The sequence below is a fragment of the Gaetbulibacter aquiaggeris genome (genome assembly GCF_044003965.1).
In the GTDB taxonomy this organism is placed as follows: Bacteria; Bacteroidota; Bacteroidia; order Flavobacteriales; family Flavobacteriaceae; genus Yeosuana; species Yeosuana aquiaggeris.
Genome location: NZ_JBAWKC010000005.1, coordinates 115,343 through 173,013 on the forward strand (window position 1 = coordinate 115,343; position 57,671 = coordinate 173,013).

A 57,671-nucleotide genomic window follows, 5' to 3' on the forward strand; every position below is an offset into this window, starting at 1 on the left:
AGTTCAAAATTTGGGAGATAGGACGCATTAATCATAATATTCTCTTCCATTTCCACCATTGGATATTTTTCTGATAAATAATCCTCAGTCACGGTTGTGGTTGTAGAATCTAAATAAGCTTCCCATTTTTCGCGAATAGTTAAAATTCCTACTCTAATATCAGCAACAGGCCTGATATAGGTAAATGGCAATAAATTGTTGCGAAAAGGACCATCAAAAAGAATATAGTTCATGCCAAATTTGAAGTTTAAAGGTTAAAATACCCTCCGTATTTTAAAGCCATTTATGATATATTCAAATGTAAGGTAATTGTAGAAAATAAAAAAGCCTTTCAAATATTGAAAGGCTTTAAAATATATTTAAAATGAAGCTTATTTACTAAACTTCGCGTATTTGTTTTTAAACTTATCAATACGACCAGCAGTATCTACCAATTTAGATTTACCTGTATAATACGGGTGAGAAGTTCTTGAAATCTCCATTTTAACAACAGGATATTCAACACCATCAACTTCTAAAGTTTCACTTGTAACTGCAGTAGATTTTGTTAAAAACACATCTTCATTTGACATGTCCTTAAATGCTACTAATCTATAATTCTCTGGATGTATACCTTTTTTCATCGCTTTACGCTTTTTAATCTTTTCAATTTTGGAAGTGCAAATTTAAGCTATTTTTTCAAATGAACAATATTTTTTAATATTTTTTATTTTATGCCTTTATGTAACGTTTTCTTATCTTTGTTTACCAACTAAGCAACTAATTTAAATCAAAAAAAATGGAACCAAAAAAACTTACATTAGGGAAATTTGCAATGAATTACGGAATCATATTAGGACTAATAATGATTTTGATTTCAGTTATTACTTACGTCACAGGGCTGGCTTTAGAAGGCGCTCAATGGCCAAACTGGATTTATTATGCTGCATTTCCTGTAATTATTTTATATGCGATAAGTCAGTTTAAAAAACAAAATTTGAATATTTTATCTTTAAGTCAAGCCTTAAAAATAGGTGTTCTTATTGGTGTTTTTAGTGCCATTGTCATTACTATTTATAGCATTATATTCAATTATTTAATTGATCCTGAGTTTATGTCTCAGATGATGGAAGTAGCTAGAGATAAAATGTTAGAAAACCCACAAATGACTGAAGAAATAGTTGATCAAAGCATGAAATTTGTTGAGATGTTTTCAAATCCTGCTATTTCTGGAGCCTTTATGATTGCTATGAGTGCTATTTTTGGATTAATTTATTCACTTATTGGTGGTTTAATAATGAAAAGAGAAGAATAATACATGGACATATCTGTAGTCATACCACTACTTAACGAACAAGAATCTTTAAAAGAATTATATGATTGGATTGCAAGAGTTATGCAATCCAATCGTTTTTCATATGAAATCATCTTCATTGATGATGGCAGCACAGATGATTCATGGAAAACTATTAACGAATTATCTTCAAAAGACAAGCAGGTTAAAGGTATTCGCTTTTTGAAAAATTTTGGAAAATCTCAGGCTTTACACGCTGGATTTGAATTAGCCAAAGGCGATGTAGTAATTACTATGGATGCCGATTTACAAGATAATCCAGATGAAATTCCAGGGCTTTATAACATGATTGTGAACGACGGATATGATTTGGTTTCCGGTTGGAAAAAGAAACGTTATGATTCTATTCTTTCCAAAAATTTACCTTCAAAATTATTTAATTGGGCCGCAAGAAAAACCTCAGGAGTTAAACTTCATGATTTTAATTGTGGTTTAAAAGCTTTTAGACTTGAAGTAGTTAAAAATATTGACGTTAATGGTGAAATGCACCGTTATATTCCAGTACTATCAAAAAATGCCGGATTCACAAAAATTGGCGAAAAAATTGTTCAGCATCAAGCCAGAAAGTATGGTGAAACAAAATTTGGGATGGATCGGTTTATTAATGGTTTTTTAGACTTAATTACTATTTGGTTTTTGTCCCGTTTTGGAAAAAGGCCCATGCATTTATTTGGCTCATTAGGAGTAATTATGTTTATGATCGGTTTTGGTTTCGCGTTATATTTGGGTATTGATAAACTTTTTTTAACACCTCAAGGAAGATTAATAACTGAACGCCCACAATTTTATATCGCGCTTTCAACCATGATTATAGGAACTCAATTTTTTGTAGCTGGTTTTTTAGGAGAAATCATTCTTCGAACTAAACCAGAAAGAAAAAGATATATGGTTAAAGATTTATTGAATTTGAATTAAATTGAAGCCAAATTAAACGACATTTAAATTTAACCTTTTTTCAAATTGTTTATTTTTGTTTAAAACTTAGCAAGAAATGATTAAAATAGAACCACACATTTTAAAAAGAATCAATACTTGGTTAACACCTGCTTTTGATGCTGAAACACAAGATTTTATAAAAAACAGCATCGCTTTTAACCCTCAGGAAATTCAAGAAAGTTTTTATAAGGATTTAGAATTTGGAACTGGTGGTATGCGCGGTGTCATGGGTGTTGGTACCAATAGAATAAATAAGTATACCCTTGGTAGAAGTACACAAGGCTTAAGCGATTATATGCGCGCTTATTTTCCAAATGAAACACCAAAGGTTGCTATTGCTTATGACTGCAGACATAACAGTAAAACCCTAGCTAAAGTGGTGGCAGATGTGTTTTCTGCCAACGGTATTGAAGTCTTTTTGTTTGAAGATTTACGCCCAACTCCGGAATTATCATTCGCCTTGAAACACTTAAAGTGTCACTGTGGTATTGTACTTACTGCATCACACAACCCTCCAGAATATAATGGTTATAAAGTATATTGGCAAGATGGCGGACAATTAGTACCTCCTCAGGATGATGCTATTGTTAATAAAATAAATTCTACACCATATTCAAATATAAAGTTCAACGCCAATAATGATTTAATTCACTTTATAGGAAAAGATGTTGATAGGGTTTTTATTGATGCCTCAGTAAAAAACGGAAGTTTTGATACACCTGTAAAGGCAAAAGACAATTTAACCATTGTCTTTACATCACTGCATGGTACGTCTATTACCTTGGTGCCAGAAACATTAAAAAAAGCTGGTTATAAGAATGTTCATATTGTTAAAGAACAGGAAGTACCTAATGGCGATTTTCCAACAGTAGCTTCACCAAATCCTGAAGAACCAGCCGCTTTAAAAATGGCTTTAGAACTAGCAAATAAAGTGAATGCAGACATTGTAATTGGTACAGATCCTGATTGCGACAGACTTGGAGTGGCCGTTAGAAATCTTGAAGGTGACTTAGAGCTTTTAAATGGAAATCAAACCATGTTAATGATGACTGATTTCTTGTTAAAACAATGGAAAAAAGAAGGCAAAATAAAAGGAAAGGAATTTATAGCATCAACAATTGTTTCAACACCTATGATGAGCGTCTTGGCAAATGCCTATAATGTGGAATGCAAAATTGTTCTTACTGGTTTTAAATGGATTGCCAAATTAATACATGATTTTAAAAACCTAAATTTTATTGGTGGTGGTGAAGAAAGTTTCGGCTTTATGGTTGGAGATTTTGTTCGTGATAAAGATGCCGTTACTTCTACTTTATTAGCTTGCGAAGTTGCTGCTCAGGCCAAAGCAAAAGGCAGTTCATTATATAAAGAGCTTATTGAATTATATGTTGAGCATGGCTATTATAAAGAACGATTGATATCAATGACTAAAAAAGGAATTGAAGGTGCTCAGGAAATTCAACAAATGATGATTGATGCCCGAAATAATCCATTAACTCAAATTAATGGTTCTAAGGTGGTTAAAATAGAGGATTACCAGCTATCAATTAGTAAAAATATAATTTCAGGAAAAGTGGATTCTATTGATATACCAAAATCTAATGTATTAATTTATTACACTGAAGATGGTAGTCAAGTAGCATTAAGACCTAGTGGAACCGAGCCTAAAATAAAATTTTATATCAGTGCTAACACCAAATTAAATAGTGCCTCCGAATTTCAAAAAACAACTAAGCATATAGAAGCTAAAATTGACGCGATTGTAAAGGACATGAAACTTAATTAATGAATCATTTTTTCAATATTTTAAGGTATGCAAAACCTTATAAAAGATTTGCAGTTGGTCATATTATAAGCAACATGTTATTTGCCCTTTTTGGCACTTTATCATTTGTGGCTTTAAAACCCATGCTTGATGTTATTTTTAAACAAACCAAAGCGCCAGTCTTGGCGAAGCCAGAATATGCTGGAATATCAAAACTAGTCAGCTTTCTAGAAGATTATTTATCCTACCAAATGAATCAATTCACTGGTGGTGATAATTCAAAAGCCCTTATTTTTGTGGTTTGCTTGATTATTTTAATGTTTTTATTAAAAAACATATTTGGCTATTTAGCTAATTATTTTCTTGTTTTTTTACGCAATGGCGTCATACGTGATTTAAGAAATGCTGTTTACAAAAAAACCATGGAGTTACCTCTCTCCTATTTTTCTGAAACAAGAAAAGGCGATATTATGGCTAGAGTTACCAATGATGTATCTATGCTTGAATATTCGTTCTTACCTGTTTTAGAACTTGTTGTAAGAGAACCATTAACAATTATATTTACTATAGTTGTCATGTTTTATTTAAGTGCCAAACTGACTTTCTTTGTATTTATTTTTATTCCAGTTACAGGTATTATTATTTCTAGAATAGGAAAAAGTCTTAAAAGGAAATCAGATCGCGTTCAAAAGGAACAAGGTGTTATTTTATCAAATTTAGAAGAAACCTTAACCGGTTTACGAATTATTAAAGGGTTTAGTGGCGAAGATAAATTCTATGAAAAATTCCAGGAATCCACTACACGATTTTATCATTTTGCAAATAAGCTTTTAAATAGACAAAATTTGGCATCACCCGCCAGTGAATTTTTAGGAATTTGTGTCATAGCAATTCTTTTGTGGTATGGAGGGAATTTGGTTCTTAATAGTAGTGGTGGTCCTTCTGCATTAGATGGCAGTAAATTTCTTGTGTATATGGGATTGGCTTATAACATATTAACACCTGCAAAAGCTATATCAAGAGGTCTATATAATATTAAGCAAGGCAGTGCAGCGGCAGAAAGAATACAAGAAATTATTGATACAGAAAACCCCTTACTAGACAGAGTAAACGCTATTGAAAAAGACGGATTTAATTCTAAAATAGTATTTGATAATATTTCTTTTAAATATGCAGAAGAGTACGTTCTAAAAGATTTTTCATTAACCATTCCTAAAGGAAAAACGGTCGCATTAGTAGGTCAGTCTGGAAGTGGCAAATCTACCATCGCCAATTTAATAACCAGATTTTATGATGTCAATGAAGGTCAAATTTTAATCGATGGCCTTGACATAAGAGATTTAACAACCAAATCATTAAGAAAACAATTAGGGATCGTAACTCAAGATGCTATTCTTTTTAATGAAAGTATTAAAAACAACCTTAAACTTGGAAAAGACAATGCTTCTGATGAAGAAATAATTGATGCTTTAAAAGTAGCCAATGCCTGGGAATTTGTTAAAGATTTACCTTTAGGAATTGATACGAACATTGGTGATTCAGGCAACAAACTCTCTGGTGGTCAAAAACAAAGAATCAGTATAGCGAGAGCTGTATTGAAAAGTCCTCCAATTATGATTTTAGATGAAGCAACTTCAGCATTAGATACTGAAAGTGAACGCTTGGTTCAAATTGCTTTAGAAAATATGATGAAAAACAGAACGTCCATTGTGATTGCTCACAGGCTGTCTACCATTCAAAATGCTGATGAAATTGTGGTCCTTCAAAAAGGTAAAATAGTTGAAAAAGGAACCCATGATGAGCTTATAATTAAAAAAGGTATTTATAAAAGGCTCGTGGATATGCAAAGCTTCTCATAAATAAACATAACATATATAAATGTAAAAAAGGATAGAGATTTGGGCTTCTATCCTTTTTTTGTTATCGCTAGACTTGGGGCAGGCTAGCAACATAAGTAGATTTTATTAGGATAAAAGTAATATATATAATTAAATTACACAAGAAAAATATGTATTTTATCGTCTTTTGAATACACTTAATCGGGTTTATTTTGTTAATACTATTGATTTTCAATTACTTATAATTTTGAATAAAATCCGTATAAAAGTAATATTTAAAACTATTTTAAACTTTTAGTATCTTCATCAGTCTAAAAGCTAAACCACGAGTGTGATTCTAGAATCTGAGTTAGTAGAAAAACTTAAATCTGATACCAATATTGATAGTGCCTTTCAAGATCTCGTCTCTCTTTATAAGGAACGATTATATTGGCACATACGTAATATTGTGAAATCTCACGATGATGCCGATGATGTGTTGCAAAATACCTTTATTAAGGTTTATAAAAATATTGGTAACTTTAAAGGTGAAAGTAAATTGTTCTCTTGGATGTATAGAATAGCAACCAATGAAGCTATTACATTTATTAATAAAAATGCTAAGCGTTTACAAATCACAAGTGAAGAAACACAGACCATCGCAATAAATAATTTGGCGTCTGATGTATATTTTGAAGGAGAAGCTATTCAATTAAAGTTACAAAAGGCTATTGCAGCATTACCACAAAAGCAACAGTTGGTGTTTAATATGAAATATTTTGAAGATTTAAAGTTCAAAGAGATGTCTGATATCCTAGAGACAAGTGAAGGGGCACTTAAGGCATCCTATCACATCGCAGTAAAAAAAATACAAGACTATTTAACTAACAATTAAACCTTTATAAGAAATTAGAGTCTAATATAAGACATGAAAAAAAATAGTTTAAATAATATTGAAAATGGTTTTAAAGTGCCAAAAGGTTACTTTGATGAATTTGAAGAAAGGCTAATAAGCGAATTACAGCTTAAAGAAAAGGTATCTCATTCTGGCTTTAAATTACCTGAAGACTATTTTAAATCATTAGATGATAAAATTCTTGATGCTGTTAAAAATGACCATAAAACAAAAGTTATAAATCTATTCTCTTTTAGAAAAATAGCTTATGCTGCTGCAGTTGCTGCCAGTTTAATTCTTATTTACAATGTTTCTTTTAACAAAAACGAGAATTTGGATATTAATCATATAGAAACGGCGTCAATTGAAAATTACATATTAAAAGAAGGACTGGAAACAAGTGACATAGCCTCTTTGTTTAGTGATGACGATTTATCTGAAATAACTTCAGTAAAAAATAATTTAAGCTCTGAATCTCTGGAAAATTATGTTTTAGAGCATTTAGACATAGACGAATTAATTACAAACAATAACTAAAATGAAAACAATAACATCCATTGTCTTTATTATAAGTTTTTCAATTTTATCTTTTGCTCAATCCAATAGAGATAAAATAAAAACATTAAAAATAGCTTATATTACCGAGAAATTAGATCTATCAGAAAAAGAAGCTCAAATATTTTGGCCTGTTTATAATGCCTTTGAAGAGGAGAACTTTAAACTTAGAAAACAATCTTTCGAAGGTAAAAAGAATATTAATTTTGAAACCCTTAAAGAAGAAGAAGCTATTAGCATTTTAAAAGAAATGCGTGCTTTTGACTCAAAAAGAATCACTCTAAAGAATAACTTTATTGATGATTTAACAAAAATAATTTCAGCTAAAAAGATAATTCTACTCGAAAAGGCCGAAGATGACTTTAAACATAAAATGTTTGAAGAATTCAAAAGCAGGCGTCCTGATAGAGGTCGAAAAGATTAACAAAAAAAGGAGAAACTTGAGTTTCTCCTTTTTTTATTCCTTAAATAATAATTTAGAAATTCTGCCACTCCCAGCAGCATATGCCACTGAATCATTCAAGAAACGTAAAGTATAAAAACCATCATCACTTAAATGTTTCCAATGATAACCTCCATCATTTGAAAAATCGATGCCTTTAAAACCAATAGCAACTAGCTCCTTCCCTTCTCCGTTGGGTATATACTGAACACAACTTCTATAACCTGGATTGTCATTTTGAGCCACTACTTGCCATGTTTTACCACCATCATTGGTGATTATTTTATTCTCTTTGTTGTTATCTGGATTGGTATAATCCCCACCAATGGCAAAACCATTTAATGCATCATAAAAATCAATTGAATACAGACCAGTTGTTGGCAAACCTTGAATAATTGGGGTGTTATAAACCTGCCATGTTTTTCCTTTGTTTGGCGAGTATAAAACTCTACTGGATTTTCCTCCGGTAGCTATCCATGTTTCCTCTCCAATGATGGCAATATTACTATTACTGGCAGCAAAAGCAGCTTCTCCTTCATTAGCTTTAGGCAAATCACTACAGGATATTTTTTTCCATGTTTTACCTCCATCTCGTGTAATAATAATGCTTAAACAATTTTCCGTTGGATCACCTATTGCAATTCCTTCCTGGTCATTCCAAAAACGCATGGCATCATAAAATGATTTTTGATGGTCTTCTTTATATACGAGTTGCATTTTTCCAGTATCTCCAGTTTTATATAATAAAGCCGGACTTTCTATACTTAACATAAAAAAATCACTGGAAGTATGAGCAACTGCCCTAAAGTGTAAATTCAAAGTATCAAATTCTTGTTTTGAAGTTACCCAGCTATCTTTATCTGGATTATAAAGTCCAAAAACGCCATTATTAGCAGCAAAAGCCAAACTTTTGTCATTGAGTATTTCAATGGCTCTAACGCTCAACAAAGTGTCAGAATACAAAGTTTCTATTTCAACAGAAGATAAATCACGTGGTATAAAGGCTTCCTTTTTCTCACAAGAAAAAAAAGTAAGGATAATAAAAAATGTCAAGCAAAATTGTCTCATTAGAATTTAAATTTCAATAAAAATAGTGAAGTACAACAAAATAACTATCAAACGATTAAACTAATTAACTATTAAATGTAACTTTGCACTCTTATTAAATAAACATGCGATTACACAGAAATTTATGCTTTTCAGTTATTGACGGATTAACCTTAATCTTCAATGAAGGAAACTACGCAGATAAAGTGATTCAACAACTTTTAAAACGAGATAAACGCTGGGGAAGTCGGGACAGAGCTTTTGTAGCAGAAACCACTTATGATATTGTCCGTTGGAAACGCTTATATGCTGAAATAGCGGAAGTTAAAGAACCTTTTGACAGAGATAATCTTTGGCGCATGTTCGCTGTTTGGGCTACTTTAAAAGGTATCAAATTACCTGATTGGACGTATTTTGAACATACACCAACCCGCAAAATAAAAGGAAAGTTTGATGAACTCTCAAAAATTAGAAAATATAAAGAATCTATTCCAGATTGGATGGATGAACTAGGTGAAAAGGAATTAGGAAAGGCTGTCTGGACCAAAGAAATTTCGGCACTAAATGAGCAGGCAGATGTTATTCTTCGTGTGAATACCTTAAAAACGACCAAAGAAAAATTACAAGAAGAACTCTTTGACCAAGAGATTGAAACCGATTTTTTACCCGATTACCCAAATGCCTTAAAATTAAAAGAGCGCGCCAACGTTTTTCAAACTGAACAATTTAAAAATGGTATGTTTGAAGTTCAAGATGCCTCTTCTCAACTGGTTGCTGAATTTTTAAATGTGCAGCCCGGTATGCGCGTTGTAGATGCTTGTGCTGGAGCCGGTGGAAAAACCCTCCATATTGCTTCGCTTATGGAAAACAAGGGGCAAATAATTGCCTTGGATATTTATGAAAATAAACTTCATGAATTAAAGCGACGGGCCAAACGTAACGGCGCTTTTAATATTGAAACGCGTGGCATTGATTCAACAAAGGTGATTAAAAAATTATATGATAAAGCAGACAGAGTTTTAATTGATGCCCCTTGCTCTGGCTTAGGGGTATTAAGAAGAAATCCCGATGCTAAATGGAAACTGCAACCTGATTTTATTGAAAAAATAAAAGGAACGCAACAGGAAATTTTACAACAATATTCTAAAATGGTTAAAGTTGGCGGACAATTGGTTTATGCCACATGTTCTGTTTTACCTAGTGAAAACCAGAAACAGGTTGATACATTTTTAGCTTCAGAATCTGGGAAAAATTTTACTTTTGTACAAGACAAAAAAGTATTAGCCCATAAGTCTGGCTTCGACGGATTTTATATGGCCCTTTTAGAACGAAATGCCTAATTACAGAATGAAGCAATTTTACTTTCTTCTTCTTTTATTTACTTCAGTTTGTTTTGCACAAATATCGCCACCTGTTGATTTACAATCTTACTATAATGGCGTTGATTTTTCTAAAAATGGTTTGGAATTATTTGATTATTTAGCAGTTAAAACCATTGAAAAACATAGCCCATTTTTAACATATACAGAAAGACATAACTACTTGTATGATGCTGATGAAGATCCCTCAAATGTATCAAACGTTATTTTGGTTTACAGCGGAGATAGTAGAAATGAAAACGAATACGAGTCAGTAAGCAATCCATATAATCCCCAAACATTTAATACAGAACATATTTATCCAAGGTCACTTTTAGACAATTCTAATGCTGAGGCTGATTTACATATTTTGAGAACATGCGATATAAGTATTAATTCTAGTAGAGGGAATGATCCTTTTGCTGCAGGTTCTGGTTCTTTTAGTTCAACTGGAAGTGCTTGGTATCCAGGAGATGATTGGCGGGGTGACGTGGCTCGAATTATTATGTACGTGAATTTAAGGTACAATGAACCTTTTACAGATGTAGGAACACTTAGCTTATTTTTACAATGGAATGCAATTGACCAGGTTTCCATAATAGAAGATCAACGAAACGCTATTATAAGTGGTGCTCAAGGTAATAGAAATCCTTTTATTGATAATCCTTATTTAGCAACCTTGATCTGGGGTGGAAATGCTGCAGAAAATAGATGGAGCACTTTGTCAAACTCTAAATTCTCAAGTTTAGATTATAAAATTTTTCCAAATCCAGTTTCAGGAAATTATTTAAATGTAAAAGCGAATCAAGTATTAAAAGTTGGAGTTTATGATGTATTAGGAAAACTAATAATGTCATTAAAAGTTGATTCAAACAATTCTAAAATTGATGTTTCGCAATTAAAAAAAGGTCTTTATCTGATCAAATTAGAATCAGACAAAGGAACTATTACAAAAAAATTAATAAAACAATGATTTAGATATTAATTCTCTGAGTTGCTTTTTTATGTTTAAAACATCGTGAATAACTCTTAAATTAACTTTAAGTTTTAAATAGGTCTTAAGACTAAAAAAATTAAATTTGCACTTTATAAAACAACACAAATAAACATATAATGATTCATTTCTTTGGAAACGTAAACAGTAAAGTCTTTGCTGTTCAAACAACAAAAGAATTATCAACTGAAACTATCTCAAAATTAGAGTGGTTATTTGGCAACCAGCCCAAAATAGAACAAGCATCAATAGATGCTTTTTTTGTTGGTCCGCGCGCCGCTATGATTAGCCCCTGGAGTACTAATGCTGTTGAAATTACTCAAAATATGGGTGTAGAAGGCATTATTAGAATTGAGGAGTTTAATTCAGTTTCTGAAGATTTTAAAGGTTTTGATCCTATGATTTCTGAAAAGTTCAAAGGCTTAAATCAGAACTCATTTACAATAAATATCACGCCTGAACCTATTCTTGATATTAAAGATATTGCATCATACAATAAACAAGAAGGACTATCCTTAAGTGATGAAGAAGTGGCGTATTTAGAAGACGTTTCAAAAAAAATTGGAAGACCATTAACAGATTCTGAAGTGTTTGGTTTTTCACAAGTGAACAGTGAACATTGTCGTCACAAAATATTCAATGGCACTTTTGTGATTGATGGAGAAGAAAAACCAACGTCATTGTTTAAACTTATTAAAAAAACTTCTGAATCAAATCCAAATGATATTGTTTCAGCCTATAAAGATAATGTAGCTTTTATTAAAGGCCCTGTTATAGAGCAATTTGCCCCTAAAACAGCTGACAAGCCAGACTATTATCAAACTCAAGATTTTGAGTCTGTTATTTCATTAAAAGCAGAAACTCATAATTTTCCAACTACTGTTGAGCCCTTTAATGGTGCTGCAACAGGATCTGGTGGTGAAATCAGAGACAGACTTGCCGGAGGAAAAGGATCTTTACCCTTAGCAGGAACCGCCGTTTATATGACTTCTTATTCTAGATTAGAAGAAAAGAGACCTTGGGAACAAGCCATGAAAGAACGAAAATGGCTATACCAAACACCCATGGACATTTTAATTAAAGCATCTAATGGTGCCTCTGATTTTGGAAACAAGTTCGGACAACCACTTATTTGTGGTTCTATTTTAACCTTTGAGCATGAGGAAGACACCAGAAAATTAGGATTCGATAAAGTAATTATGCAGGCTGGTGGTATTGGTTATGGAAAAGCCGACCAAGCTATAAAAGACAAACCAAAACCTGGTGATAAAATTGTAATTCTTGGAGGTGAAAATTACCGCATTGGTATGGGTGGAGCCGCTGTTTCTTCTGCTGATACAGGTGAATTTGCCTCAGGAATTGAATTGAATGCCGTACAACGTTCAAACCCAGAAATGCAAAAACGTGCGGCTAATGCCATAAGAGGGATGGTTGAAAGTGAAGACAATTTTATAGTTTCTATTCATGATCATGGTGCTGGAGGCCATCTCAATTGTTTAAGCGAACTGGTTGAAGATACGGGTGGTATAATTGATTTGGATAAATTACCTGTAGGTGATCCCACATTATCTGATAAAGAAATTATTGGTAACGAATCTCAAGAACGCATGGGATTAGTTATTTCTGAAAAACATATCGACACCTTACAACGCATAGCAGAACGTGAACGCTCTCCAATGTATACTGTTGGAGATGTTACAGGAAATGACCGTTTTACTTTTGAATCTAAAACCAAAGGTAACAAACCAATGGATCTAGATATGGAAGACATGTTTGGCAGTTCACCAAAAACCATCATGACAGATAAAACAATAGCCAGACATTATTCTGATATTATTTATGACAAAGACAAATTCTATGAATATTTAGATCAATTATTACAACTCGAAGCAGTAGGTTGTAAAGATTGGTTGACAAATAAAGTTGATCGATGTGTTGGAGGTAAAGTTGCTAAACAACAATGTGCAGGTCCGTTACAATTACCTTTAAACAATGTAGGAGTCATGGCTCTTGATTATAAAGGAAAAGAAGGAATTGCGACCTCTATTGGGCACTCGCCTATTTCAGGATTAATTAATCCGGTAGCAGGAAGTAGAAATGCCATAACCGAAGCTTTAACCAATATTATGTGGGCGCCTTTAAAAGACGAATTAAAATCTGTGTCATTATCAGCAAACTGGATGTGGCCCTGTAAAAATGAAGGTGAAGATGCCCGTTTATTTAAAGCTGTTAAAGGCGTATCGGAATTCGCAATAGACTTAGGAATCAATGTTCCAACAGGTAAAGATTCCCTTTCTATGAAGCAAAAATATCCTAACGATGAAGTAATTGCTCCGGGAACTGTTATTATTTCAGCAGCAGGAAACTGTAATGATATTAGCAATGTAATTGAGCCTGTTTTTAAGAAAAAGGGGGGTAACATATACTACATTAACATATCTCAAGATGAATTTAAACTTGGTGGAAGTTCCTTTTCACAAGTTATTAATAAAATAGGTGAGGCAACACCTAATGTGCAAAATGCAACCTATGTTAAGACCGTTTTCAATACAATACAGAAGCTCATAAAACAACAGCAAATTGTGGCTGGACATGATGTAGCCTCTGGAGGTTTAATTACGACGTTGCTTGAAATGTGCTTTGCTGACACTAATTTAGGAGCAGCATTAGATTTATCTGATCTAGAGGAAAAAGATTCTCTAAAAATGTTATTTTCTGAAAATGCCGGCATCGTCATTCAGTCAAAAGACAATTCAATTGAACGACTATTAAAGGAAGTAGATATTGATTTTTTTAATATTGGAAAAGTAACAGAAAGTGATGTATTAAGTATTATTAACGGAACGGATGTCTTTACTATGACCGTTTCCCGTTTACGAGATATGTGGTATAAAACTTCATATTTATTGGATCAGAAGCAAACATCTAACGGTTTAGCAACCGAAAGATTTAATAATTATAAAAATCAGCCTTTAGAATATAAATTCCCAAATCATTTTACCGGGAAATTACCACAGATAAATTCAAACAATCCAAGACCAAAAGCTGCTATTATTCGTGAAAAGGGAAGTAATAGTGAGCGTGAAATGGCCAATGCTATGTATCTGGCTGGTTTTGATGTCAAAGATGTGCACATGACCGATTTAATTTCGGGAAGAGAAACCTTGGAAGATATCCAATTTATAGGTGCTGTTGGCGGTTTTTCAAATTCAGATGTTTTAGGTTCTGCAAAAGGTTGGGCTGGCGCGTTTTTATACAATGAAAAAGCCAATACTGCTTTAAAGAATTTCTTTAAGAGAGAAGACACCTTATCCGTAGGGATTTGTAACGGCTGCCAATTATTTATGGAATTAGAAGAAATTAATCCGGAACATGAAGTTCATGGAAAAATGCTTCATAATGATTCTCATAAACATGAAAGTTCATTTACCTCTGTGACCATACAAAAAAACAATTCTGTTATGCTTTCAACACTTGAGGGAACTACTTTAGGAGTTTGGATTAGTCATGGCGAAGGAAAATTCAACTTGCCATATACAGAAGACCAATACCATATTGTTGCTAAATATGGATATAACGCGTATCCATCAAATCCAAATGGCTCTGATTTTAATACTGCCATGATGTGCGATAAAACAGGGCGTCATTTAGTAACCATGCCTCATATTGAACGTTCCACTTTTCAATGGAACTGGGCCTATTATCCTGAAGGACGAAAAGATGAAGTCTCTCCTTGGTTAGAAGCTTTTGTAAATGCCAAAAAATGGCTAACAAAATAAATACAAGATAAAGCAAAAAGCCCGATTTCAAATTTATTAAATCGGGCTTTTTGTTTTCATTTTTACCAAATAATTTACTTATCGCCACCAAATAAATAGCCATAAAACATACCCACAAAAACGGCCCCACCTACAATATTCCCTAAGGTTGCCGGAATCAGATTTTTTACTAAAAAGGTAGTCCAAGTTATATCAACGCCTTCAAAAATAGCTAATGGAATAAAATACATATTAGCAATACTGTGTTCAAACCCCATAGTTACAAAGGCCATAACGGGCAACCAAATACCTAAAATTTTCCCAATGGTACCTTTTGCCGCCATACCTTGCCAGACAGCCAGACAAACTAACCAATTGGCTCCAATACCTTTAAGAAAGGTTACTAAAAACGTATGACTTGTTTTCCCTATTGCTAATTGCTCAACTGAATCTGTATAAGGCGAACTACTAACAATATGAGTTAAATAAGTAACTACGTACGCTACAAAAATAGCGCCTATAAAATTTCCCACATAAACCAATCCCCAGTTTTTAAGTACAACACTAATACTTTGTTTTTTATTTAAAACATTCGGAATAAAATAAGCATTGTTACCCGTGAAAAGTTCTGCACCGACTACTACAACTAAAATGAGACCAAGTGGGAAAGTAGCACCAAATATGAATTTGGTTATTCCCGGATTTTCAGCAGCTATTCCTGGAGAACCGCCTCCAACTATAATAGCTAATAATCCACCAAACGCAACATAGGCTCCTGCCAAAAAAGCAAGCATTAATGTTTTCTTTATTTTATATTGACCTTTAGCTTCTGCTAAAGTGCTAACTATATCTACGACTTCCTTTGGGGTATTCATGATATTTTATTTGTGCTGTCAAAACAGCATTTTTAATTTATTTTTACTTTTTTAAAATAATTCTTTAGAATTTCTGCAGCTTCGATTAATTCTTCGGTTGTATTTTCTCTGGCATCTTTTAATTGATATTCCCAACCCAAAGCTTCCCATTTGTGAATACCCAGTTTATGATATGGTTGAATTTCAATTTTCTCAATAGTTTGATAATCTTTAAAATATTCACCCATGGCATGTAAAAGCTCTGGTTTGTTTGTTAAACCAGGAATTAAAACATAGCGCAACCACATATTTTTACCAGAGGCTTCTCTGTGTAATGCGAAATTAAATGTTGTCTCTTTACAACCCACGCCCGTTAAAGCTAAATATCCCTCTTCGGTCATATGTTTAATGTCTAACATAACCAAATCAGCATAATTATCTAAAAGTTCTTTTGAAAAGCTATTTAAAATTCTTCCGTTAGTATCAATATTGGTATGAATACCTTCTTCCTTTAATCTTTTAAAAAACGGAATTAATTCTTTGGCCTGTAATAAAGGTTCTCCTCCAGATACCGTAACTCCTCCTTTTTTTCCAAAATAAGGTTTCATTTTAAGAGCTATCTGAACAAGTTCTTCAATATCATATTCTGTTCCTCCTGCAGTTTCGATAGAATCCGGATTATGACAATACAAACATTTTAGTTTGCAACCTTGTAAAAAAACTACCCAACGAATTCCCGGACCGTCATGAGTTCCAAACGATTCTATCGAATGCACTCTCAATGTATTTACTTCTGTTTTGATGGTTTTCTTTTTTTAGCAGTTTTATAAATAGTTTTGAAAGAGCTATAACCGCTCTTTCAAAACTTTCTTTAATAATAAGGTAAATTACATTGATTCGTGAAACGAACGTGTAATAACCTCTAATTGTTGCTCTCTGGTTAACCTAACAAAGTTAACGGCATAACCTGAAACACGAATTGTTAATTGAGGATATTCCTCTGGATTTTCCATGGCATCCATTAACATTTCTTTATTTAAAACATTCACATTTAAATGTTGTGCATTTCTTGAAAAATACCCGTCTAATGTTGTCGCTAAATTTTCAATTTGCTCTTCTTCATCAGCACCTAAAGATTTTGGCACAATAGAGAATGTATTTGAAATACCATCTCTTGAATCTTCGTAATTTATTTTTGAAACTGAATTTAACGAAGCAATAGCCCCATTACAGTCACGTCCATGCATTGGGTTTGCCCCGGGCGCAAAAGGAATTCCTTGTGCCCTTCCATCTGGTGTTGCTCCTGTTTTTTTACCGTAAGATACGTTTGAAGTAATGGTTAAAACAGACATAGTAACTTCTGCATCTTTATAAACAGGCAACTGTTTTAATTCGTTATTGAATTCTGCAACAGCTTTACTTGCTAAAAAGTCTACTCTATCATCATCATTTCCATACATTGGAAATTCGCCTTCAATTTGGAAATCTATAGTTAAGCCTTCTTCGTTTCTAATTGGTTTAACTTTGGCATATTTTATTGCAGATAATGAATCGGCCACAATAGACAATCCAGCAATTCCGTAAGCTATATTCACACCTGGGTTTGTATCAATTAAAGCCATTTGTGCCTTTTCATAATAGTATTTATCATGCATATAGTGGATAATGTTCATTGAATCATTGTACACTCTGGCAACTTCTTTCATCGCAACTCTAAAGTTTACCATGACTTTATCAAAATCTAAATACTCGTCTGTATAAGGTGGAATTCCATCAACAATTTGTGTTCCTGTAAATTCGCAACGACCCCCATTTAACGCTAATAATAATGTTTTAGCCAAATTAGTACGAGCACCGAAAAACTGAATTGATTTTCCTAATTCTTGATATGAGACACAACATGCAATCCCGTAATCATCAGAACCACGACTTGTTCGCATTAAATCATCATTTTCAAATTGAATAGACGAAGTATCTATGGCTACTTTTGCACAATAGTTTTTAAAATTCTTTGGTAAATTTTCAGACCATAAAATGGTAATATTAGGTTCTGGGGATGGTCCTAAATTATACAGTGTATTTAAAAATCTGAAAGATGTCTTTGTAACTTTAGTTCGTCCATCAGACAGCATGCCTCCAATAGCTTCAGTTACCCATGTTGGATCACCTGCAAAAATTTCATCATAAGCTTCCATACGCAGGTGACGCACCATACGCAGTTTCATAACAAATTGATCAATGTATTCCTGTGCTTCAACCTCGGTAATTAACCCTTCTTCTAAATCGCTTTCAATATAAATATCTAAGAATGATGACACATTGCCTAAAGACATTGCAGCACCATCTTGTTCTTTTACTGCTGCTAAATAGCCCATGTACGTCCATTGAACAGCCTCTTGAGCATTTTCGGCAGGACGAGATAAATCTAAACCATAAGATTTACCCATTTCAATCATTTCTTTTAAAGCTTTTATTTGCTCTGAAACTTCTTCACGTAAACGGATAACTTTATCGGTCATCGGACCAGTAATCCCAGCTAAATCTAGCTCTTTTACTTCAATTAAACGTGTTACTCCATATAACGCAATTCTGCGGTAATCACCAATAATTCTTCCTCGTGCATAATTATCAGGTAAACCTGTTAAGAACCCTAAAGAACGGTATTTTTTAATTTCATCTGTATAAGCATCAAAAACACCATCGTTATGTGATTTTACATATTTATTAAATAAATCTGAAAGTTGGTTATTTGGTTTTAATCCGTGTTCAGATAAAGCTTTTTCAACTACCTTAAAACCTCCGAAAGGTTTCATGGCTCTTTTTAATAATTCGTCGGTTTGTAAACCAACAATTACTTCATTTTCCCTATCAATATATCCAGCTTCAAAAGAATTAATTCCAGAAACAACGTCGGTATCAATAGAACGAACACCATTTCTTTGTCTTTCCTCCTTAGTACCTTGTTTACAGATTTCCCATAATTTTTTAGTTTTTTCACTTGGTCCTACTAAAAATTCATGTGTTCCGTGATATGGGGTAATATTTTTTGTAATAAACTCTCTTAAGTTTATTGCCTTATTCCAAATACCTGTTTTAAAAATTTTGGTTTTCATATATTTATTTTTATTGTCCTAATTCGTTTTAGGGTACAAAAATAAAGCCTAAAATAAGTTGAAAAACTGATAATTATCATAATAAAACCCTTTGTTTACAAGGGTTGTCAGCGAAAACGTTTGAAATATAGACTTTACAAAAAAAAATAATTTGTTTTTTTTGTTACAAATTAAAAAGAAGATAATTAGGTGTATTTTTAGGGTAATATACTATAGAATTTTATAGTTACCCATAGTTCATTTAGTTATTAAAATAACCAAAATGAGAAATGATATTATTACTGTCATACATTTAAAATATATAATTCTCAAATAGATTGAAAAAAGATAATCTCCTTTTTCTTAACACATAAAAAACCCCTAAGTAAAATAAATAGTTTACTTAGGGGTTTCAAACTTAAAACAAAAAATTACATGGACTTTTTAATAGCCGCTTGCGCAGAGGCAATACGTGCAATTGGAACTCTAAAAGGAGAACAACTTACGTAGTTCATTCCTACATTATAGCAGAATTCAACAGAACTTGGTTCTCCACCATGCTCTCCACAAATACCAACTTTTAAATTTGGTTTCGTGCTTCTACCCTTTTCAGTACCCATTTTTACTAATTGACCAACTCCTTCTTGATCAAGTACTTCAAATGGATCTACTTTAAGGATTCCTTTTTCAATATATATTGGTAAGAACTTACTGGCGTCATCTCTTGAATAACCAAATGCCATTTGAGTTAAATCGTTAGTTCCAAAAGAGAAAAACTCCGCTTTTTTAGCAATTAAATCTGCCGTTAAAGCTGCTCTTGGTATTTCAATCATTGTTCCAACTAAAAATTCAATAGTATCATTATATTCTTCAAATACTTTTTGAGCGGTATTTCTAATGATATTTTCTTGCATTTCAAATTCTTCAACGGTTCCGATTAAAGGCACCATTATTTCTGGTATAGCTACAATTCCTTTTGCTTTTAGATTTAATGCAGCTTCAATAATGGCTCTAGCCTGCATTTCAGTAATTTCAGGATAGGTATTTCCTAATCTACATCCTCTATGTCCAAGCATAGGGTTAAACTCTTCTAATTCAGAAATTTTACTTTTTACAGCCTCCAATGAAATATGCATTTCTTCAGCTAACTCTTTTTGTTGTGTTAATTGATGAGGTACAAACTCATGTAATGGCGGATCCAATAACCTCACAGTAACTGGCAATCCTTGCATGGCTTCAAAAATACCTTCAAAATCTTCACGTTGCATAGGTAATAATTGGTCCAAAGCATATTTTCTACCTTTTACCGTATCAGCCAAAATCATTTCGCGCATGGCCTTTATTCGATCTACTTCAAAGAACATATGCTCTGTTCTAGTTAAACCAATACCTTGTGCTCCAAAATTACGTGCTGCTTTAGCATCTTTGGGGGTATCTGCATTAGTTCTTACCTTCATAGTGGCATATTTGTCTGATAATTTCATGATTTCAGCAAATTCCCCACTTAATTCAGGCTCAATCGTAGATACTTTTCCTTCTATAATATTTCCTGTTGAACCATTTAATGAAATCCAATCACCTTCGTGGTATTCTTTACCATCAACAGTCAGTGTTCGTGTTTTATAATTAATTTTCAAAGCACCTGCTCCAGAGATACAACATTTACCCATACCACGAGCTACAACCGCGGCATGAGAGGTCATTCCACCACGTGCGGTTAAAATACCACGTGCAATGTTCATACCTTCTAAATCTTCAGGAGAGGTTTCAATACGTGTTAAAATAGTGTATTTATATTTATTGGCTTCATCAGCGAAGAAAACAAGCTGACCGGTAGCAGCACCTGGTGATGCTGGTAATCCTTGTGCAATAACATGTGCTTTTTTTAATGATTTTGGATCAAATACAGGATGTAGTAACTCATCTAATTTGTTAGGTTCAATACGCAGCAAAGCTTGCTTTTCGTCTATCATGCCTTGTTTCAACATATCGATGGCAATTTTGACCATTGCTGCTCCCGTACGTTTACCGTTTCTAGTTTGCAAAATCCAAAGTTTACCATCTTGCATAGTAAACTCCATGTCTTGCATATCTTTATAATGGTCTTCTAATTTTTGTTGATAGCCATTTAATTCAAGATAAATATTTGGCATGAGCTCTTCAAGTGAAGGATAATTTTTAAATCTATCTTCTTCTTCTACTTTAGCTAATTCGGCCCAACGAAGCGACCCTAATTTGGTGATTTGTTGTGGTGTTCTTGTACCTGCAACCACATCTTCACCTTGAGCATTTATTAAGTACTCACCGTTAAATACATCTTCACCAGTTCCGGCATCACGTGTAAAACATACACCTGTACCAGAATTATCACCCATGTTACCATAAACCATGGCTTGAACATTCACAGCAGTTCCCCAATCAGATGGATAACCACTCATTTTTCTGTAATAAACCGCTCTATCTCCATTCCAACTATTAAAAACAGCTACTACTGCTCCCCAAAGTTGATCCCACGGATTTGTTGGAAAATCATGCCCTGTACGTTTTTTAACGGCTTCTTTAAAATCATATACTAAATCTTTTAAATCCTGAATAGTAAATTCAGTATCTAATTTAATATTACGCTTATGTTTAAGAGCTTCCATGATTTCTTCAAATGGATCAATATCATCCTTTGATTCAGGTTTCATACCTAAAACCACATCTCCATACATTTGAATGAAACGACGGTAAGAATCCCAGGCAAAACGCTCATTATTGGTTCTTTTAGCCAATCCAATAACAACCTCATCATTTAATCCAAGATTTAAAACAGTATCCATCATACCTGGCATAGAAACTCTTGCTCCAGAACGCACAGATACTAATAAAGGGTTTTCTTTATCGCCAAATTGCGCGCCCATTATTTTTTCAATATTTTCTATAGACTCTTCGACTTCAGGAAGAATCATTTTCACAACTGCATCTTTACCTAAAAGATTATATTCTGTACAAACTTCAGTAGTAATTGTAAATCCGGGAGGAACAGGTATTCCAATTAAACTCATTTCTGCTAAATTTGCTCCTTTTCCTCCTAAGAGGTTTTTCATTTTACTATTTCCATCGGCCGTTTTGTTACCGAATTTATAGACTCTGGTTTTTACCGATTCTAAGGTTTCCATATAATTATGTTTTTAGACTTTTTAATGTTATTGCCGACAAAATTAGAGAGTATAAAAGACCCATTCAATGACATAAATCATATATTGAAAGTTTTTATTTGTAAACATCGATAGAAGCAAAAAGCAATAAAACTAATGTTTAGGCCTATAGCTCTTGTTTTTTTATACTACCTCTTGTAAATTCTTTTTTATTTCCTATTTTGCATACTACTAAACTATTTAAGACATAATGACTCAAGTAACTCGGTTGTTTGATATTCCGCAATATCAATATGAAACATATAATTTAAAAAAAGCCTTAACCACTAAATATAAAGACGAGTGGATTTCAATTTCATCTGAAGAATACATTAATCAAATTAATGCTATTAGTAGAGGATTATTGAGATTAGGTGTGCAAGCAAATGACAAGATTGCTGTTATTTCAAGCACTAACAGAACGGAATGGAATGTTTTAGACATAGGCGTGTTACAAATAGGCGCGCAGAATGTCCCTATTTATCCTACCATAGCTAAAGAAGATTATGAATATATCATGAACCATTCAGAATCTATTTACTGTTTTGTTTCAGATGCTGCAGTTTTAGAAAAATTAAATTCTGTAAAAGGAAAAACAAAACTTAAAGGTGTTTATACTTTTGATGATATTTCTGGAGAAAATAGTTGGAAAGAAGTCTTAAAATTAGGTCGAGATGAAAGTAATCAAAATGAAGTAAATGAGAGAAAGAATAATGTAAAACCACATGATTTAGCTACCATAATATATACCTCTGGTACAACTGGTCAACCTAAAGGTGTGATGCTTTCTCATAATAATTTAATTTCCAATGTGATTGATAGTGAAAAGCGTGTGCCTTTTGAATATGGCAAATCCAAAGCCTTAAGCTTTCTACCAATATGCCATGTTTTTGAGCGTATGATTTTATATCTATATCAATACTGCGGAGTGGAAATTTATTTTGCGGAATCAATTGATAAAATGACTGATAACTTAAAAGAAATCAAACCTAATGTTATGACTGCTGTTCCCAGACTTTATGAAAAAGTCTATGATAAAATATTGGAAAAAGGAGGAGATCTCTCAGGTTTAAAAAAAGCGTTATTCTTTTGGGCAATAGATTTAGGTCTAAAATATGAACCCTATGGACAAAACGGTTTCTGGTATGAACTGCAACTAAAATTAGCCAGAAAATTAATATTCAGTAAATGGAAAGAAGGGCTTGGTGGTAATTTAGATTTAATGGTTTCGGGAAGTGCGGCTTTACAACCCAGATTAACACGAACTTTTGCAGCGGCTGGTATGCCTATAATGGAAGGTTATGGATTGACTGAAACCTCTCCTGTAATATCAGTGAACGACATGCGTAATGGTGGTTTTAGAGTGGGAACAGTTGGTCGTATTATTGATCATGTAGAGGTGAAAATTGCTGAAGATGGTGAAATATTGGTAAAAGGGCCCAATGTGATGCTTGGCTATTATAAAGATCCAGAAAAAACGGCTGAAGTCATGACTGGAGACTATTTTCATACGGGAGATATTGGAGAAATAAGCAGTGATGGATTTTTAAAAATTACTGATAGAAAAAAAGAAATGTTTAAAACTTCTGGTGGTAAATATGTTTCACCGGCACTAATTGAAAATGAATTAAAACAATCTCATTTTATAGAACAGGTGATGGTCATTGGTGAAGGAGAAAAAATGCCTGCAGCGCTTATTCAACCAGATTTTAAATTCATAAAGCACTGGATTGAAAAAAAAGGAAAAGATATTAAACCAGATAATGAGTCGATTGTTTCTTCACAAATAATTAAAGACAGAATTCAAAAAGAGGTTGACAAAACAAATAAGAATTTTGGCAATTGGGAACAAGTTAAAAAGTTTGAACTGACTCCAGATGTATGGACCATTGAAGGTGGACATTTAACACCGACAATGAAAATGAAGCGAAAAATTATTAAAGAAATTTACAAAGATCTGGTTGAAAAGATATACCGTTCTTAATCTTCAAAAAACCATAATCTTAAACGTCTCATTGAGACGTTTTTTTTATACTTAAATCTTTCCTAAAAAATATAAATTTATTATGCATGCATAATAAATTTTTGTATATTTGGTTTTGTAAAAATTAACCATGAAAGACAAAACGATTGATTACTTACTGAGAACCACATGGTTAGCCGTTTCTAAAATGTACAATGAAGAAGCCGCTAAATTTGACAGTACAATGGCCACTGGATTAACATTGTTAAGTATTGATCAAGAAAAAGGGACGCCTTCAACGTCTTTAGGCCCAAAAATGGGCATGGAAGCCACCAGTTTATCAAGAATATTGAAAACAATGGAAAAAAGAGGCTTAATAGAACGACGAGCTAACCCAGAAGATGGAAGAAGCGTGTTAATATATCTTACAGATTTTGGAAGAGAAAAAAGAGCCTATTCACGAGAAAAGGTCCTCACTTTTAATGAGGCCATAAAAAATAATGTTTCCGAAGAAAAATTACGCCATTTTTATGAAGTTGCAGAATTAATTAATGACATGGTTACTAATAAGAAAATATACAATCAAACTAAATAATTAGCTTAATATATAATGAATAAACGTAGAATTAAAAAAATAGCAGTTATTGGTTCTGGAATTATGGGAAGCGGTATTGCTTGTCATTTCGCCAATATTGGTGTAGATGTACTTTTACTAGACATTATTCCAAGAGAATTAAATGACGCTGAAAAAGCAAAAGGTTTAACCCTTGAAAGCAAGCAGGTAAGAAATCGTTTAGTTAATGATTCACTCGCTAACTCTTTAAAATCTAAACCTTCTCCAATTTATCATCAAAGCTTTGCAAGCAGAATCACTACTGGTAATTTAGAAGATGACATTGCAAAAGTAAAAGATGTTGACTGGATTATGGAAGTGGTTGTAGAACGTCTGGATATTAAAAAACTAGTATTTGAAAAATTAGAAAAATACAGAACTCCTGGTACATTAATAACATCAAATACTTCAGGGATCCCAATTCATTTTATGAGTGAAGGCCGAAGTGAAGACTTCCAGAAGCATTTCTGTGGAACCCATTTTTTTAACCCTGCTCGTTATTTAAAATTATTTGAAATTATTCCTGGACCAAAGACGGATGCTTCAGTTTTGGAATTTTTAAATGGCTATGGAGAACAATTCCTTGGCAAAACTTCAGTTATAGCCAAAGACACCCCTGCTTTCATTGGAAATAGAGTTGGCATTTTTGGGATTCAAAGTTTATTTCATCAGGTAAAAGATTTAGGCTTATCTGTAGAAGAAGTAGATAAATTAACAGGACCTGTTATTGGGCGCCCAAAATCAGCAACCTTTAGAACCGTTGATGTTGTTGGGCTAGATACTTTAGTGCATGTCGCAAATGGTATTTATGAGAATTGCCCTGATGATGAAGCTCACGAATTGTTTAAGTTACCAGATTTCATCAATACAATGATGGAAAATAAATGGTTGGGAAGTAAAACAGGTCAGGGATTTTATAAAAAAGAAGGCAAGGAAATCAAAGTACTTGATTTAAACACTTTAGAATATCGCGCCAGTAAAAAAACCAGTTTTGCGACTTTAGAACTAACAAAAACCATAGATAAAGTTATTGATCGTTTTAAAGTATTGGTTTCTGGTAAAGATAAAGCTGGAGATTTCTACAGAAAGAATTTTGCAGGTATGTTTGAATATGTATCAAATAGAATTCCCGAGATTTCAGATGAATTATATAAAATAGATGATGCCATGAAAGCTGGTTTTGGTTGGGAACATGGACCTTTCCAAATTTGGGATGCAATTGGTGTTGAAAAAGGGATACAACTTATGAAAGCTGAAGGCAAACAACCTGCAGCTTGGGTGCAAGATATGTTGAATTCAGGAAACAAATCATTCTACTCTGTTAAAGATGGTGCCAGTTTCTATTATGATATTCCAAAGAAATCACAAGAGAAAATTCCAGGTCAAGACGCCTTTATCATTTTAGATAATATTAGAAAATCTAGAGAAGTCTTTAAAAACTCAGGAGTCGTTATTGAAGATTTGGGAGATGGAATCCTTAACTGCGAGTTCCAATCTAAAATGAATACTATTGGTGGTGATGTCTTGGCCGGATTAAATAAAGCTGTTGATTTAGCTGAAAAAGACTTTGCTGGTTTAGTTATTGGTAATCAAGGCGCTAATTTCTCTGTAGGGGCCAATATTGGAATGATTTTCATGATGGCAGCAGAGCAAGAATATGATGAGCTTAATATGGCAATAAAATATTTCCAAGACACCATGATGCGTATGCGGTATTCTGCAATTCCAACGGTGGCTGCTCCTCACGGTATGGCACTTGGTGGTGGCTGTGAATTATCTATGCATGCTGATAAAGTAGTCGCGGCAGCTGAAACCTATATTGGATTAGTTGAATTTGGAGTTGGTGTGATTCCTGGTGGCGGCGGTTCAAAAGAAATGGCTTTAAGAGCTTCTGACACCTTTAGAAAAAATGATGTAGAACTAAATGTACTTCAGGAATATTTCTTAACTATTGGAATGGCAAAAGTAGCTACTTCAGCTTATGAAGCTTTTGATTTAGGCATTCTTCAAAAAGGAAAAGATGTTGTTGTTGTAAATAGAGACCGACAAATTGCGACCGCTAAAGCATATGCGAAATTAATGGCTGAACAAGGCTACACACAACCTGTAAAACGAACCGATGTAAAAGTTCTGGGTAAACAAGCTTTAGGCATGTTTTTAGTTGGAACCGATGCGATGGAAGCTAGTAACTATATTAGCGAGCATGACCATAAAATTGCTAATAAATTGGCCTATGTCATGGCTGGTGGTGATTTATCTGAACCTACTTTAGTAAGTGAACAATACTTATTAGACTTAGAGCGAGAAGCCTTCTTAAGTTTATGTACAGAGCGCAAGACTTTAGAACGTATTCAACACATGTTAAAAACAGGAAAACCTTTAAGAAACTAAAAAAATGAGACAAGCATATATAGTAAAAGCATATAGAACCGCGGTTGGAAAAGCTCCAAAAGGAGTATTCCGCTTTAAAAGAGCCGATGAATTGGGCGCAGAGACCATTCAATACATGATGAAGGAATTACCAAATCTAGATGTAAAACGCATTGATGACGTTATTGTTGGAAATGCCATGCCTGAAGGTTCTCAAGGACTTAATATGGCCAGATTTATATCACTAATTGGATTGAATAGTGTTGATGTGCCGGGTGTAACCGTTAATCGGTTTTGCTCGTCAGGAGTTGAAACCATTGCTATTGCAGCTGCTAAAATACAAGCCGGTATGGCCGATTGTATTATTGCTGGTGGTGCAGAAAGCATGAGTTCGGTCCCAATGACAGGTTTTAAACCAGAATTAAATTATGACACCATTAAATCCGGGCATGAAGATTATTATTGGGGTATGGGAAATACGGCTGAGGCCGTTGCAAATCAATTTAAAATTTCACGTGAAGATCAAGATGAATTCGCCTATAATTCACATATGAAAGCCCTGAAAGCCCTGGCTGAAAATCGTTTTCAAGAGCAAATTGCACCTATAGAGGTAGAACAGATCTATGTTGATGAAAACGGGAAACGAGCTACTAAAAAGTATACAGTTACAAAAGATGAAGGTCCGCGAGCAGGAACAAGTGTAGAAGCATTGGGGAAATTACGTCCAGTATTTGCCGCTAATGGAAGTGTCACAGCTGGTAACTCGTCACAAATGAGTGATGGTGCCGCTTTTGTCATGGTGATGAGTGAAGACATGGTCAAAGAATTAAATCTAGAACCGATTGCAAGATTGGTAAATTATGCCGCTGCTGGTGTTGAACCCAGAATTATGGGGATTGGCCCGGTAAAAGCCATTCCAAAGGCGCTTAAACTAGCCGGCTTAAAACAAGAGGATTTATCTCTAATAGAACTAAATGAAGCTTTTGCATCTCAATCATTGGCTGTTATCAGAGAATTAAACCTCAATCCTAATATCATAAATGTTAATGGAGGTGCCATCGCATTAGGTCATCCTCTAGGATGTACCGGAGCAAAATTATCAGTACAACTATTTGATGAAATGCGTAAACAGAACATGAAAAATAAATATGGGGCAGTCACTATGTGCGTTGGAACTGGACAGGGAGCTTGTGGCATATTTGAATTTTTAAATTAAAAAAACAGTATTAAAAAAATGGAAACAAAAGACAAAGACTTATTAAGAGGTGGTCAATTTCTGGTAAAAGAAACTAAATGTGAAGACGTGTTTACTCCTGAAGATTTCTCGGAGGAACAAAAAATGATGAAAGAAGCAGTAATGGAATTTAATGATCGTGAAATCATTCCTTATAAGTCAAGATTTGAAGCGAAAGATTATGCGCTCACAGAATCATGTATGAAAAAAGCAGGTGATCTTGGGTTTTTAAGTGTGGCAGTTCCTGAAGCTTATGGAGGTTTGGGTATGGGCTTTGTTTCAACATTGTTAACCTGTGACTATATCTCCAGCGGAACAGGTTCTTTTAGTACGGCCTTTGGTGCTCATACTGGCATTGGCACATTGCCGATAATATTATACGGGACTGAAGAACAAAAACAAAAATACATTCCAAAACTGGCTACTGGTGAATGGTTTGGGGCCTATTGTTTAACAGAACCTGGTGCAGGAAGTGATGCCAATTCAGGCAAAACAACTGCTACCTTATCTGAAGATGGGAAAAGCTATAAAATTAATGGTCAAAAAATGTGGATCTCTAATGCAGGTTTTTGCAAATTAATGATCGTATTTGCCCGCATTGAAAATGATAAAAACATTACTGGTTTTATTGTAGAATATAATAAAGACAAGCCAAACGGAATTACTTTAGGGGAAGAAGAGCATAAATTAGGTATTCGTTCCTCCTCAACACGTCAAGTATTCTTTACTGACACCGTTGTACCAGTTGAAAACATGTTATCTGAAAGAGGTAATGGGTTTAAAATTGCTATGAATGCGTTAAACGTTGGACGTATTAAATTAGCGGCTGCTTGCCTTGATTCACAAAGACGCATTACTACTATCGCGGTGCAATACGCTAATGAAAGAAAACAATTTAATACAGCTATTGCTGATTTTGGTGCCATAAAAGCCAAATTGGCTGAAATGTCTGCCAGTGCTTATGCGGGGGAATCTGCATGTTACAGAGCCGCAAAAGACATTGAAGACCGTATAGCCCTTCGTGTTGCTGCGGGGAACACACATCAGGAAGCAGAACTAAAAGGCGTTGAAGAATATGCTATAGAATGTTCTATTTTAAAAGTGGCCGTTTCTGAAGATGTTCAAAACTGTGCTGATGAAGGTATTCAAATTTTTGGTGGCATGGGATTCTCAGAAGACACCCCAATGGAAGCTGCCTGGAGAGATGCAAGAATTGCCAGAATTTATGAAGGCACCAATGAAATAAACAGAATGCTCTCAGTTGGCATGTTAGTTAAAAAAGCCATGAAAGGTCATGTCGATCTATTAGGCCCGGCCACTGCAGTAGCTAACGAACTTATGGGAATTCCATCCTTTGAAACTCCAGACTATTCTGAGTTGTTTTCTGAGGAAAAAGACATGATAGCAAAACTTAAAAAGATATTTTTAATGGTTGCAGGGGCCGCAGTTCAAAAATTTGGACCAGATTTAGATAGCCATCAACAATTATTAATTGCTGCTTCAGACATATTAATTGAAATATATATGGCAGAATCTGCCATTTTAAGAACGGAGAAAAATGCAAAACGTTTTGGTGAAGAGGCTCAAAAAGTTCAAATAGCGATGGCTAAATTATATTTATACAACGCCGTTTCAATTGTTGAGAAAAATGGTAAAGAAAGTATCATTTCATTTGCAGAAGGCGACGAACAGCGTATGCTGTTAATGGGTCTCAAACGCTTTGTGAAATATACTAATTATCCGGATATTGTAGATCTGCGCAGGGATATAGCTGAAAAAGTAAAAGCAGAAAACAGGTATTGTTTTTAATAATTTTTGACTCATTCAAATGTAAAAACGCTCCCAATATTGGGAGCGTTTTTTATTATAGCATCTATTTAAAGACTACTTTAATTATTAGGCCATACACCCCAGTTACTGCAATACCCGGCTTCATCAGTCCCAGAGATATCCCTTCTTCCAACAGAATAAGCTGCATTCATTAGAGCGGCTGGAGAAAAATGAAGCGCACCACTACCACCATCTCTAAAAGCCGTTCCAAAATGATCTTGACTTAAACCATGGCCTACCTCATGAAGTACAACAGTTTCAAAATCTATAGCATTATCAACATCAAATAAAACATCGTTTGGAGCATCCTGCCAATTAAAACCATCATTAATGTAGATTTCACTTAAAGCGGTGTCTCCTTTACCATTTCCATCAATATCAGTACCATAGCTAAATGTAAATGTTACGCCAAGAGTACCTGTCCCTGCACCCGGTCCAAGTGCAGTTTCAAAAAAAGCAGCAGGTAAAATTCCTGCATGGGCAATTGCTCCTGTAATCACGAGTCCAGACCCCCCAAATCCAGTAAAAAACTGAACAAGTCCAATGTCAAAATCAGATGAGAATAAAAATGGAATGTCAAGACCACCAGAACATGCCACTGCATCCCAATTATTCATGGAATTAACCATGGCATCAAATGTAGCCTGTTCACTCATACCTGAACTTGTGCCCAATTGTGTGTTATCAATCCAATATGGGACTGCTGCACCAAAACCGTTATTTCGAGGATCATTTGGTACCCAGTCAAAATCAATTTGTTTACTTCCTTTATCATCAAAAAATACGGTTCTTCCTGCTTCATCTACTCCCAATATTTCAACTTTTTCCAGCTTAATGCCTTGACCCACAAGAGCAGCATTAATTTGAATCATAAAATCTAGAACGGGGTCATTATTACTCTTGCCACCTCGTTTTGCTTGTATGCCTGCATCGAAATTAACCTCTATTTTTTTAATAAAGCTTTGATCAAACCCCTTACTAGCTTGACTGTCATTAGATTGCACAGTTACTCCGTCTTCCTGACAAGCTACTAATAGCAATGACAGGGTTAATAAATTGAATAATTTTTTCATTTGTTTAATTGGTTTGGTTAATAAAAAGTTTTCCAAAACAATAAATGGTTAAAGTCTGAAGTTGAGGGTAATAAAATACTATTAACTTTGTAAGAATAAACCGAAGATACATTAATTAATTCCAAATCTTCCCAATTTTAAATTTAATTATTATTAAATCTAAAACAGATAGAATAAAATGGCAGAATGCATAAAAAATTATGAGCCCTTAACGTTCAATCAAAACGCCTCTGCACTTTTTAACTTGTATAAAAAAAGATTTTAACTGAGTTTTTAAAGATTATAACGACTAAGTTCTTTCTAAAAATTACGATAGTCATTATGGCGTTTTTAGCAATTCAATATCAGGGGTTGCCTAATAATGAATAAAATTTCTCCCGAGAGGATATTTCAAAAGGTTTTATCAATCCTGAAATGATGCATGACGATTTAACATATTACCATTTAGATAAAGTGATTTTTTATTATTTTAGTAAAAAATAAATCATGAATAAATTATGGACTGTTGCGCTATTCTTTTCATTTCAAATCATAATAGCACAATCACAGGTAAAACTCTATCAAATTATTGATAGTATTTCTCCCAAAAAAATTGAAAAAAGCATACAAACCCTCGTTAATTTTGGAACTAGGAATACCTTTAGTGATACCATTTCAAAGACCCATGGTATTGGAGCTGCAAGACGTTGGATAAAATCTGAATTTGAATCCATCTCAAATGATTGTAACGAGTGCTTAAACGTATTTTATCAAAAAGATTTTGTGACTAAAGAAGGGAATTCTAGGGTACCTCATGATGCCTGGGTAATTAATGTGGTAGCCGTTCAAAAAGGAACCAAATATCCCAACAGATATATTATCATGAGTGGCGATATTGACTCTCGTGCAGGTGATACCATGGATTTTACTAATGATGCACCTGGAGCCAATGATAATGCTTCAGGAATGGCTGGCACAATGGAAGCGGCCAGAGTTTTATCAAAGTACAAATTTGAGAATAGCATTATTTATGTAGGGCTTTCAGGTGAAGAGCAAGGTCTTTTTGGAGGTGCAGGTTTAGCAAAATATGCTCAGGAACAAGGTTGGGACATTATTGGGGTTTTAAACAATGATATGATTGGAAATATTAAAGGTGTTGATGGGGTTATCGATAATAGAAGCTTTAGAATTTTCTCAGAACCAGTACCACCAACCGAAACAGAACGTGAACGACAAATGAGACGTTTTTATGGCGGCGAAGTTGATGGCATCTCTCGACAGTTAGCCAGATACGTTCATAAAAATGTAAAAACATATATGCCAGAAATGAACCCTATGATGGTGTACAGATTAGATCGTTTTGGCCGTGGTGGCCATCATCGCCCTTTTAACGATTTAGGTTTTGCAGGTATTCGAATCATGGAAGCACATGAAAATTACACACAGCAGCATCAAAATGTTAGAGAAGAAAATGGTATTAAATATGGTGATGTTATTGAACACGTCAATTTTGATTATGCTAAAAAACTTACTGCCGTAAATGCTATAAATTTAGCAAGTTTAGCTTGGGCTCCACCAGCACCTAAAAATGTGGCCATTGGCGGAATTGTTGAAGCTTCCGCAAAATTTGAGTGGGATAAAGTAGATGGTGCCGTTGGTTATAAAATTTATTGGCGTGATACCACATCACCAACATGGGATAATAGTCGCTTTGTAGGCGATGTTTCAGAGTTCGTCCTAAAAGGTGTTGTTATTGATAATTATTTCTTTGGCATTGCTTCTGTGGGAAAAAATGGCTTTGAAAGCCCCGTTGTATTTCCTAATAAATTAATGAGAAACTAAATATTTGTAATATGTTGAAAAGGCTCATATTAATCGCCATTATTGTTTCATCAGGAAACTCGTTTCTTCAGGCACAAGGTCTATTAGAAGAAAAAAATAATTTTACAAAACAAGACACACTCAGAGGAACTATCACACCTGAGCGTTCTTGGTGGGATTTAACTTATTACCACTTAAATATAAAAGTAGAACCTGAAATAAAATTTATTTCTGGCAGTAATACGATCCAATATAAAGTGATTGACTCACAGAAAGATTTACAAATTGATTTACAAGCCCCATTAAAAATAACCAAAGTGGTTCAAGATGGAGAAGAATTAAACATTGTAAATGATGGTAATGCTCATTTTATAAAACTTAACAGTGTTCAAGATATAGGAAGTATTAAAACTATTGAAATTTTCTATGAGGGCAACCCCAAAGAAGCAGTAAGAGCACCTTGGGATGGTGGGTTTTCATGGAAAAAAGACGGCAACGGAAATGATTTTGTAGCCACATCATGTCAAGGTTTAGGAGCAAGCGTCTGGTGGCCTTGTAAAGACCATATGTATGATGAAGTAGATAGTATGTTAATTAGCGTAAACACGCCTAAAGGCTTAATGGATGTATCTAATGGCAGATTGAGAAGCGTGGAACAATATGGCGACACAAAAACTTTCAGTTGGTTTGTTGATAATCCTATAAATAATTATGGTGTCAATGTTAATATTGCCGATTATGCTCATTTCTCAGAAGTTTATGATGGAGAAAATGGCAACTTAGATATGGATTATTACGTATTGAAAGATAATCTAGAAAAAGCTAAAGAACATTTTAAAGATGCACCAAAAATGATGAAAGCTTTTGAATATTGGTTTGGTCCGTATCCGTTTTACAAAGATGGCTATAAGTTAGTCGAAGTACCCTATTTGGGCATGGAACACCAAAGCTCTGTTACTTATGGAAACAAATATATGAAAGGGTATTTAGGAAGGGATTTATCAGGAACAGGCTGGGGTTTAAAATCTGATTTCATCATTATTCATGAATCGGGTCACGAATGGTTTGCAAATAATATTACCTATAAAGACATTGCCGATATGTGGATTCACGAAGGATTTACGGCTTATTCTGAAAATTTATTTGTAGACTATTATTATGGAAAAGAAGCGTCTGCTGATTATGTTATTGGTACCAGACAAAACATAAGAAATGACCGACCAATAATTGGTTATTACAATGTTAATAAAGAAGGCTCAGGAGATATGTATCCTAAAGGCGCTAATATGTTACACACTTTAAGACAGCTTATTGAAAATGACGAAAAATGGCGTCAAATATTAAGAGGTTTAAATAGAACTTTTTATCATCAAACAGTCACTACACAACAAATTGAAGATTATTTAAGTAAAGAAACGGGTATTGATTTAACAGCCTTTTTTAATCAGTATTTAAGAACTACTGAAATTCCAACTTTAGAATATAAAATTGAAAATAAAGAATTAAAATACAGATGGACACATATTGTAGATCAATTTGACATGCCAATTCAAGTGACAATAAACGATAAAGAACAATGGATCTTTCCAACCGCTCAATGGAAAACAATGCCAATAGAATATAATAACCCTGTCTTAAAAGTTGACAGAAATTTTTATGTTGATGTAAACAAAATATAAGTGACCGAAGAAACCTCAGAATTATATTTTAAGAATCATGATGAATGGCGAAAATGGTTACACGAAAATCATTGTACATCAAAAGGCGTTTATTTAATCTTTTACAAGGTTGACCATGAAGCGGACAGTATGCGCTGGGAAGAAGCGGTTAAAGTAGCTTTATGTTATGGCTGGATAGATTCAACAGTTAAAAGTTTGGGCAATGGTAAACGCAGACAATATTTTACTCCACGAAACCAAAAAAGTGTCTGGAGTGCTTTAAATAAAAGATATATTAAAGAGTTGTTGGCATGTGGCTTAATGCATGATGCCGGATTAAAAAAAATTGAAATAGCAAAACAAAATGGTTACTGGTCAGTTTTAGATGATGTTGAAAAAGGTATTATTCCTGAAGATTTAGGAAGTGCATTTGATAAAAACTCCACAGCATTTAATAACTATCAAAACTTTTCCCCATCTTACAGAAAAAGCTATTTATACTGGCTCAATCAAGCTAAACGAGATGCCACCAGACAAAAGCGCATCACTGAAATTATTCAATTATGCGCTCATAATATTAAAAGCAGAGGTGATTGGTAATTAAATACCACTTATAAAACTCCCATAAGGATCTTTAAACTGAGTGCCTTCTGTAAATCGATATTTACTTAATTGCTTAAACTCCACTAAAGCCCACAGCACAAATTCCTTCACAAAATAGCTGTCTTCCTTTGCTAAATTGGGTTGGTGTTTTCCTAATAAATCATCTAAAGGCGAAATGGCATCCAGCAGATTTTTATATGCTTTCTCTCGGGCATCATCTAATAATTCAAACCCTTCCTTTTGATTAAAAAACCAAGAGACAATATCATCATAAGGTGATTCTTCATCTTGAGCTTTTAACTTTTCAATCTTTGGAAAAAACTCCTCGAACAAACTTTTTACGGCTTCACCTATTAAGTTATAGGCTACTACTGCCGCACCTTCTTGTTCTCCTTCATAAACCAGTTCCACCTTACCAGTAATGGATGGAATAATTCCAATAAAATCACTTAATCGCACCATTGTTTTGGCATCGCCTGCTTTCAAAGCTCTGCGCTCTGCAGTACTTAATAAATTTTCTAAGGCGGTAATGCTCAATCTGGCACTTACCCCACTTTTTGCATCAATAAAGTCACTTTCACGCGCTTCAAAAACAATTTGTTCTAATAAATCTCTGGCTAAATCTGGTACTACCACCATTTCTTTCTGACTTTCTACTAGTTTAGCTTCTTGTTCTGTAATTAATCTGGCCGTTTCTATATCAACCGGGTAATGCGTTAATATCTGGGAACCTATTCTATCCTTTAAAGGCGTAACGATACTTCCTCTATTGGTATAATCTTCAGGGTTTGCAGTAAATAAAAACTGAATATCTAAAGGTAGTCTTACTTTAAACCCACGAATTTGAATATCACCTTCCTGTAAAATATTAAACAGCGCCACTTGAATTCTTGCTTGCAAATCTGGCAACTCATTAATTACAAAAATACAGCGATTGGCGCGAGGAATCATACCATAATGAATCACTCGATCATCTGCATAACTTAATTTTAAATTAGCTGCTTTTATAGGGTCAACATCGCCAATAATATCGGCTACAGTAACATCTGGTGTGGCCAGCTTTTCTGCAAAGCGCTCACTTCTGTGCAACCAGGCAATTGGGGTGTCTTGTCCCTTTTCTTTAATTAATTCAATAGCAAAGCGTGAAATAGGATTTAAAGGATCATCATTAACTTCAGATCCTTCAACATAGGGGATATATTCATCTAATAAATTGATCATTAATCGTGCTAACCGCGTTTTTGCCTGTCCGCGTAAACCTAATAAATTGATATTATGACGAGATAAAATAGCGCGTTCCAACTCTGGTATGACGGTACTTTCATAACCATGAACGCCTTCAAAAGTGGTTTCTTTATTCTTTATTTTCTGAATTAAATTATCTCTCAACTCATCTTTTATAGATTTACTTTTATACCCTGCTTTATTTAAGGCGCCTAAGGTTTTTATTGTTTCAATTTTCATAAGTTTTTATCCTCTAATTCTTTTTTTTCTATTGGTTTCATAATCTTCAAAAATCATTTCTCCCAAGCCTTTTAACCCAGTGTAAAAAGCTTTTCCTTGATTTGCATAGGTGAATTCCCTAACAAATTGCATTAAATACGGGTCTTGTGCAATCATAAAGGTAGTGATTGGAATGTGTAAGCGTCTTGCCTGCTGTGCCGTGGCATAACATTTATTAACAATATGTTTGTCTAAACCATTACTGTTTTTATAATACTGTCCGTCTGGCAACCTTAAACAACTGGGCTTCCCATCGGTAATCATAAATATTTGTTTATTGGTATTACGCTTTCTGCGAAGCAAATCCATAGCTAACTGCAATCCTGCAACTGTGTTAGTATGATAAGGTCCCACTTTTAAATAGGGTAAGTCTTTAATTTCTATTTGCCAGGCATCGTTTCCAAATACTAAAATGTCTAAAGTGTCTTTTGGGTATCTTGTGGTGATTAATTCTGCCAGAGCCATCGCCACTTTCTTAGCCGGGGTAATTCTATCTTCTCCATATAGAATCATACTGTGACTAATATCAATCATTAAAACGGTACTCATTTGAGATTTGTGCAACGTTTCCTCAACAACTAAATCTTCTTCTGAGATGCTAAAATCACCTATGCCGTGATTGATCTGAGCATTCTTTAAACTTTCGGTAATGGAGACTTTATCTAAAGAATCACCAAACTGGTAGTTCCTAAAATCGCCGGTGTGCTCATCCCCTATTCCAGGGCTCTTACTTTTATGATTTCCTTGACCACTTCTTTTAATACTTCCAAAAATTTGATCTAATGCCTGTTGTCTTATGGCGCGTTCTGTTTTTGCAGTGATAGCCAAAGCACCATTTCCATCAGGATCAATTTCTTCTCTTATATAACCTTTCTTTTTAAGATCTTCTATAAAATCATCAATAGTGTATTCAGACGTAGTTAATTTATATTCTTTATCTAATTCTCTTAACCAGTCAATAGCCTCATCAAAATCCCCTGAAGTATGCGTAATCAAATCTTTAAAAATATCAAAGAGTTTTTCAAAAGGTGATAAATTAGGTGCTTCATAGGTTTTAAAAACAAAGCCCTTTTTGTGAGATATATTTTTTGTCATAGCTCCATAAAAATACTACTTTTTATACATCAATTAGAAGGAACAACATCAATTTTATGAATTCAATAATAAGTTTTCGCTATTTTAGATGAATCAAAATTTTACATCATGAAAAATAGCCTTTTAATATTCGTTCTTCTCATCACCCAATCGTTTTTTTCTCAAGATTTTTCTATGGATCTAGTTAAAAACATGAAACCAAGAAATATTGGACCCGGAGGTATGTCCGGAAGAGTGACTTCTATTGATGTAGTTCAAAGTAATCCTGATATCATGTACGTTGGAACAGCCTCTGGTGGCCTATGGAAATCAACTTCTGGAGGCATAAAATGGAATCCGGTCTTTGATAACGAAGTGACTGCTTCTATTGGGGCTGTTGCTATTCAGCAATCGAATCCAAGTGTGATTTGGGTAGGCACCGGAGAAGGAAACCCAAGAAACAGTTTGAATGGTGGGTATGGCATTTACAAATCATTAGATGGCGGAAAACATTGGATTTCTATGGGTCTAGAAAAAACACGTCATATTCACAGAATAGTCATAGACCCAACCAATCCCACTATTATTTATGTTGCCGCCATTGGTTCGCCTTGGGGTGAACATCCTGAAAGAGGCATCTTTAAAACAACAGATGGCGGACAAACATGGAATAAAATATTATTTACCAACAATAAATCTGGAGCAGCTGATTTGATTATGGACCCAACCAATCCAAATAAATTAATCGCCGCCATGTGGGAACATAAAAGAGATCCCTGGTTTTTTAATTCTGGTGGAGAAGGCTCCGGTTTGTTTTTAACTCATGACGGTGGGAAATCATGGCATAAAATAGATGATCATGATGGATTTCCAAAAGGAAACTTAGGGCGTATTGGGGTTGCCATTGCAAGAAATAAACCCAATATTATTTATGCTTTAGTCGAAGCTAAAAAAAATGCCTTATATAAAAGTGTGGACGGTGGTTTTAAATGGGAAAAAATAAATGAGAATGACGATATTGGAAACCGGCCTTTTTATTATTCTGAATTATATGTAGATCCGCAAAATGAGAACAGAGTCTACTCTGTTTTTACATTCGTCAATGTAAGTGAAGATGGAGGAAAAAAATTTAGTCAATTAATGCCCTCATATGGTGCTGATAATGGGGTTCATCCAGATCATCATGCTTTTTGGATTCATCCAACAAATGGGAACTTTATGATTGATGGTAATGATGGCGGTATGAATATTACTAAAGATGGCGGAAAGTCATGGCGTTTTATAGGTAACCTTCCTGTTGGACAGTTTTATCACATTGCCATTGATAATGAATATCCTTATAACGTATATGGGGGCATGCAGGATAACGGGTCCTGGAGAGGTCCTGCCTATGTTTGGAAAGCTCAGGGAATAAGAAACTCCTATTGGCAAGAAATAAGTTTTGGAGATGGTTTTGATGTGGTTCCGGATAAAGATGATTCCCGGTTTGGATGGTCTATGAGCCAACAAGGCTATGTAAGCAGGTATGATTGGCAAACTGGAAATAATTATATTGTAAGACCTACACATCCAGAACCGAATATTGATTTAAGATTCAACTGGAATGCCGCGATTAATATTGATCCTTATAATAATAGTACTATCTATTTTGGCAGTCAGTTTGTACATAAATCGATTGATAAAGGTGAGACCTGGTCCATAATATCTCCTGATTTAACAACTAATGATCCAGAAAAACAAAAGCAAGATCAAAGTGGTGGTCTTACTATGGATGCCACCGGAGCAGAAAACTATACCACCATTATTGTAATTGAACCTTCACCGATTGAAAAAGATATGATTTGGGTTGGAACAGATGATGGCAGAGTACAAATGACCCAAAATGGCGGTGGTAGCTGGACAGATGTCTCGAAAAACATTAAAGGATTACCTCAGGGAAGTTGGATTCCACAAATAAAAGCATCCAATAAAAATAAAGGGGAAGCCTTGTTAATTGCTAATGATTACAGACGTTTTAATTATACACCGTATGCTTTCAGAACCAAAGATTACGGTAAAAATTGGGAACGAATTGTTGATGAGAATGATGTGAAGAGTTATGCCCTGTGTATTCTAGAAGATTTTGAAGAGCCTAATTTGATGTTTTTAGGAACCGATGATGGCCTTTACATTTCAATGGATGCAGGAAATAAATGGACTAAATGGACGGCAGGCTTTCCTACGGTTTCAGTAAAAGACCTGATTATTCAACAAAGAGAAAATGATTTAGTGATAGGCACTTTTGGAAGAGCCGCCTGGGTTCTTGATGATATTAGACCTTTACGAGCACTTGCAAAAAACAAAGAAATTCTTAACCAAAAATTAGAATTGTTCACACCACCAACGGCCTACTTAGCAGCTTATCAGCAACCATCGGGTAGTCGATTTGGTGCTGACGACATGTTTAATGGTAAAAATAGAGGTTTTGGCGCTCAATTGTCCTATTATGTTACCATTGATGAAAAGAAAACAGAAGATAAGGACAAAAAGAAAGATGAAGAGGTTGATGAAAATGAAGAAGATGAAACTAAAGAAAAAGAAGATGCTAAAGTGACATGGGATTCTATTAAAATGATGGTTTATGATGGGGATCGTTTAATTAGAACTCTTAAGGAAAAAGCTCCTGATTCTTCTGGTATCCACAGATTAACATGGTCTCTTGATGAAGCAGGAGTTGACAGACCCTCCAGAAAGGTTAATAAAAGAAATAGAGAACCAGGTGGCGTCACCGTAAAACCAGGGAACTATAAAGTCGCTATTTCTTTTGGTGACCAGGTTTCAGAAAAAATAATTTTAGTTAAGACAGACCCTAGACTTGAGGTGTCCTTATCAAACATTGATCAAGTTTATGCGGCTTCTAAAAATTTAGAAACCATGCAACAGTCTATGGCTGATGCCGTTAAACAATTAATTGAAAGCAAACAAACCGCGGAAAAATTTCAAACAGATTTAAAGAAACTTAATAAAGACAAATATAAAGATGAGATAAAATCTTCCAAGGACATTATTAAACAAATTGATGCTATTATTGATATTTATTTAGGAAAAGAAGATAAACGTCAAGGAATCACTCGCAATCCCGAAACCACCGTAAATCAAAGAATAGGACTTGCTAATGGGTATGTTAGCTCCAGACAAAACGGATTGACATCAACAGAAACTGCTCTAATAAAAAATGCTAAAGATGCATTAATTGATGCTTTAGATAAAACCAATAAATTCTTTATAGAAACTTGGACCCCTTATCAAGTAAAAATGGAACAATTACAAATTAATCCATTTAAAGAAATAAAGTCATTCGAAATTGATTAAAACAAAAAAGGCTCTGAAATTTCAGAGCCTTTTTATTATCATGTCTTAAGGTTATTCTACACGTTTTAAACCCTCTATATCAATTATTTTAATTTGTTTCCCTATAGTGGTGATAAGCCTTTCTTTTTTAAATTGAGAAATCACTCTGATGGTTGATTCTGTGGCAGTGCCAATAATATTTGCAAAATCTTCTCTTGACAACAATACACTTAAAGTACCGTCAGATTTCGTTCCAAAACTATCATTAATGTAAATCAAAGTTTCAGCTAAACGTTGTCTCACAGATTTCTGAGCCATATTTACAATAATATCATCAGCTTCTTTTAAATCTAAAGCCATCTCTTTTAATAAATCATAAGTGAAATTAGTATTTTTTTGAAGATCAATCATAATTTCGGCTTTTGGTATAAAACATAATTCCATATCATTTAGAGCAATGGCACTAAGATTCACACTTTCATCACTTACTAATGAACGTTGACCCAATAACTCCCCTTTAACCACTAATTTTATAATCTGATCCTTTCCGTTTGAACTTAATTTGGTGAGTTTGCAAATACCATCTCTAACACAGTAAATACCTTTTAATACATCCCCTTCTTCAAAGATCACTTCCCCTTTTTTTACTGTTCTGGTGGTTTTACAACTTGATATTCTCATTAATTCTTCGTTTGTCAAAGTCTTAAGAGAATTAAATTGTTTAATAATACATTGTTCACACTTACCCATAGTTACCCATAGTCTTATTTAAAGAGTTGTAAAAATAATTAAAACCTAACAATTATCATATTTTATAAACATGACATATATCATATTTCAATTTGGTTATCTTTGAAATCTTTGCAAAAGGTACAAAAGGAGTAAATAAATTTATGGAACATCATACTTGTTTCCACTGTGGTTTAGACACAACAAATTCTGAAATCATATTTGATGAAAAGTCATTTTGCTGCAATGGCTGCAAAACTGTTTATGAAATATTTTCAGAAAATGATTTGACCTGTTATTATGATTTACAGCAAGCACCAGGTTCTACTCCAAAAGAAATTGAAGGCAAATATAATTTTTTAGATAATGAAAAGATTGTTGAAAAATTACTTGAATTTAATGATGAAAAAACGCAAATAATCACCTTATACATTCCTCATATCCATTGTAGCTCATGTATTTGGGTGTTAGAAAATTTAAGTAAAATTCATCCGTCGGTCAGCTTCTCCATGGTAAACTTTGGTAAAAAGAATGTCAGAATTACTTATAATTCTGAAACCCTTAGTTTAAAAAATTTAGTGATTCTATTAAATAGTATAGGCTATGAACCGTTTATTAGTTTAGATGATTATGGTCCTAGCAAGAAAAATATTGACCGATCTTTAATATATAAACTAGGGTTTGCAGGATTTGCTTTCGGAAATGTGATGTTTTTATCTTTTCCGGAATATTTTGAAGTGAATGAATTTTGGCTTGAACAATATAAGCCTTTATTTAGGTGGCTCATGTTTTCTTATTCTATTCCCGTCGTTTTTTATTCCGCACAAGAATATTTTATTTCAGCTTACAAAGGATTGCGGTCTAAAATATTAAACATTGATGTGCCCATAGCTTTAGGAATCCTAGTGCTGTTTATAAGAAGTTCCGTAGAAATTATTTATGATATTGGTCCGGGCTTTTTTGATAGCTTAACAGGCCTTATTTTCTTCCTGTTACTAGGAAGGTTTTTTCAACAAAAAACATATTCTTTCCTATCTTTTGAGCGCGATTACAAATCATACTTTCCCATAGGTATTACTAAAATTTTACCCAATGGAAAAGAGGAATCTGTTCAGGTTTATGATATTGAAAAAGGTGACAGACTCTTAATAAGAAATGAAGAATTGATTCCAGTAGATTGTATTTTAATTAAAGGAAAAGCACATATAGATTATAGTTTTGTAACCGGAGAAGCTAAAGCGGTCACAAAAAATTCAGGTGACAAACTTTTTGCAGGCGGAAAACAGCTCGATGGGGTTATTGAAGTTGATGTTTTAAAATCTGTAGAGCAAAGTTATTTAACCCAGTTATGGAGTAATGACGTTTTTAAAACAGATAAAGAAGAATCTTTTACAAGCATCACAAATAGTATCAGTAAATATTTTACAATAGCTATTTTATCCATCGCTATCATTTCAACAAGTTTTTGGCTTTTTACTGATTCCAGCAAAGCTTTAAATGTTTTTACAGCCATTTTAATTATTGCCTGCCCATGTGCTCTAGCACTTTCAGCCCCTTTTACATTTGGAAATATTTTACGCATTTTAGGAACTAAAAAATTCTATCTGAAAAATGCCAGTGTCATTGAACAATTAGCTAAAATAGACACCATCATTTTTGATAAAACTGGAACTATTACATCAAATAAAAACACCACTATAAATTATGAAGGCACCAATCTTTCAGATGAAGAAGAATTAACTTTAAAGAGCACTTTAAGAGGCTCAAATCACCCATTAAGTCGAGCTTTATACGAGCTTCTGAATGATCATAATATTGTTTCATTAGACAATTATCAGGAATATATTGGTGAAGGAATTACAGGCCAATATAAAGAAACACAAATAAAAATAGGCTCTGCTCCTTTTGTGGGTTACACAAATGAGAACACTTCTTTAAACACTATTGTACATGTAAGCACTAATAATACCTACAAAGGCAAATTCACCTTTTACAATGCGTATAGGAAAGGCTTATCATATTTATTTAATACATTAAAAAAGGAATTTGATTTAGTCATTCTTTCAGGAGATAATGAAGGCGAAAAAGAAAATTTAACCAAATTATTACCCGCAAAAACAAAATTATTATTTAACCAAAAACCAGAAGACAAATTAGAATATATAAAATACCATCAAAGTGAAGGCGCCCATATTTTAATGGTAGGTGATGGATTAAATGATGCAGGAGCCTTGGCACAAAGTAATGTAGGTATTGCTATTTCAGAAAACGTCAATGTATTTTCTCCTGCCTGTGATGCCATCTTGGATGCTTCAAAATTTAATCAATTAGACCATTACATAAAGCTTTCAAAAACCGCTATAAAAATTATTAAATGGAGTTTTGCTTTATCCTTTATTTATAATATTATTGGACTTTATTTTGCTATAACGGGTCAATTGTCACCTGTTTTTGCAGCTATTTTAATGCCATTAAGTTCAATAAGTGTGGTTGTATTTACCACGCTGTCAACAAACATAGCCGGAAGAAAATTAAAGTAAAACATGATATATATCATTTTATTAGATAAACCATGAAAGTATTTTTAACACTTAAATATAACAAGGTATGAGTGTCATTTATATAATGCTGACTGTAAGCATTATTGTTGCTATTATTTTTTTTATAGCCTTTATTATTGCCGTAAAAAATGGCCAGTTTGATGACAGTTATACTCCTTCCGTTCGTATGTTGTTTGAAGACGAACTTGTAAAAGAAAAATCCAATAAATCAATTCTAACCAAAAAAGATTAATTTTTATAATTATGGAAATGCAACAATTTCATTACGATAATAAAATCGTTACAAAATTCATTTATGCCACAATAGTCTTTGGTGTTGTGGGAATGCTTGTAGGTTTAATACTTGCATTTATGTTTTTATTCCCTAACATGACTGATGGCATATCTTGGCTAAGTTTTGGTCGTTTAAGACCTTTACACACCAATGCGGTTATTTTTGCATTTGTAGGAAATGCCATGTTTGCCGGTATTTACTACTCTTTACAGCGCTTGCTAAAAACACGTATGGCAAGCGACCTATTAAGTAATATTAATTTTTGGGGTTGGCAGCTGATAATTGTTGCTGCTGCTATTTCTTTACCATTAGGATACTCAACATCTAAAGAATATGCCGAATTAGAATGGCCTATAGATATTGCTATTGCATTAATTTGGGTTGTTTTTGGTGTTAATATGATTTGGACAATACTAAAGAGAAGACAACGCCATTTGTATGTTGCTATTTGGTTTTATATTGCCACTTTTGTAACCGTAGCTGTACTTCATATTTTTAATAGTTTAGAACTTCCTGTCAATGCCCTTAAATCTTACTCCGTTTATGCCGGGGTTCAGGATGCCTTGGTACAATGGTGGTATGGTCACAATGCAGTAGCTTTCTTTTTAACCACACCTTTCTTAGGTTTAATGTATTATTTTGTTCCAAAAGCAGCCAATCGACCTGTGTATTCATATAGACTGTCCATTGTTCACTTCTGGTCATTAATCTTTATCTATATCTGGGCAGGACCTCATCACTTATTATACACGGCACTTCCTGAATGGGCTCAAAACCTTGGGGTTGCATTTTCGGTAATGCTTCTAATGCCTTCTTGGGGTGGTATGATCAACGGATTATTAACACTTAGAGGCGCCTGGGATAAAGTAAGAACTGACCCTGTTTTAAAATTTTTAGTAGTAGCCATCACAGGTTATGGTATGGCCACCTTTGAAGGACCTACGTTATCATTAAAAAATGTAAATGCCATTGCGCATTTTACTGACTGGATTATTGCACATGTGCATGTTGGAGCACTAGCCTGGAATGGTTTTATGGCATTTGGTATCATATATTATCTAGTGCCAAGATTATTTAAAACAAAACTGTTCTCAATAGGATTAGCTAATTTGCATTTCTGGTTAGGTACCTTAGGCATCATAATGTATGCCCTACCCATGTATGTCGCCGGGTTTACACAAGCCAGTATGTGGAAACAATTTAATCCTGATGGTACTTTAGTATATGGTAACTTCCTTGAAACCGTTTCAGAAATTATTCCTATGTATTGGATGCGTGCTATTGGTGGCACCTTATACTTGACTGGTATGCTTATTTTAGTTTACAATATCATTGCGACTATTAGATCTGGAAGCGCCGTCACCGATGAACTAGCTGAAGCTCCTGCATTAGAGCGCGTTTCTAAACATAGATTAGCAGGTGAAGCATGGCATTCTTGGTTAGAACGCAAACCTGTTAAATTAACCATTTTTGCAACGATTGCCATCCTAATTGGTGGTATTGTTCAAATTGTTCCAACCATATTAGTAAAATCTAATATCCCGACTATCGCCAGTGTAAAACCATATACACCCCTTGAACTTGAAGGACGCGATTTATACATACGCGAAGGATGCGTGGGTTGTCACTCACAAATGATTAGACCTTTCAGAAGTGAAGTGGAACGCTATGGAGAATATTCTAAAGCTGGAGAATATGTTTATGACCATCCTTTTTTATGGGGAAGTAAACGTACCGGGCCAGACTTACACCGCATAGGAGGTAAATACTCAGATAACTGGCATTTAAATCACATGTATGATCCTAGAAGTACTTCAAGTGGTTCTATCATGCCAAATTATAAATGGCTGGTAACATCTGAATTAGATAAATCTCAAACTGAAGCTAAAATGAAAACTATGGTTTCACTTGGTGTTCCATATTCAGAAGAAGAAATTGCAAATGCGCAACAACAAATGCTGGATCAAGGTACTGAAATAGAAAACAACCTTTATAATGACCCTGATTTTGTTACCAGTTATGAAGCCGATAAAAATAATGCGGCACAAAATGGAAGGCCGTTTGTGGAAATGAAAAATCGCGAAATAGTAGCCATGATTGCCTACTTGCAGCGATTAGGAACAGATATTAAAGTAAAAGATATTCAGGAATAATTAATTCATTAAAAAAGGAACATGTTAAAATTTGTCAAAAATTATATGGAGACCATTTCAGGAATTGAAATTTATCCAATCATATCTTTACTTATATTTTTCACTTTTTTTGTCATTCTTTTTTGGTGGGTATTTACTGCAAAAAAGGAATATATTAATAAAGTGAGTCAACTTCCATTAGATAATAATAACCAAAACGATATTTTGTTATGAGAAACCTTATTCCGTCTTACATCAGAGTACCCGTCATATTCTTTATAATTTTCGGGCTTGTAGAATATTTTGTCGATTCTGGTGCGCAACCAGCTTTTATAAAATTCCCAATAGTACTATTGTTTTTAACTTTGATCTTAATAATCCTAATTGCAATTGAAGCCATTGTAGGCGCTTTAGAAAATGTTATGTTTCAAAGCTTAAGTGCAAAAGAAAAAGAACGTTTTCTAGCCTCAAAAAACAAAACGCCAGAGTTTGCATGGATTAAAAACACTTATAAAAAATTAGTTGGCACAAAACCAATTGAAGAAGAAGGTGAATTGATTTTAGATCACAATTATGATGGTATTAAAGAATTAGATAATTCTTTACCGCCTTGGTGGTTATACTCTTTTTATGCCTCTATAATTTTTGCGGCTATATATTTAGTGAATTTCCACATATTTGGAAATAATAGTCAGTTTGATGAATATGCTGAAGAATATAAACAAGCCGAAATCAGTATTGCCGAATATAAAAAGAATGCTAAAGATTTAATAGACATCAATACCGTAACACTTTTAACAGATCCAGCAGATTTAAATAGTGGAAAAGCAATTTTTGAACAGAATTGCATAGCATGTCATATGGCTGATGGAGGAGGTGGCATTGGTCCAAACTTAACTGATAATCACTGGATTTTAGGTGGAGGTATTAAAAATGTATTTAAAACTATTACAGAGGGCGGACGTGATGGAAAAGGAATGATATCCTGGAAACAAAACTTTAAACCATCTGAGATAGCACAAGTAGCGAGTTATGTATTGTCTTTACAAGGTACTACACCAGCAAACCCTAAAGCACCTGAAGGGGATGTGTGGGTAGATGAAAGTGTGAGCGCTCCAGCTGTTGAAACAACAACCACTGAAGTAGATTCCTTGTCTGCTGCACCTGCTAAATAAAATTATCAACATTAAGAAGCAATAAATCAAAATAAATGATTGTTTTATTGCTTCTATAATATTATGACTCCATCAAAATGGAAACCCCTGAAAACGAAAATTTTAGAGATTCGATTGGCACCATAAACGAAGCAGGTAAGCGTGCTTGGGTTTTTCCTAAAAAGCCAAGTGGCAGACTGTATGAGTCAAGAAAGCTTCTAAGCTATTTTCTTTTAGCCTTTTTAGTTTTTTCTCCATTCATAAAAATTAATGGAAATCAATTTTTGATGTTCAACATATTAGAACGTCGATTTAATGTTTTTAGCTTTCCTTTTTGGCCTCAGGATTTCCACTTATTTGTCATCTCAATGTTAATCGGGGTTATTTTTATCACTTTATTTACAGTAGCTTTTGGTCGTATTTTCTGTGGATGGATTTGTCCTCAAACCATTTTTATGGAAATGGTATTCAGGCGTATTGAATTTTGGATAGATGGTGATAGAAGCAAACAAATTAAACTCGCAAAACAACCTTGGAATGCTGAAAAAATAAGAAAACGCCTTTTAAAATGGTTTATCTTTTTAGTGATTTCATTTCTGATTGCTAATGTATTTTTAGCTTATTTAATAGGCAGTGATAAAGTGGTTCAATATGTTGTTGAAGGTCCGTCAGAACATTTGTCTACCTTATTCCCATTAGGAATATTCACAGCAGTATTTTATTTTGTGTTTGCCTGGTTTAGAGAACAAGTCTGCATCATTGCCTGTCCGTATGGTAGATTGCAAGGAGTACTCTTAGATAATAAATCTATAGTAGTCGCTTATGACTATAAGCGTGGTGAGGCTGAAAATGGAAGAAAAAAATGGCGTAAAGGTGAAGATAGAAAGGCTCTAGGTCATGGTGATTGTATAGATTGTAAGCAATGTGTTCATGTATGTCCTACCAATATTGATATAAGAAACGGAACCCAACTGGAATGTGTGAATTGCACTGCATGTATTGATGAATGTGATACTATCATGGAAAAAATAGGCCTTGAAAAAGGGCTTATCAGATATGCCAGTGAAGCTGAAATAGAAAATAAGGAACCATTTAAATTAACTGCAAGATTAAAAGGGTACATTGCCGTACTCATAATTCTTACAGGAGTTTTAACAGGGATGTTATTTTTAAGAAATGATGTAGAAGCCAGAGTATTAAGATTACCCGGGCAATTGTATGAGCACAAGGAAAATAATGTTATTAGTAATGTATTTACATATAAATTAGTAAATAAAACAAATAAAGAAATTGATGATGTTATTTTCAAATTAAGAAAATATAAAGGGACTATTAAACTTGTTTCAACAAAAGATAATTTTACAGTGCCGTCACAAGGCATTGCTGAAGGCACTTTATTCATTGAGATAAACAAAAGTGACTTAAAAGGTGATAAAAATAAATTGATGATCGAGGTTTATAGTCATGAAAAACTGATTGAAACCACGACTGTTAACTTTTTAGGGCCAAGAAGTTATAACTAAAATAAAAATATTATGAAATTTAATTGGGGAACTGGAATTGTTTTAGCTTTTATTGGCTTTATTTCCTTTATCATGTATTTTGTTATTTCAATGAATTTTAACCAAAAATATGATCATGATTTAGTGACAGAGGATTATTATAAAGCAGAACTTGGTTATCAAGAAGATATTAATAAACAAAATAATGCCAAGGGTCTTGAAGAAGATATTTCATATACTAAAACATCAAAAGGCATAGTTTTTAAATTCCCATATAATTTTGATTCAAAAAAAATTACTGGTAAAGTGTTCCTATATAGACCATCTAACAAACAACTAGATTTTGAAACTCCAATTTCAATATCTGAATCTTATTTGCTCGTACCTGACAAACGTTTATTAGATGGTCGTTGGAACATTACAATTGATTGGCAGTATAACGAAACGTCATATCTGTTTAAAAAATCAATTGTATATTAAACTATGCTTATTTCGGCCTTTTTATTAGGACTATTAGGAAGTTTCCATTGTGTTGGCATGTGCGGACCTATCGCATTTATGCTTCCAGTTGACCGAAATAACACGTATAAAAAAGTTACTCAGCTTTCCTTATATCATATAGGCAGACTTTTATCTTACAGTATTATGGGATTGGTTTTTGGTCTCATTGGTAAAGGTCTGAATTTGTTTGGTTTCCAGCAACAACTCTCTATTATCATTGGAGTTATTATGATTATTGTTATACTTATCCCTTATAAAACATTTAATAAATACAATGTATCAAAACCAATTTATAAAGTCATTTCAAAAGTTAAATCTGCTTTAGGCTCTGCTTTAAAGAAAAAAACGTCTGATACTTTTTTAACTATTGGTTTTTTGAACGGATTTTTACCATGTGGATTAGTCTACATGGCCGTTTTTGGTGCTATTGCCGGTGGAAACGCCGCTGAAGGAAGTCTATATATGGCATTTTTTGGATTAGGCACCATTCCGTTAATGACCACTGCTATTTACTTTAGCAACTTTTTAAAAGGGGCCATGCGTCAAAAAATTCAAAAAGCGATTCCTGTTTTTGTGGTTTTAATAGGGGTTCTTTTTATCCTTAGAGGTCTTGGTTTGGGCATTCCTTACATCTCTCCTGCCCCAGTTTCAGATATGGTAACAGGTTCGATGAACTGCCATTAGGCCATTATCATACTTGCTAATTCAAGTGAACTATCTTTTTTATTAGCTATTTATTTAACATAAAAATATTATCTTTAAAAAAATAATATTACATGTTTTTTTATTACTGTACATAGAACATGTAATTCATACACTACATAAAATAAATATTCAATTAAAAACTAATTTAATCAACATGAAAAGAAAAGGAGAAGCCTTTTGGACGGGTACTGGAAAAGATGGTAATGGCCATTTAACAACACAAAGCAAAGTTTTAAATGAAACGCAATATTCATTCTCATCACGTTTTGAAAATGGCATTGGCACCAATCCTGAAGAATTAATTGCAGCGGCACATGCAGGATGTTTTACTATGAAATTGGCATTTATCTTACAAGCTAAAAACTATACAGCCGAATCATTGAACACCACTTGTAAAATAACTCTTGATGATGGTAGCATTACACAATCTCATTTAGTCCTTGATGCAAAGGTGAAAGGTATCTCCAAAAATGAATTTGAAGAATCAGTAAAAGATGCTGAGTTAAATTGCCCTATTTCAAAATTATTAGATACTCAAATTACTGTTGATTTCACTTTAAATAGTTAAAAATAAAAAAGGAACAACTTTTTAAAAGTTGTTCCTTTTAAAATTAAAATCAATCACTCTGCTATAAGTTATAAAAATTTAAACGGTCATTGAAAACAACTGTACATCAGGTGTTTTACGTTGTAACAATAAGTCAAAAGCCATACATATATTTCTGACAAAAGGTTGCCCTTTAGGTAAAATATTAATTGATTTGGCATGGATCTCTAACAATGCATCATGTTCCATTTCCTTAAGCTTGATTAACACCTCAGGAATTTCAGGAAAATACATGTGCTCAGATTCCCACGAGGTCTCAAAACTACACATCAAATTAAGTATGTGCCTTCTAATTACTAAATCTTCATTATTTAAAATATGTCCTCTGTAAACAGGTAATTCATTTTTTTCTAACAAATCGTAGTACTCTTCTATGACTTTCACATTTTGACCAAATCCATACCAACTATCACCTATTGAGGAAACCCCTAAACCAATCATCGTTTGTGTTTTTGAAGCAGTATACCCCATAAAGTTTCTATGTAAACTCTTTTTTTGCATAGATTTATATAAAGAATCTGATGGTAAAGCGAAATGATCCATGCCAATCTCATGATAACCAACTTCCATGAGCAATTGCTTGCCCAATTCATACTGCTGACGTTTTAATTCAGCTTTTGGTAAATCTGAATCTTTAAAACCACGTTGTCCATTACCTTTAATCCATGGTACATGGGCATAACTATAAAAAGCCAGTCTGTCTGGACCAAGTTCTTTTGTTTTTAAAATTGTTTGTTCCACATGCTCTAAAGTCTGAAACGGCAATCCAAAAATAATATCATGTCCAACAGATAAATAGCCGATTTCTCTCGCCGTTTCTGTAGCACGCTTTACATTTTCAAATGGTTGAATTCGGTGAATAGCCTTTTGAACGGTACTATTATAATCTTGTACACCAAAACTAACGCGATTGAATCCCACATCATACAAAGCTTGTAAGTGCGCTTTAGTCGTGTTATTAGGATGCCCTTCAAAACTAAATTCATGACCCTTTGCAAGAACGGCGTCTTTCAAAATACCTTTTATTAATTTTTTTAAATTTTCTGGATTAAAAAATGTAGGTGTTCCGCCTCCAAGATGCAATTCCTTAATAATAGGTTTTTCATTAAACAAATTCAAATATAAATTCCATTCTTTTAATACGGACTCTATATAAGGTGTTTCAACATCATGCTGTTTCGTTATTCTCTTATTGCATCCGCAAAACGTACATAAACTTTCACAAAAAGGCATATGAATATATAAACTAATCCCTTCTTTAGCATTACTTTCATTGAATGACGTTATTAAAGATTGCTTATATTTTTCGACAGAAAACGTATTGTCATTCCAATACGGAACGGTTGGATAGCTGGTATACCGAGGGCCAGCAATATTATATTTATTTACTAAAGACTTGTTCATACCTTCAAACTTAGGACAAAATTAATTGAATAGAAAATTTAATAACATGATATTGGTCATAATGAGATTTGCAAAAGGTTTAAATTAAGCTTAACTTACCTCAAAATTAAATTTTAAAACAATCATGAAAAAAACATCAATTTTCACATTAGCATTCATAATGGTTTTGACCTTAGCTTGTAAAAATACACAAAAAGAACCTGAGCAAAAAACTGAAGAAACCACTACAAAAAAAGAGGAAGTGACTTCAAACATTAAAGTCATTAAATTTACACTAGAACCAAAAAGTGATAGTAATGTTTCCGGAACCGTAACGTTTACAGAAGAAAATGGTTTAGTAACTATGGTTGCTGAAATGGAAGGCTTAACCGAAGGTATTCATGCCATACATATTCATGAAAAAGCAGATTGTTCTTCACCTGATGGTAAATCTACTGGTGGTCACTGGAATCCAACAGCACAACCACATGGACAATGGGGAGCAGAAGCAGGATACCACAAAGGAGATATAGGAAATTTTACAGCTGATGCCAGCGGAAAAGGCTCTATAACATTTGCAACAGATCAATGGTGTATTGGCTGTGGGGATGAAACAAAAGATATACTAGGCAAAGCTGTGATTGTGCATGCAGGTACTGATGATTATGTGACACAACCTACTGGTGATGCAGGTGGTAGAGTAAGCTGTACAGGAATTATTCAATAAGAGTCATTATATAATTTTATTTCAAAGCTACTGTAATAAGTAGCTTTTTTAATTTTTAGAAGTATCTTTGTCTTGTTAAAATGAACACCATGAATCCATCAGCGAATGGCTGGATTAAAAAACTATTAAAAGAAATTTCAAGTAAACAAAAGGACTTGAAACCTTCTGAAACTGACTTTTACAATGCTCTGAAGTCCAGCGGTTTTATCTATGGAAGTAACATTTCTGTCATTTTTAACTGTATTGATAACAAAGACTTTACAGAAGAAGAATTATCCAAAATCAACTTATTTTTAGCTTTCTATTTTATTCATCAACAGGCCAATAAACCTGAAGATCTAATATCGAGTATTATAAGTTTTTATAAATCCATAGATGATTATAAATTATCATTTTTTGAAGGATTACTAGGTGAAAAAAAATCTGCTGGTTTTCTTGAAGATATGATCAATAAGCGCGTTCATATTGATGACAACCTTATTACCAAAAACTTCAATTTTTTTATCACCAATGCTTTACTGTTTATTGATGTCTTAGGATATCAAGAGTATTTAAAAAACAATACTATTGGCGAAAATTATTTAAAACAAATGGAAGCGTCAATTGAAACCATTGTATTGATTGCTTTTGAAGGGAAAAAGGAAAAATCAAAATATGACGAAAGTTTAATTAAACTGTTTGAATCTTCCTTAAGATACCAAAGTAAAGACACCCTCAGCTATGATGATGTTGTAAAAAATATTGAAACTACTCTAGGAAAACATTACATCATAGATATGGCTTGTATGGCCTATTGGAGCGATAAAATTATTGATATTGAAGAACGAAAACTATTAATAAAACTTGGTGATGACTTACATATTAATCAGCTAGTCGTTATTAATTCCATTGCTGATATTAATATATTTTATCATTTACATAAAAAGAAAATCGCATTGCTGAGTTCTAAAAATATGTTTCAGAGTTTCTATGACAACTCCAGCAAAATGGTAATAAAACTTATTAAACGAAATAGCAAACGTTTGTTGAATGAACTTAGAGAAAGTAAAGAACTCATGGTATTACTTACTAAATCTACTACCAGAGCCCTAAGTGAAGAAGAACAGAAAAAAGTACAGGATCAATTATTAGATATAATGAAATCGATACCAAGTTTGGCTATCTTTATTTTACCTGGTGGGGCCATATTATTGCCTTTATTTATAAAATTTATTCCTAAAATGCTGCCTTCTGCATTTGATGAGAACAGAATAGAAGAATAAATTGTCTTTAAAATATCCTAGACTGCTTTTTTTCTTTTAGTTTTACTAAAACTAAACAACTAATTAAGCAATTCTTACATGAAATCGTATTCAGCACAAGATATTAATACCATTCTTAAAGGGGAATTAATAGGCAACACAAAACAACGTATTGAAGGCCCAGAACAGCTGGAAAAAGCCCAAAACAATCACATAACATTTATAGGAAGTCAAAAATACGTGAAGCTTTGGGCCGATTCAAAAGCATCTATAGCCATTGTAAATGATAACTTAAAAGTTGAACCAGGAGAAAATCGGGCTTTGATAAAAGTCAAAAATGCCGATTTAGCGATGGCTAAAATTTTAGATCTATTCAATCCGCCAGCACCGGTATTTGGCACTAATATTCATCCAACAGCGGTGATTCATGAAACGGCTAAAATTGGAAAAGATTGTAAAATTGGTGCCAACTGTTATGTTGGTAAAGAGGTGGAATTAGGCCAAGGGGTTATTTTATATCCTAATGTATGTGTTTTTGATGAGACTATTATTGGTGAGCATACGGTAGTATGGTCTGGAACCGTGATACGCGAACGTTGTATTATTGGCAACCACTGTATCTTTCACACCAACGTTAGTATTGGTGCCGACGGTTTTGGATATAGACCTAGTGATGATGGCCGTGGTTTAGTAAAAATACCTCAAATAGGTAATGTAGTTATCGGGCATTTTGTAGAGATTGGTGCTAACTCTTGTGTAGACAGAGCTAAATTTAGTTCTACCATTATTGGTGATGGCTGTAAAATTGACAACCTGGTACAAATAGCACATAATAGTGTGATGGGACGTTCGTGTATTATGGCAGGACATAGTGGTTTAGCAGGGTCTGTAACTTTAGGAGATGGGGTTATTATTGGTGGCAGTGCTTCCATTAAAGATCATACTACTATCCATTCTGGTGCTACGGTAGGCGCAGGTTCTGGGGTAGTGGGAGACGTAGAAGCTGGAAAAACCGTGTTAGGCTATCCTGCACAAGACGCCAGGGATATGCTTAAACAATGGGTTGCTATGCGCCGATTTATGAAAAACCAATAGCTTATTTGGTACGAATTTATTATAAATTCATTTTGATTTGATATTAACAGCTGATGTAGTTCATATGAAAGCATAGTAGAGTAATTTAGAATTAACTGCATAATTGTAAATGAGAAAACTAAAATTTCCAACCGCCCAAACTATTTTAATCATCATTGCCATAATTGTTGCGCTCTTAACATGGCTGGTTCCTGCAGGAAAATATGATAGTTTAGCGTATAACGCGAAAAACAATTCGTTCATCAAAACCAGTTTAGAGAAAACTATTGAATTACCGGCAACACAAGAAACTTTAGAGAACCTCCACATAAAAATTCCCATTGAAAAATTTACAAATGGTGATATCTATAAACCTATCGGTATTCCTAATACGTATAAAGAACTGGAATCAAAGCCTCAAGGCCTTGCAGAATTAGTTCAAGCTCCTATAAAAGGAATCATTGCAGCTTCTGATATCATTTTTTTAATTCTCATTATTGGAGGTTTAATTGGCATCATGAATCTCACTGGTGCTTTTGATGCTGGAATTGCATGGATGGCAAAAATGCTTAAAGGCAGAGAGTATATTCTCATTATTTTGGTAACAACACTTATTGCCGCTGGCGGAACAACCTTTGGTTTAGCTGAAGAAACTATGGCCTTCTACCCTATTTTAATTCCAGTATTTCTTGCGGCAAAATATGATGCTATGGTGGGGCTTGCATGTATTTTTCTAGGTTCAGGAGTTGGGTCTATGTGCTCCACTACAAATCCGTTTTCAACAATTATTGCTTCAGATGCAGCTGGCATAAATTGGACAACAGGTCTAGAAAATCGTCTAATCATGTTAGCCATTTGTCTGATTATTACCATCATTTATATTCTTCACTATGCAAAGCGCGTAAAAGCAGATCCATCAAAATCTCTTATTTATGATCAAAAAGAAGAATTAGAGGCCCTTTTTGGCTTACATTCTATGAATACAACAACATATACAAATAGACTGAGACTTATTACAGTGGTGTTTTCATTATGCTTTGTGATTATGATTGTTGGTGTTTCCTTTTTAGATTGGTGGTTTGTAGAAATGACCGCTACATTTTTTGTTGGGGCGATTATTATAGGCCTTATTGCCAAAATTAAAGAAAGTATTTTCGTGGAAGAGTTTGCCAAAGGAGCTGCGTCTTTACTGAGTGTAGCTTTTATTGTTGGTATTGCACGAGGTGTAACCATTCTTATGGAAGATGGTCTCATTAGTGATACCATTTTATATCATGCGAGCACCATAACAGAAGGCCTGAACAAAGGTATTTTTACAAATTTTATGCTTTTTATTTATGGTGGTTTATCGTTTTTCATGCCATCGTCCTCAGGAATGGCCGTATTAACAATGCCGATTATGTCTCCATTGGCTGATACAGTAAATATAGGAAGAGAAACGATAGTTGATACCTATAATTATGGCATGGGTCTGTTTTATTTGATCAATCCTACTGGCCTAATATTAGCAGCCTTGGCAATTGTGAAAATTGGGTTCAATAAATGGTTAAAATTTATAATGCCTCTTGTTTTAATATTGTTGATTACAACCATGGTTTTACTGACCATTTCAGTTTACTAAAAGACTATTAAAAGTCTTTATCACTCCAGCCACTCTTTAAAATCTTTAACGCGCTCACGCGCTACAATCACCTCATCTTCATTATAAGTATTCAACTTAATTTGCAAACGTGAATTGGTATAACTTACCATGTCTTTAATAGCATTAATATTTACAAAATATTTACGGCTTATACGAAAAAAAGTTTGTGGTTCCAGCTCCTGCTCCAAAAGTTCTAATGTGGTATCTAAAAGATAATTTCTTCCTTCAGAAGTATATAAATAAGTGCCTTTATTTTCGCTGTAAAAACATTCTATTTCTTCTATATTAATAAGTTTTAGATGTTGCCCAACTTTTACGGAAAAGCGTTTTTTGTATTCGCGGTCTATAGGGTTTACCAATAAT

Annotated in this window: 45 protein-coding genes (2 of these 45 running past the window's edge); 32 read left to right on the plus strand and 13 right to left on the minus strand. The window is 33.8% G+C overall.

Going from position 1 to position 57,671, the window contains the following annotated elements:
- Positions 1-233: the start of a GlmU family protein gene (locus tag V8G56_RS13945; protein ID WP_395439073.1), read on the minus strand. 943 nt of this gene lie to the left of the window's left edge; the window shows 233 of its 1,176 coding nt (coding positions 1-233); the start codon lies at positions 231-233; its stop codon lies off the left edge, out of view.
- 138 nt (positions 234-371) lie between these two features.
- Positions 372-623, minus strand: a complete 252-nt coding sequence (locus V8G56_RS13950) for a type B 50S ribosomal protein L31 (RefSeq protein WP_395439074.1) — start codon at positions 621-623, stop codon at positions 372-374.
- A gap of 155 nt (positions 624-778) precedes the next feature.
- On the opposite strand from V8G56_RS13950, the gene V8G56_RS13955 reads away from it, so the two are divergent.
- The 7 genes from V8G56_RS13955 (at position 779) to V8G56_RS13985 (ending at position 7,725) form a co-directional block, all read left to right on the plus strand.
- Positions 779-1,294, plus strand: a complete 516-nt coding sequence (locus V8G56_RS13955) for a DUF4199 domain-containing protein (RefSeq protein WP_395439075.1) — start codon at positions 779-781, stop codon at positions 1,292-1,294.
- A gap of 3 nt (positions 1,295-1,297) precedes the next feature.
- Positions 1,298-2,248 (plus strand): glycosyltransferase family 2 protein, encoded by a 951-nt coding sequence (locus V8G56_RS13960; RefSeq protein ID WP_395439076.1) that lies wholly within the window; start codon positions 1,298-1,300, stop codon positions 2,246-2,248.
- A 76-nt stretch (positions 2,249-2,324) separates the two neighbouring features.
- The gene (locus V8G56_RS13965; RefSeq protein WP_395439077.1) at positions 2,325-4,055 is read left to right on the plus strand and encodes a phospho-sugar mutase; all 1,731 of its coding nucleotides are present in this window, start codon (positions 2,325-2,327) and stop codon (positions 4,053-4,055) included.
- The gene (locus tag V8G56_RS13970; RefSeq protein ID WP_395439078.1) at positions 4,055-5,893 is read left to right on the plus strand and encodes an ABC transporter ATP-binding protein; all 1,839 of its coding nucleotides are present in this window, start codon (positions 4,055-4,057) and stop codon (positions 5,891-5,893) included. Before V8G56_RS13965 ends, V8G56_RS13970 begins: the two co-directional genes overlap by 1 nt.
- A 310-nt stretch (positions 5,894-6,203) precedes the next feature.
- Entirely contained in the window at positions 6,204-6,746 is a 543-nt protein-coding gene (locus V8G56_RS13975) for an RNA polymerase sigma factor (RefSeq protein WP_395439079.1), read from the plus strand.
- Positions 6,747-6,779: 33 nt separating this feature from the next.
- On the plus strand, positions 6,780-7,283 hold the full coding sequence (locus V8G56_RS13980) for a hypothetical protein (RefSeq protein WP_395439080.1): 504 nt from the start codon (positions 6,780-6,782) through the stop codon (positions 7,281-7,283).
- 1 nt (position 7,284) lies between these two features.
- Complete coding sequence (locus V8G56_RS13985; protein WP_395439081.1) at positions 7,285-7,725, plus strand: sensor of ECF-type sigma factor; 441 nt, start codon at positions 7,285-7,287, stop codon at positions 7,723-7,725.
- Between the two features lie 33 nt (positions 7,726-7,758).
- Here the strand turns inward: V8G56_RS13985 and V8G56_RS13990 are convergent, their stop codons facing one another.
- Positions 7,759-8,811, minus strand: a complete 1,053-nt coding sequence (locus tag V8G56_RS13990; RefSeq protein WP_395439082.1) for a WD40/YVTN/BNR-like repeat-containing protein — start codon at positions 8,809-8,811, stop codon at positions 7,759-7,761.
- Between the two features lie 104 nt (positions 8,812-8,915).
- Between V8G56_RS13990 and V8G56_RS13995 the strand changes: the two genes are divergently transcribed.
- From V8G56_RS13995 to purL, 3 genes are all read left to right on the plus strand, one after another.
- Entirely contained in the window at positions 8,916-10,130 is a 1,215-nt protein-coding gene (locus V8G56_RS13995) for an RsmB/NOP family class I SAM-dependent RNA methyltransferase (RefSeq protein ID WP_395439083.1), read from the plus strand.
- 7 nt (positions 10,131-10,137) lie between these two features.
- Positions 10,138-11,121: an endonuclease gene (locus V8G56_RS14000; RefSeq protein ID WP_395439084.1), complete on the plus strand. Its 984-nt coding sequence runs from the start codon at positions 10,138-10,140 to the stop codon at positions 11,119-11,121.
- Positions 11,122-11,261: 140 nt separating this feature from the next.
- Positions 11,262-14,921 (plus strand): phosphoribosylformylglycinamidine synthase, encoded by a 3,660-nt coding sequence (gene purL / locus V8G56_RS14005; RefSeq protein ID WP_395439085.1) that lies wholly within the window; start codon positions 11,262-11,264, stop codon positions 14,919-14,921.
- A 74-nt stretch (positions 14,922-14,995) separates the two neighbouring features.
- On the opposite strand, the gene V8G56_RS14010 is transcribed toward purL, so the two are convergent.
- From V8G56_RS14010 to ppdK, 4 genes are all read right to left on the minus strand, one after another.
- The gene (locus tag V8G56_RS14010; protein WP_395439086.1) at positions 14,996-15,775 is read right to left on the minus strand and encodes a formate/nitrite transporter family protein; all 780 of its coding nucleotides are present in this window, start codon (positions 15,773-15,775) and stop codon (positions 14,996-14,998) included.
- A 32-nt stretch (positions 15,776-15,807) separates the two neighbouring features.
- Positions 15,808-16,530, minus strand: a complete 723-nt coding sequence (gene pflA / locus V8G56_RS14015; RefSeq protein WP_395439087.1) for a pyruvate formate-lyase-activating protein — start codon at positions 16,528-16,530, stop codon at positions 15,808-15,810.
- Between the two features lie 111 nt (positions 16,531-16,641).
- The gene (pflB, locus tag V8G56_RS14020) at positions 16,642-18,867 is read right to left on the minus strand and encodes a formate C-acetyltransferase (RefSeq protein ID WP_395439088.1); all 2,226 of its coding nucleotides are present in this window, start codon (positions 18,865-18,867) and stop codon (positions 16,642-16,644) included.
- Positions 18,868-19,277: 410 nt separating this feature from the next.
- Complete coding sequence (ppdK, locus tag V8G56_RS14025) at positions 19,278-22,007, minus strand: pyruvate, phosphate dikinase (protein WP_395439089.1); 2,730 nt, start codon at positions 22,005-22,007, stop codon at positions 19,278-19,280.
- 229 nt (positions 22,008-22,236) lie between these two features.
- On the opposite strand from ppdK, the gene V8G56_RS14030 reads away from it, so the two are divergent.
- The 5 genes from V8G56_RS14030 (at position 22,237) to V8G56_RS14050 (ending at position 30,014) form a co-directional block, all read left to right on the plus strand.
- Positions 22,237-24,009 (plus strand): AMP-dependent synthetase/ligase, encoded by a 1,773-nt coding sequence (locus V8G56_RS14030; RefSeq protein WP_395439091.1) that lies wholly within the window; start codon positions 22,237-22,239, stop codon positions 24,007-24,009.
- A gap of 130 nt (positions 24,010-24,139) precedes the next feature.
- The gene (locus tag V8G56_RS14035; RefSeq protein WP_395439092.1) at positions 24,140-24,583 is read left to right on the plus strand and encodes a MarR family winged helix-turn-helix transcriptional regulator; all 444 of its coding nucleotides are present in this window, start codon (positions 24,140-24,142) and stop codon (positions 24,581-24,583) included.
- A 15-nt stretch (positions 24,584-24,598) separates the two neighbouring features.
- A complete protein-coding gene (locus V8G56_RS14040; protein WP_395439093.1) occupies positions 24,599-26,992 on the plus strand; it encodes a 3-hydroxyacyl-CoA dehydrogenase/enoyl-CoA hydratase family protein in 2,394 nt (797 codons plus the stop codon).
- Positions 26,993-26,996: 4 nt separating this feature from the next.
- A complete protein-coding gene (locus V8G56_RS14045) occupies positions 26,997-28,187 on the plus strand; it encodes an acetyl-CoA C-acyltransferase (RefSeq protein WP_395439094.1) in 1,191 nt (396 codons plus the stop codon).
- 18 nt (positions 28,188-28,205) lie between these two features.
- Positions 28,206-30,014, plus strand: coding sequence for an acyl-CoA dehydrogenase family protein (locus V8G56_RS14050; RefSeq protein ID WP_395439095.1), 1,809 nt, complete (start codon positions 28,206-28,208; stop codon positions 30,012-30,014).
- An 80-nt stretch (positions 30,015-30,094) separates the two neighbouring features.
- Here V8G56_RS14050 and V8G56_RS14055 read toward each other — a convergent pair whose 3' ends face one another.
- On the minus strand, positions 30,095-31,108 hold the full coding sequence (locus V8G56_RS14055) for a hypothetical protein (RefSeq protein ID WP_395439096.1): 1,014 nt from the start codon (positions 31,106-31,108) through the stop codon (positions 30,095-30,097).
- A gap of 486 nt (positions 31,109-31,594) precedes the next feature.
- Here V8G56_RS14055 and V8G56_RS14060 point away from each other — a divergent pair, with 486 nt between their 5' ends.
- Genes V8G56_RS14060 through V8G56_RS14070 form a run of 3 tightly spaced genes read left to right on the plus strand, consistent with a single transcriptional unit; the run spans position 31,595 to position 35,166 of the window.
- Positions 31,595-32,929: a M28 family peptidase gene (locus V8G56_RS14060; RefSeq protein WP_395439097.1), complete on the plus strand. Its 1,335-nt coding sequence runs from the start codon at positions 31,595-31,597 to the stop codon at positions 32,927-32,929.
- 11 nt (positions 32,930-32,940) lie between these two features.
- Positions 32,941-34,587 carry a M1 family metallopeptidase gene (locus V8G56_RS14065; RefSeq protein WP_395439098.1) on the plus strand — a complete coding sequence of 549 codons (1,647 nt, stop codon included), beginning with the start codon at positions 32,941-32,943 and terminating at the stop codon, positions 34,585-34,587.
- Positions 34,588-35,166, plus strand: a complete 579-nt coding sequence (locus V8G56_RS14070; protein ID WP_395439099.1) for a YdeI/OmpD-associated family protein — start codon at positions 34,588-34,590, stop codon at positions 35,164-35,166.
- Here the strand turns inward: V8G56_RS14070 and V8G56_RS14075 are convergent, their stop codons facing one another.
- Positions 35,167-36,633 (minus strand): magnesium chelatase, encoded by a 1,467-nt coding sequence (locus tag V8G56_RS14075; protein WP_395439100.1) that lies wholly within the window; start codon positions 36,631-36,633, stop codon positions 35,167-35,169.
- A gap of 6 nt (positions 36,634-36,639) precedes the next feature.
- Entirely contained in the window at positions 36,640-37,767 is a 1,128-nt protein-coding gene (locus V8G56_RS14080; RefSeq protein WP_395439101.1) for a vWA domain-containing protein, read from the minus strand.
- Between the two features lie 108 nt (positions 37,768-37,875).
- Here V8G56_RS14080 and V8G56_RS14085 point away from each other — a divergent pair, with 108 nt between their 5' ends.
- Positions 37,876-41,097, plus strand: a complete 3,222-nt coding sequence (locus tag V8G56_RS14085) for a WD40/YVTN/BNR-like repeat-containing protein (protein WP_395439102.1) — start codon at positions 37,876-37,878, stop codon at positions 41,095-41,097.
- 51 nt (positions 41,098-41,148) lie between these two features.
- On the opposite strand, the gene V8G56_RS14090 is transcribed toward V8G56_RS14085, so the two are convergent.
- A complete protein-coding gene (locus V8G56_RS14090) occupies positions 41,149-41,826 on the minus strand; it encodes a Crp/Fnr family transcriptional regulator (protein ID WP_395439103.1) in 678 nt (225 codons plus the stop codon).
- A gap of 143 nt (positions 41,827-41,969) precedes the next feature.
- Here V8G56_RS14090 and V8G56_RS14095 point away from each other — a divergent pair, with 143 nt between their 5' ends.
- The 9 genes from V8G56_RS14095 to V8G56_RS14135 all read left to right on the plus strand — a co-directional run bounded on the left by V8G56_RS14095 (position 41,970) and on the right by V8G56_RS14135 (position 51,202).
- Positions 41,970-44,345: a heavy metal translocating P-type ATPase gene (locus tag V8G56_RS14095; RefSeq protein WP_395439104.1), complete on the plus strand. Its 2,376-nt coding sequence runs from the start codon at positions 41,970-41,972 to the stop codon at positions 44,343-44,345.
- 67 nt (positions 44,346-44,412) lie between these two features.
- Positions 44,413-44,598: a cbb3-type cytochrome oxidase assembly protein CcoS gene (ccoS, locus tag V8G56_RS14100; RefSeq protein WP_395439105.1), complete on the plus strand. Its 186-nt coding sequence runs from the start codon at positions 44,413-44,415 to the stop codon at positions 44,596-44,598.
- A gap of 11 nt (positions 44,599-44,609) precedes the next feature.
- Positions 44,610-46,793 carry a cytochrome-c oxidase, cbb3-type subunit I gene (gene ccoN, locus V8G56_RS14105; RefSeq protein WP_395439106.1) on the plus strand — a complete coding sequence of 728 codons (2,184 nt, stop codon included), beginning with the start codon at positions 44,610-44,612 and terminating at the stop codon, positions 46,791-46,793.
- A 21-nt stretch (positions 46,794-46,814) separates the two neighbouring features.
- A complete protein-coding gene (locus V8G56_RS14110; protein ID WP_331632821.1) occupies positions 46,815-47,006 on the plus strand; it encodes a CcoQ/FixQ family Cbb3-type cytochrome c oxidase assembly chaperone in 192 nt (63 codons plus the stop codon).
- On the plus strand, positions 47,003-47,947 hold the full coding sequence (locus tag V8G56_RS14115; RefSeq protein ID WP_395439107.1) for a cbb3-type cytochrome c oxidase N-terminal domain-containing protein: 945 nt from the start codon (positions 47,003-47,005) through the stop codon (positions 47,945-47,947). Before V8G56_RS14110 ends, V8G56_RS14115 begins: the two co-directional genes overlap by 4 nt.
- Positions 47,948-48,024: 77 nt before the next feature.
- The gene (gene ccoG / locus V8G56_RS14120) at positions 48,025-49,449 is read left to right on the plus strand and encodes a cytochrome c oxidase accessory protein CcoG (RefSeq protein ID WP_395439108.1); all 1,425 of its coding nucleotides are present in this window, start codon (positions 48,025-48,027) and stop codon (positions 49,447-49,449) included.
- A gap of 12 nt (positions 49,450-49,461) precedes the next feature.
- Positions 49,462-49,908: a FixH family protein gene (locus V8G56_RS14125; protein WP_395439109.1), complete on the plus strand. Its 447-nt coding sequence runs from the start codon at positions 49,462-49,464 to the stop codon at positions 49,906-49,908.
- A gap of 3 nt (positions 49,909-49,911) precedes the next feature.
- On the plus strand, positions 49,912-50,613 hold the full coding sequence (locus tag V8G56_RS14130; RefSeq protein WP_395439110.1) for a sulfite exporter TauE/SafE family protein: 702 nt from the start codon (positions 49,912-49,914) through the stop codon (positions 50,611-50,613).
- Between the two features lie 175 nt (positions 50,614-50,788).
- Positions 50,789-51,202 carry an OsmC family protein gene (locus V8G56_RS14135; RefSeq protein ID WP_395439111.1) on the plus strand — a complete coding sequence of 138 codons (414 nt, stop codon included), beginning with the start codon at positions 50,789-50,791 and terminating at the stop codon, positions 51,200-51,202.
- A gap of 78 nt (positions 51,203-51,280) precedes the next feature.
- Here the strand turns inward: V8G56_RS14135 and hemN are convergent, their stop codons facing one another.
- Entirely contained in the window at positions 51,281-52,645 is a 1,365-nt protein-coding gene (hemN, locus tag V8G56_RS14140; protein ID WP_395439112.1) for an oxygen-independent coproporphyrinogen III oxidase, read from the minus strand.
- Positions 52,646-52,769: 124 nt separating this feature from the next.
- On the opposite strand from hemN, the gene V8G56_RS14145 reads away from it, so the two are divergent.
- From V8G56_RS14145 to V8G56_RS14160, 4 genes are all read left to right on the plus strand, one after another.
- On the plus strand, positions 52,770-53,351 hold the full coding sequence (locus V8G56_RS14145) for a superoxide dismutase family protein (RefSeq protein WP_395439113.1): 582 nt from the start codon (positions 52,770-52,772) through the stop codon (positions 53,349-53,351).
- 89 nt (positions 53,352-53,440) lie between these two features.
- Complete coding sequence (locus tag V8G56_RS14150) at positions 53,441-54,613, plus strand: LETM1-related biofilm-associated protein (protein WP_395439114.1); 1,173 nt, start codon at positions 53,441-53,443, stop codon at positions 54,611-54,613.
- A 78-nt stretch (positions 54,614-54,691) separates the two neighbouring features.
- Positions 54,692-55,687, plus strand: a complete 996-nt coding sequence (gene lpxD / locus V8G56_RS14155; protein WP_395439115.1) for a UDP-3-O-(3-hydroxymyristoyl)glucosamine N-acyltransferase — start codon at positions 54,692-54,694, stop codon at positions 55,685-55,687.
- Between the two features lie 109 nt (positions 55,688-55,796).
- A complete protein-coding gene (locus tag V8G56_RS14160) occupies positions 55,797-57,287 on the plus strand; it encodes a YfcC family protein (RefSeq protein ID WP_395439116.1) in 1,491 nt (496 codons plus the stop codon).
- A 20-nt stretch (positions 57,288-57,307) separates the two neighbouring features.
- On the opposite strand, the gene V8G56_RS14165 is transcribed toward V8G56_RS14160, so the two are convergent.
- A protein-coding gene (locus V8G56_RS14165; protein ID WP_395439276.1) for a LytR/AlgR family response regulator transcription factor crosses the window boundary here: on the minus strand, positions 57,308-57,671 show its end. The gene runs 392 nt beyond the window's last position; the window shows 364 of its 756 coding nt (coding positions 393-756); its start codon lies beyond the right edge, outside the window — the gene reads right to left on this strand; it ends in the stop codon at positions 57,308-57,310.

Coding starts and splice junctions, on each gene's coding strand:
- V8G56_RS14040 (WP_395439093.1), top strand. CDS start 24,599: ATGAATAAACGTAGAATTAAAAAAATAGCAGTTATTGGTTCTGGAATT.
- V8G56_RS14110 (WP_331632821.1), top strand. CDS start 46,815: ATGTTAAAATTTGTCAAAAATTATATGGAGACCATTTCAGGAATTGAA.
- V8G56_RS14090 (WP_395439103.1), bottom strand. CDS start 41,826: ATGGGTAAGTGTGAACAATGTATTATTAAACAATTTAATTCTCTTAAG.
- lpxD (WP_395439115.1), top strand. CDS start 54,692: ATGAAATCGTATTCAGCACAAGATATTAATACCATTCTTAAAGGGGAA.
- V8G56_RS14000 (WP_395439084.1), top strand. CDS start 10,138: ATGAAGCAATTTTACTTTCTTCTTCTTTTATTTACTTCAGTTTGTTTT.
- pflB (WP_395439088.1), bottom strand. CDS start 18,867: ATGAAAACCAAAATTTTTAAAACAGGTATTTGGAATAAGGCAATAAAC.
- V8G56_RS14085 (WP_395439102.1), top strand. CDS start 37,876: ATGAAAAATAGCCTTTTAATATTCGTTCTTCTCATCACCCAATCGTTT.
- V8G56_RS14010 (WP_395439086.1), bottom strand. CDS start 15,775: ATGAATACCCCAAAGGAAGTCGTAGATATAGTTAGCACTTTAGCAGAA.
- V8G56_RS13960 (WP_395439076.1), top strand. CDS start 1,298: ATGGACATATCTGTAGTCATACCACTACTTAACGAACAAGAATCTTTA.
- V8G56_RS14075 (WP_395439100.1), bottom strand. CDS start 36,633: ATGAAAATTGAAACAATAAAAACCTTAGGCGCCTTAAATAAAGCAGGG.
- V8G56_RS14060 (WP_395439097.1), top strand. CDS start 31,595: ATGAATAAATTATGGACTGTTGCGCTATTCTTTTCATTTCAAATCATA.
- V8G56_RS14065 (WP_395439098.1), top strand. CDS start 32,941: ATGTTGAAAAGGCTCATATTAATCGCCATTATTGTTTCATCAGGAAAC.
- ccoN (WP_395439106.1), top strand. CDS start 44,610: ATGGAAATGCAACAATTTCATTACGATAATAAAATCGTTACAAAATTC.
- V8G56_RS14095 (WP_395439104.1), top strand. CDS start 41,970: ATGGAACATCATACTTGTTTCCACTGTGGTTTAGACACAACAAATTCT.
- V8G56_RS14050 (WP_395439095.1), top strand. CDS start 28,206: ATGGAAACAAAAGACAAAGACTTATTAAGAGGTGGTCAATTTCTGGTA.
- V8G56_RS13980 (WP_395439080.1), top strand. CDS start 6,780: ATGAAAAAAAATAGTTTAAATAATATTGAAAATGGTTTTAAAGTGCCA.
- V8G56_RS14055 (WP_395439096.1), bottom strand. CDS start 31,108: ATGAAAAAATTATTCAATTTATTAACCCTGTCATTGCTATTAGTAGCT.
- V8G56_RS14135 (WP_395439111.1), top strand. CDS start 50,789: ATGAAAAGAAAAGGAGAAGCCTTTTGGACGGGTACTGGAAAAGATGGT.
- V8G56_RS14035 (WP_395439092.1), top strand. CDS start 24,140: ATGAAAGACAAAACGATTGATTACTTACTGAGAACCACATGGTTAGCC.
- V8G56_RS14045 (WP_395439094.1), top strand. CDS start 26,997: ATGAGACAAGCATATATAGTAAAAGCATATAGAACCGCGGTTGGAAAA.
- V8G56_RS13970 (WP_395439078.1), top strand. CDS start 4,055: ATGAATCATTTTTTCAATATTTTAAGGTATGCAAAACCTTATAAAAGA.
- hemN (WP_395439112.1), bottom strand. CDS start 52,645: ATGAACAAGTCTTTAGTAAATAAATATAATATTGCTGGCCCTCGGTAT.
- V8G56_RS13990 (WP_395439082.1), bottom strand. CDS start 8,811: ATGAGACAATTTTGCTTGACATTTTTTATTATCCTTACTTTTTTTTCT.
- V8G56_RS14125 (WP_395439109.1), top strand. CDS start 49,462: ATGAAATTTAATTGGGGAACTGGAATTGTTTTAGCTTTTATTGGCTTT.
- V8G56_RS13955 (WP_395439075.1), top strand. CDS start 779: ATGGAACCAAAAAAACTTACATTAGGGAAATTTGCAATGAATTACGGA.
- V8G56_RS14080 (WP_395439101.1), bottom strand. CDS start 37,767: ATGACAAAAAATATATCTCACAAAAAGGGCTTTGTTTTTAAAACCTAT.
- V8G56_RS13995 (WP_395439083.1), top strand. CDS start 8,916: ATGCGATTACACAGAAATTTATGCTTTTCAGTTATTGACGGATTAACC.
- V8G56_RS14145 (WP_395439113.1), top strand. CDS start 52,770: ATGAAAAAAACATCAATTTTCACATTAGCATTCATAATGGTTTTGACC.
- V8G56_RS14030 (WP_395439091.1), top strand. CDS start 22,237: ATGACTCAAGTAACTCGGTTGTTTGATATTCCGCAATATCAATATGAA.
- V8G56_RS13950 (WP_395439074.1), bottom strand. CDS start 623: ATGAAAAAAGGTATACATCCAGAGAATTATAGATTAGTAGCATTTAAG.
- V8G56_RS13965 (WP_395439077.1), top strand. CDS start 2,325: ATGATTAAAATAGAACCACACATTTTAAAAAGAATCAATACTTGGTTA.
- ccoS (WP_395439105.1), top strand. CDS start 44,413: ATGAGTGTCATTTATATAATGCTGACTGTAAGCATTATTGTTGCTATT.
- V8G56_RS13985 (WP_395439081.1), top strand. CDS start 7,285: ATGAAAACAATAACATCCATTGTCTTTATTATAAGTTTTTCAATTTTA.
- V8G56_RS14115 (WP_395439107.1), top strand. CDS start 47,003: ATGAGAAACCTTATTCCGTCTTACATCAGAGTACCCGTCATATTCTTT.
- ccoG (WP_395439108.1), top strand. CDS start 48,025: ATGGAAACCCCTGAAAACGAAAATTTTAGAGATTCGATTGGCACCATA.
- purL (WP_395439085.1), top strand. CDS start 11,262: ATGATTCATTTCTTTGGAAACGTAAACAGTAAAGTCTTTGCTGTTCAA.
- V8G56_RS14160 (WP_395439116.1), top strand. CDS start 55,797: ATGAGAAAACTAAAATTTCCAACCGCCCAAACTATTTTAATCATCATT.
- V8G56_RS14130 (WP_395439110.1), top strand. CDS start 49,912: ATGCTTATTTCGGCCTTTTTATTAGGACTATTAGGAAGTTTCCATTGT.
- V8G56_RS14150 (WP_395439114.1), top strand. CDS start 53,441: ATGAATCCATCAGCGAATGGCTGGATTAAAAAACTATTAAAAGAAATT.
- ppdK (WP_395439089.1), bottom strand. CDS start 22,007: ATGGAAACCTTAGAATCGGTAAAAACCAGAGTCTATAAATTCGGTAAC.